Here is a 57,267-nt window from a genome sequence, read left to right as displayed (position 1 = left end):
CCTTGCCGTCCTGGCTCTCTTCTCGTTCTCCCTGATCGCGGCGGACGCCCAACCCGACCCGATCGTCACCCGCTATCAGGCCGTCGCCGACCGGCTGACCTCGGCCGCCCTCGCCGATAGCGCCGCCTGGCATAAGATCGCCGAGCTGGCCGACCGGTTCGGCCACCGGATCTCCGGCTCGGCGGCCCTGGAACAGGCCCACGACTGGATCCTCGAGCGGATGAAGGCGGATGGACTCGAAAATGTCCGGGGCGAACCGGTCATGGTGCCCCGCTGGGTCCGAGGCCGGGAAAGCGCGGCCATGCTGCAGCCCCGCTTCGGTCAGCTCCCGATGCTCGGGCTCGGCGGGAGCATTGGCACTCCGGCCGGCGGGATCACGGCGGAGGTCATGGTCGTCACCAGTTTCGACGACCTGAAAGCCCGAGCCGCCGAGGCCCGGGGAAAGATCGTGTTGTTCGATGTGCTGTTCACCAATTACGGCGCCACCGTGCAGTACCGCGGCGGCGGCGCGGTCGAGGCGGCCAAGGCCGGCGCGGTTGCCAGCATGATTCGCTCGGTGGGACCGTTCGGGATGCGGACGCCCCACACCGGCGGCATGCGGTACGACGCCGCGGTCACCAAGATCCCGCACTTCGCCATCACGGCGGAAGACGCGTCGATGATTCACCGGATCAGGAACCGGGGCGAGAAGGTCGTGGTCAAAGTGGAGATGGCCGCCGCCATCCTGCCGGATTCACCATCCAAGAACGTGATCGGCGAAATTCGCGGGTCTGAAAAGCCGGACGAGATCATTGTGATGGGCGGCCACACCGACTCCTGGGACGTCGGAACCGGGGCCATGGATGACATCGGCGGGGTGGTCATTGCGTGGGAAGCCATCCGGCTCATGAAACAGCTCGGACTTCGGCCCCGGCGGACGATCCGGGTGGTGGGCTGGACCAATGAAGAAAATGGCGGCCGCGGGGGCGCCGGGTACCGGGATGCCCACCAGAGCGAATTGGCCAATCACATTCTGGCCATCGAGTCGGACGGCGGAGTGTTCCGGCCCACCGGGTTCGGGTTTACCGGCTCGGAGGCGGCCCGGGCCATCCTCAAGCGGATGTCGCCCTTGCTGAAGCGGGTCGGCGCCGATTCAATCGGACCCGCCGGCGGCGGGGCCGACATCGGCCCGATCATGGCGTTAGGTGTTCCCGGCATGGGTCACAATGTGGATGAGACCAAGTACTTCTGGTATCACCACACCGAAGCCGACAACGTCGACAAACTCGACCCGCGCGAAGTGGCCATGAACGTCGCCGCCATGGCCGTCATGGCCTTCGTCGTGGCCGACCTCGAGGAACGCCTGCCCCGCTAGGCTACCTGACTTCGATCGCCTTGAGGCGGCGGGCGATCTCGGCCTGGTCGAGCCACCGGCCCCGGACCATGACCCCGCTCTGGCGGCCGACATTGGCAATGTCCTGGAGCGGATTCCCGTCGAGCAGGACCAGGTCCGCTCGTTTCCCGGCCGCGATCGTACCGGTCGCCGCCTCGGTTCCGAAGTAGACGGCCACATTCCGGGTGCCGGATTCGAGCGCTTGGAACGGCGTCAGACCGGCATCGACCAGATAGCGGAGCTCTCGGCGCAACGAGAAGCCAGGCACATTCCACACCTGCGGTGCGTCGGACCCGAGCAGGAAACCGACGCCGGCCCGGTGGAATTCCTTGATCAACTTGTTTCGGAACGCGAGGTAGCGGGCTTTGGATGCGGCCGACACCGTCGTATCACCTCGCATCGCCGCGGTGGTCCGAACCCAGCCCGCCACTTCAGCAGCCGTCATGTACTTGAGTTCCGGCCAGGCCCGCATTTCATCGACCGTGTAGTTGCCGACGATATGCCGCATCAGGGTTTCGGTCGGCACGACCCACACCCCGGCTGCCTTGGCTTTGACGGCCAAGACGGGAATTCGTCGTTCGTCGGCCCGGTCAATCAAGCCAAGCCCAAAGAAACCATCCTCCGCCGTGGTAAAAGGCCGGGTAGCCGGCACTAGCCCTTCCATCACGCCGTCGAAGTGATCCACCGACCAGTAGCCGGCCTCGATCGCCCGCTCGATCCCGACCTCGAGGGGCACATGGCCGGCAAACCGAATCCCGACCCGTGTAGCCGTGGCCGCGATCGTGTCGAAGACCTCCCGCGAGAGCCCCGGATGAATCTTGAGGAAGTCGTAGCCTGCCAGCCGGTACGTCGTCACGGAGTCGGCGGCGGCGGCCGGGGTCCGCATCGTGTTGCCGTTGACCGACGGACTCGATGAATAGATCGTCGGACTCAGCAACTCGCCCCGGGCCGCCCGATCGCGAAGCGGCAGATGGCGCGGGTCGCCTAGCATGCCGCGGACGGTGGTGACACCGTTCAGCGCAAACAACGCCAGCACCCGCTCGATCGTCGAGTCGGCCACCTGTCGCCCAGGGGGGATGTGCGCATGCATTTCCGCGAGACCCGGGATCAGAAACTTGCCGCGGCCCTCGATCCGGACCGCATCGGCGGGAACGGCCACCGAGCCGGTCGCGCCGACCGCCGTAATCCGGTCGCCCTCGACGACGACGGTCTGCCCCGACAGGACCCAGTCTCGGTCCATCGGCACCACCGAAACGTTGACGAACGCGAACCGGCGCGGGGGCTGCGGTGGTACGGCCATCGGACTCGGACCAGTGCATAGCGCAAGGACGGCGGTTAGCAACATGACAGCCTCAATGAGTGGGCGAGAACGGCAACCGGGTTACGCGGGCCGGGCAACCCGGAGCGTCAACGGAAAGCGAATCGGCCGGATCTGGGCGGGATCGCCCCAGGCCGCCAGCAAGTCGGCTTCAATCAAGCCGACCGGGTCGTGGCCCTTCGCTTGGCGATACCGGGTCACGGCGGACCACGTCCGAAGGTAGCCGACCACGTGCTCGAACGACCATTGCTCCGCCATTTGGAAACTCGGCGGTTCGAATTCCGCGAAGGGTATCATGAGGCTCCGATAGTCTTGGTCGATCAGGACACGGTCGCCGGGCCAAAAGGGGCCGACGACATCAGTATAGAGGTGGGCCACCACCCGGTCGACCGCCTCGCTCACCGCCATGACGTTGTACATCCAGCACGCCAGCAAGCCGCCTGGGCGAAGCACCCGTCCCACTTCCGCGAAGAATCGGGGGCGGTCGAACCAATGGAGCGCCTGGGCCACACTCACGAGATCGACGCTCCGGTCGTCGAGGCCTGACGACTCGGCCGGCGCCACTCGATACTCGACGTTTGGTGCCGCCTTGGCGTGCTCGAGTTGCGAGGCACTCGCGTCGGTGGCCACGATCCGGTCAAAGTAGGGAGCCAGGCCGAGGGCGGCCTGCCCGCTGCCCGTGCCACAGTCCCAGGCCACCGAGCGAGCGGGGCACGAGTCGGCCAACCACCGGAACAGCGCCGCGGGGTACGATGGCCGAAACAGGGCGTACCCCGCGGCGCGGGCCGAGAAATGGTCTTGAAAGGCGTTACCGGTCACCCCAGGTCCAACGAATAGTGGTAGAACGAGGTTTCGCGGACCCAACCCAGTTTTTCATACAGTCGCTGAGCTGCCGCGTTGGTGGTCTCGGTCGACAGCTCGAGATAGCGGGCGCCGGTATCCCGGCCATACTCGGCGGCCCGTTCCAAGAGATGGCGGCCCAGGCCCAACCCCCGGGCCACCGGACTGACGAAGAGGTCGTTCAGAACGAAGGCCCGGCCAATCGAAAGCGAGGCGAACAGCGGATAGAGTTGGGTAAATCCGACGAGGGCTCCGGCCGGTTCGGCCTGGATCACGAAGATGATCGAGTCGCCGTTCTGGAGCCGGCTCTCGATGAACGCGCGGGCCGCGGCCAGATCGGAGGTTCGGCGGTAGAACTGCCGGTACTGGTCGAACAGGTGCGCCACCGGCTCGAGATCATCGGGCGTGGCCTGGCGGACTACCGCTGATGCGCTCATCACTGACCCTGCTTCAAATGAGGATAGCCCAAATACCAAGCAGGGACGCGAGCGCGAGGCCAATCGCCAGCCCGATGCCCTGCCAACGGGCCCGCTGTCGAATGGCCTCCCGGAGCGCACTGAGCGACGCCATCAGCAGCACCAAGAGTCCCCCGACCAACACCAGGTATAGGACCATGACGATCACGTCGTCACCACCCCTACTCCCGGGTGCTCCATCGAGCCGCGCCCCGCTGCAGGTACTCGGCGAAGCGGGTGGCGTCGATATTCGCGCCACAGATCAGCAGGCCGGTTCGCTTCCCGCGAAGGCGCTCCCGGAGCGGACCCAGGGCGGCGGCCGTCGTGGCGGCGCCGGCCGGCTCCACCGCGAGTTTCATTCGTTCAAACAGCAGGTACATGGCTTCCGTCAGATCGTCGTCGCTCACCAACACGATGTCGTCGACAAACCGCTGTACCAGGCTCAGACTATACGGCAACGCGAACGGCGGGCTCAGGCTGTCGGCAATGCTATTCGGGTTCGGGCTAGTTTCTGGAACGCCTGAGGCCACGCTTCGTTTGATCACATCATTGCCGGACGGTTCGACCCCGTACACGAGGCAGTCAGGCCGGATTTGTTTGATTGCGGCGGCCATGCCCCCGATCAATCCGCCGCCGCCGATCGGAATCACGATCGCCTCGAGATCATCGGCCTGCCGGAGGAACTCGAGTCCGACCGTGGCGGTACCGGTGGCGGTGGTCGGTCCCTCGAAGGGGTGGACGAAGGTCCGACCCTCCGCTGATTCGACCTCCTTGACCAGCACAAACGCCTCATGAACGTCGGCGGCCAGCACGATTTCGGCACCGAGCCGGCGGCAGATCGCGATCCGGGCGGGGCTCGCGGTCTTCGGCATCACGACCTTCGCGGTGGTACCCAGCGTGTGGGCCGCATAGGCCACCGCGGCGGCATGATTCCCCGCGCTGACCGCCGTCACCCCGCGCCTCCGCTGGTCGTCCGTGAGGGACAACACGTTGTTGATCGCGCCCCGGGCCTTGAAGGTTCCCGAATGCTGGAACAGCTCGAGTTTGAGCGTCGCCGACACCAGGTCGTCCTGCCAATCCCACACCGGGGTTTCCCGGATGTACGGCGCCATCCGGGCCGCGGCCGCGGCGATCACTTGCAGAGTCGGGGGTGCTTCAGTCACCATTCACCTCGTGAAAAGAACGCCGATCAGGGGAGCGGGCCCGATCCGGTGTCGGTGGGGTGCGCACTACGGTTGGGCCGGAGACGCGAAGGACATGGGAGGCCGTATGAACATGACGTTATCGCTGGCGTTGGTCGCCATCACCACCCTCGGAACGACAGGGTGCAACCGCAACCGGGTTGAAACCGACGTTGACCCCAACGCGCCGACGCTCCTCATCGTGGACAACCAGTCGTTCCCCGACATGACGATCTACGTGCTCGAAGGTGGACGACGGGTGCGGCTCGGTTTGGCCGGCGGGAACAGCCAGGCCAAGTTCACGTTGCCGAAGTACTTGGTTCGGAGCCTGACGTCGATTCGGTTTCAAGCCGATCCGATCGGGAGCGCCCGGGCCCCGGTGTCCGATGAGATCATGGTGAGCCCCGGCGACCAAGTCACGCTCCGGATTCCCCCGGCGTGACCGCCCGGCACCACACCTCAGCACCAATGTTACCGCCGCAGAGGACCACGGCGACATCTCGACCGGCCACTCGGTCGGGATGTCGTCGCAAGGTAGCCACCGCCACGGCCGCCGCCCCCTCCACCACCAGACGCTCCTCCTCGAACAAGAGCCGGAGGGCTGCCACGATGTCCGATTCCTCGGGCAGATCGTACTGATCCACCAAGTCACGGCAGAGGTCAAACGTCAAGGCACCGGCCTCGACGCCTCCCGCGGTTCCGTCCGATAAGGTCGGGAGCGAGGGCAAGTCAAGAATCTCGCCTCGAGCCACCGACTCGGCCATGACGCATGAGTTCTTCGGCGATGAGCCGAGGACCAAGAATTCGGGACGATGGGCTTTGAGCCACGTCGCGATACCACCGATCAACCCACCACCCCCGACCGACACGACCACCGCGCTGAGCGAGGGGCACTGCCGGAGCAACTCGATGCCGATGGTGCCCTGCCCCGCCACGACGTCCCAGTCGTTGTAGGGTGACAGGTAGACCTGACCGGTTCGTTCACTGACCCGCCGGGCCTCGACCTCCGACAACCCGGAGTCATTGCCGAAGATCTCGATCCGGGCGCCCAACTTCAGAATCTTGGCCACCTTGGACGGCGCGGCGTTGTCCGCCAGGTATACCATCGGCACCACGCCCGCCAACTTCCCGGCATACGCGACCGCCACGCCGTGGTTGCCGCTCGACGCCGTGACCACACCCCGGGCCCGCTCGTCAGCCGAGAGCGACAACATCTTGTTGAGCGCACCACGCACTTTGAACGAACCGGTGAGCTGCTGATTCTCGAGTTTCAGGAATACCCGCCCACCGGTCTCCGCCGAGAGACTCGGACACAGCACCAGCGGCGTTTCCCGAACCTGAGCCCGGATCCGCGACTCGGCGGCCTCGATCCGATCGACGAGGTTCATTGGGCCTGTCGTTTGAGCATTCGTCCGGCCCGGCTCGCCACCGTCTTGCCGTCCTGCCAGACCGGAAGGCCGTTGATCCAGACTCGGGCGATGCCGGTCGACACCAGGTGCGGCTCGGCCGGCGTGGCCCGGTCGCCGACCGTGGCCGGGTCGAACAGAACCAAGTCGGCAAACTGGCCGGGCGCAATCGTTCCCCGGCGTGTGAGCCCAACATGCGCCGCCGCCAGACTGGTCATCTTCTTGACCGCCACTTCGAGCGGCATGACCTTTTGCTCCCGAACGTACTTGCCTAACACCCGCGGAAAGGCGCCGAATCCCCGCGGATGGGCGCCGTCGAGCGCGCCATCGGAACACACATTGGTATGGTCCCACGCCAAGAGCTTGCCGATGTCGCCTTCATCCATGCTGGTGGCCACGACGCTCTCGCCGCCTTGACCCGGGTGAGCCTTTTCCCAGACCATGGCTTCCCGAATCAGGCCCATCAACGTGTGCGCCGGATCTTCGTTCCGGAGTTTCGAGATCTCAGCCACCGTCTTGCCTTTGTAGGCCGGATTGGCTTCGAAGTCGCCGATCAAGAGCCCCTCGGGCGTCGAGATTTCCTTGAGAATCTTGTTGGCCTCGGCCCGGTTCGCGAAATCCCGCTTCGGAAAGAGAACCTGCAGGGTGGACTGCCAATAGGTGTACGGATACACGTCGGCCGTAATGTCGATGCCGCTGGCCCGGGCGGCGTCCAAGAGCCCGAACAAGCTGTCGGTTTTTCCCCAGAGTGGGACCATGGCCAGCTTCATATGGCTGATTTGCACCGGGAGTTTGGCATCCCGGCCGATCGTGATGATCTCATCGATGGCGTCCCAGAACCACCGATCCTCGCTCCGGATATGGCTGATGTATCGTCCGCCTGCTCTGGCGGCAACCTTGGCAAGCGTCAGCACCTCGGCCCGGTCCGAGTTGATGCCGGGGTCGTACTCAAGCCCGCTCGACAAGCCGAGGGCGCCGGCGTCGAGTTCCTGCCCGAGCAGCACCGCCATTGAATCGACTTCCGTGGAGCTGGCGTGACGCTTGAAGTTCTCGCCCATGACCGCGGAGCGAATGCTGCCATGTCCGGCGTAGAACGCCACGTTGATCGAGGAACCAGCCTTGACCAGGGTGTCGAAGGTTGCAGCGAGGGGCATTGGATGACCGCCGTCGTTACCGGCCACAATGGTCGTGATACCCTGGCTTACCGCCCCCAAGGCATCGGGCGTCTTCAGCAGACCCCAATCATGATGACTGTGGGTATCGATGAACCCGGGTGCGAGCACCATGCCTTGGCCATCGATAACCGAATCGCCCGGGGCCGGCGTGACCGCGCCAACCGCCACGATTGTGTCGCCCACGATCCGGACCGCACCGGACGCGGCGGGGGACCCCGTTCCGTCGACAATCCGCACGTTGATGATCATCGTGCCGCTCGGCCCTGAGGCCGTTTGACACGCAGACAACAGGACAACCGCCGCGAAGGCGGCACGGCATGAACCCATGGTTCGACCCGGATTGGGAGAGGAAGCGGCAATGTTGCCGTGAAAGCAGCCTGGGGGCAAGGGGGCCTCAGCCCGGTTGGCCATAGGACCGGAACCGGTCGATCACGGCCCGCATCTGCTCGGGATCGAGCCGGGCCGGCTCGCCGAGTGGCAGAAGCCGGAGGTATAGGTCGGCCAGGAACTCGACCTCTGCCGCCACCGCCATCGCGTGGTCGAGGGTCGTTCCCGCGGCCAACAATCCGTGATGGGCCAGCAGGCAGGCCCAACGATCCCGCATCGCCGCGGCGGCCAAGGCCGCCAAGGCCTCGGTGCCGAAGAGGGCGTAGCCGGTACCCGGCACCGAGTCACCGCCCGCGATCGCGATCATGTAGTGGAACGACGGCAGCCCGCGGCCAAGACAGGCAACGGCCGAGGCCGCTGGAGAGTGCCCGTGGACCACCGCCCCGGCGTCGGGCCGGGCCTGATAGAGTCGGGCATGGATCCGCCACTCGCTCGACGGACGACGACGCCCGCCGGGGGCGATCGTACCGTCGAGCGCCATGGCGACCACATCAGCGGACTCGAGGCCGTCGTAGGAGATGCCGGACGGAGTGATCAACATCCCATCGGGGGTGCGGCAACTCACATTCCCGGAGGTGCCGTGCGTCAGGCCAAGCGTGGCGGTCCGACGGGCCGCCGCGACCACCAGGTTCCGTTCAGCTTCATCGGTCATCGGCTGCCCTCCGGAAAAAGTCGGGCCAGGCCCTCGAGCGATGGTTCGGCAAGGCCGCGTTCGGTCAGCAGCCCGGTGACCAAACGCGCCGGCGTCACGTCGAAGGCTGGATTGGCTACCGAAACGCCGGGCCCATGGCCAAGCTCCGCTCCGGATCGTTCCTCGATCGGAATGTCGCTGCCCTTGGTCAACGTCCAGTCGATGCTCGAGGACGGGGCCGCGACGTAGAAAGGAGTCCCGGTGTCGGCGGCGGCCAGCGCTTTGAGGTAGGTCCCGATCTTGTTGGCAACATCGCCCTGACGGGTGGTCCGGTCGGTCCCGACCAGGCAGCAGTCGACTTGGCCGGTTCGCATCAGGTGGCCGCCCGCGTTGTCGGCAATGACCGTGCAGGGCACCCCGTGACCGGCCAGTTCCCAGGCCGTCAGGAGGCCCTGGTTTCGGGGCCGGGTCTCGTCGACCCAGACATGGAGCGGGACGCCTCGATCGTGGGCCAGGTAGATCGGCGCCAGCGCGGTGCCCCAATCCACCGTCGCGAGCCACCCGGCGTTGCAGTGGGTCAAGACATTGACCGGTCGAGTCCGGCCGTTCTGCTCAAAGAGGGCGCGAAGCAACGGCTCGCCGTGCTCACCAATCGCCCGGCAGGTGGCCGCGTCGTCATCGGCCAAGCGAGCGGCGTAGTCGGAGCCGGCCTGCGGCCGGTCAGCGGGCGACAACGCCTCCAAATGGCCGACCACTCGGTCGAGCGCCCACTGGAGGTTGATCGCGGTCGGCCGAGTCATGCCTAACGTTGCGACGGCCCGCGACAGCCCGGCGTCACTGGGGTCGGTTCGCAGGGCCAAGGCAACGCCGTAGGCGGCGGCCACCCCGATCAGCGGCGCGCCACGGACCCGCATCCGGCAAATCGCATCGGCCACGTCGTCGAGCGACTGCAGCCGCGCAATGACCAGTGTTCCGGGCAAGGCGGTCTGATCGATGACCGCCACGGTCCAGCCGTCGTCCTCAACCCAGATCGTTCGGTACCAGCGGTCGCCGACCCGCATCAGTGGCCCTCGAACTCCATCACGCAGTAGGTCTTGCAGCCAACCGCTTCGAGCCGGCGGCGCCCGCCCAGTTCCGGAAGATCGATCGCAAAGCAGGCCTCGACCACCGTCGCGCCGAGCTGTCCGAGCAGCGACAGGCCCGCGAGCGCGGTGCCGCCGGTCGCGATCAGATCGTCAATCAGCATGACCCGCTGCCCCGTCCCGACCGCATCGCGGTGGATTTCAACCCGGTCCGTCCCGTACTCGAGCTGGTAGTCGCGGCCAATCGTGGCCGAAGGCAGCTTCCCCTTCTTTCGGATCGGCACGAACCCGGCACCCAATCGCTCGGCCACCGCGCCACCCAGGATGAACCCGCGGGCCTCGATCCCCGCCACTCGGTCGATCCGCTCGTTGCGATACCGGGAGGTGAACCGGTCCACGAGCTCGCGGAATGCCGGTCCGTCAGCCATCAGGGTGGTGATATCCCGAAACAGAATCCCGGGTTTGGGATAGTCGGGAATCGAGCGGACCAAAGCCTTGAGATCTTTCACAGTACCCGCCCCGCGATGCCGCGGAGTTGTTGGACCAATCTGGGATCCCGCGCACCGGGTGCCGTCATCACCGCCGAGTCGAGGGCCCGATCGCAACCGCACGGACAGGGGGTTGGCCGGTCGGTCAGCCGGGGCGCCACCGTCCGAATCAGCTGCTGGGCGGCAGCGGCATTTCGAAGCACCACCCCGACAACCTGATCGACCGTGACATGGGCGTGGTCGGGATGCCAGCAATCGTAGTCGGTGACCATCGCGATCGTCGCATAACAAAGCTCGGCCTCACGGGCGAGCTTGGCCTCCGGCATGTTGGTCATCCCGATGACGCTCATGCCCCAGGACCGATAGAGGGCGGATTCCGCTTTGGTAGAAAACTGGGGACCTTCCATCGCGAGGTAGGTCCCGCCCCGGACCGTGGCCAGGTTCAGGTGCTGGGCGGCGCCGGCGATCAGATCGCCGAGTCGGCGACAGACGGGATCGGCCACCGACACGTGGGCCACCAGCCCGGGGCCAAAGAAACTCTTGGCGCGGGCAAAGGTTCGGTCGACGAACTGGTCGACCACCACGAACGTTCCGGGCGGCAGGTCCTCACGCAGCGACCCGACCGCCGAGAGGCTCAGCACATCGGAAACGCCCAGTTGTTTCAGCGCGGCGATGTTCGCGCGAAAATTAAGATCTGAAGGCGGAATTCGATGGCCCCGGCCGTGACGAGGCAGAAACGCCGCGGCTTGGCCGCCCAGGGTTCCCACCAGCAGCTCATCGGAGGGATCACCCCACGGGGTGGTGACCCGTTGCCAGGCGGCCCCCTCCCACCCGTCCATCTGATACAGCCCGCTGCCCCCGATGATTCCGATCACCCGGTTCTCCTGGTTCGGTTGTGCGTTTGGCCGTTTACGCTTCAATTGTAACCTCGGCACTCAGCGCACAACGGGGGGGATGGTATGCGGTGGATTGGGGTGGCGGGGTTGGTGGTGGTTGGGGTGGCGGGGGCGGGGGCGGGGTGGGCTCAGGGGGGGCGGCAGTTTACGCCGGAGATTGCGCTTGGTGTGGTGGGGTATGCGGTGCAGGATGTCTCGGAAGATGGTCGCTGGGTGGCGGCAACGGCTTCGAGCCGGCGGGATCAGTTGGGCGTCGATCACCACCGCGATGGCGACCCGTCGTACCTTCGGCCCGCGAGCGCGGAACTCTGGATCATCAATAGCGACAATGGGTCGAAAAGCCGGGTCTTTTCCGGACCCCGAAACGTGAGGGCGGTGGCGTGGTCGCCGGACGGCCGCCGACTCGCCATCCTCGTGGTCGAAGGCGATCAGGTCGTGCCGGTCGTCTGGGACCGGGACGGCGCCCGGTTGAATCCCGTGAGACTTCCCGCCGGCCGATTCGTGGCGGAAAACAGCGAACTCCGCTGGGACCGCGCTGGGACCAGGCTCCTGGTCGCGCTTCGAAGCCAGGATTGGCGAAAACGGACGGCGGACCGCTTTCGGGAGATGACCGCGGGGCCGGTGTTCGTGCAGTCGAGCGACGAGCCGTTCTTGGCCTGGGATGACCTCCGTCGCCAGGGGTCCGTGCGGATCGTGGCGGCCATCGACATCAGAACTGGGCACACCCAGGAACTCACCCCCGAAATCGGGATCATCTCGTGGCACCTGGCTGACGATGACTCGAGTCTGGTCTATCAAGAGGACATTACCCCGAAGACCGACTACGACGTCATCTTCGGCACCGAGGGTCGGCTGGTTTCACGGCGCGACGGCGCCCGGTCAACCGTCCTCGGCTCAACCAAGGGCCTCACCCTGGTCTGGTCCCGGGACGGGCGGCGGTTTGCCTATGCCAAGGACGGCCGGCTGCTACTCGGGTCGATCGGTGATACCGCGGCCCGCCAGATCGCGGGAGCCAAGGAGACGACGCCTGCGATCGATACCACCAAGGTGGCCCGCGACCGCCGAGAGAAGGAGCGCTTCAGCCCGATTCGATTGAGTCCCGACGGTCAGGAGTTGATTGCCGGCAACACCGAGGGGATGTGGTTCGTCGAAACAACCGGGGGCGCCCGGACCATGTTTCTGGCCACGCCGGATTCCGCCACCATGGCCCCGCGATATGCGGTGGTCGGCTGGAGCGATGACCGGCAATCCGTGCTGCTCTCCGTGGCGTCACGCAAAACCTGGGAGCGAGGGTTCGCGCGGTTTGACCGGCGGACCGGGCGGCTCGAGCCCACCATCACGGACGGCCGGAGCTACGGAACCCCTCGCTTCTCTCGCGACGGAAGCCGGGGCGTCTTCACGGTGGCCGATGGAAGCCGACCGCCGGATCTCTTCGTAGCCAGCGGGGATCTCCGAAACGCCACCCGGTTGGTCGAGACCAACCCGGATCTTCGAACGGTGAGCTTTGGGAAAAACGAGCTCATCGAGTACCTCGACGTTGATGGAAAACGCCAGTTCGGCGTGGTCTACTACCCTCCCGGGTTCGAGGCCGGGAAGCCGTATCCGACCATCTTCTATGTCTACGAGTCGTTCTTCGACGATCGGTATGAGTCCATCATCAACACGCTGACCGGGGCGGGCTACGTGGTGGTGCAGCCGTCGGTGAGCCTGGAGACCGGGTACCCGGGCGAGGGGTGGCTCAAGGGGGTCACCGCCGCGGCCAATCGGCTGATTGAACGAGGCATCGCCGACTCGGCGCGGCTCGGCGTCCAAGGCATCAGCTACGGCGGCTATGCCACGAACTTGCTGGTCACCCAGACCAAGCGATTCAAGGCCGCCATCAACATTTCCGGCAAGGTCGATCTCATCAGTTTCTACACTGACTCACCCCGGCTCGGTGTCCGGAACGTCCACGCGGCGGAAAAGAGCCAGGACCGCATCGGCGCCACACTCTGGCAGCAGCCGCAAAAGTACCTCGATCAATCGGCGATCATGTTCGCGGATCGGATTGCGACGCCCTTGCTCCTGATGACCGGTGCGCTCGACGCCAATGTGCCGGCGGACAACACCCGCGAGATGTACTATGCCTTGCGACGGCTGGGGAAACCGGTGGCGTGGGCCAACTACATGAACGGCGGACACGGGACCCCGGCCACGACGGCAGCGGATTTTGTCGACTTCCACCACCGAATCGTGGCGTGGTACGACAAGTATCTCGCGGCCAATCCCTAACGGCTGTGGAGAAACAGTTGGAGCAACAGGTAGAGGGCCAACAACGGAGTGATGGCTTGGGCAATGGGGCTGGAGCGACGACGGGAGTACCGCACGGCGAGAACGTATCGCGCGGGACGCCCACTGACAAGGAGCCGACGATCGTGTTCATTCACGGAGCCGGCATTTCGAGTTGGATGTGGCGGCAGCAGCTTGCGTCACTGGTCGGATTCAAGGGCCTGGCCGTCGAGCTTCCGGGCCACGGGGCCTCACGAGCGCCCTGGATTTCAGTGCCCGACGCGGCCGACGCCGTGGCCAGGGTCATCAAGAACGAGGTGCCCGGAGGCAAAGCGCACGTCGTCGGCCTGAGCCTCGGCGGCGTCGTGGCTCTCCAGTTATTGGCCCAGGACCCCGACGCCATTGACCAGATGCTGGTCAGCGGCACCTTGGCCACTGGAATCGCCGGAGCTCGGGCCCTTGCCGGGCTGACGGCTCTAACGCTCCCCATTGGCAAGCTCGGACCGCTGGTCCGTCTGACGGCGAAGATGATGGCCGTGCCGCCGGAGGACTACCCCAGCTTGCTAGCGGACGTCCGGCGCTTGGAGGCCGGACCACTTCACCAGATGATCCTCGATGTCACGACGTTCCGGCCCCCGCCCGCCCTGGCCGAGCGCCGCCACCCGGTGCTCGTGGTTGCGGGCAGCAAGGAGCACCGGAAGATCCGGGAGAGCGTGGGCCGATTGGTGGCCCTGATGCCGAATGCCCGCGGTAGCTTTATTTCGGGAGGGGTACACACGTGGAACTGGCAGTGGCCCGACCGGTTCAATACCCTGGTTGGGACTTGGTTTCGGGATGGGCTGGTGAGCGACGTTGTCGCCTAACGTTCGATCCGGCCGCCCATCCCGACCCAGGCGCTGAAGCCGCCGATCAGGTTCGTGACCCGCTCGTAGCCCCGAGACCGGAGCACACTCGCGGCAATTGTCGACCGGCTGCCGGTCTGACAGTGGAACAGGATATCGGCGTCCTTCGGGATCTCGTCCAATCGTTCCAGCAGTTCCGGCAAAGGGATCAGGGTCGCATGGCCCATGTGCCCTGCCGTCCATTCCGATCGATTCCGGACATCGATCACCAATCGGTCGACCGGCGAGCCGTCCGCCAGTTGCTCCACGGTCAGCTCGGTCGCGGTTCCGAGCGTGTTGCCGCGGCCCTTCCACGCGTCGACCACCGTCGCCTCGATGATACCGCCGATCCGGTCGAAGCCGATGGCTCGGAGATTCCGCGCCACCGCCTCGCCGACTGTAGCATCGACGAGCACCACGCAGATTTCCTGGTCATACGGAAGCACTGACCCGGCATAGGTCGTGAAGTTCCTCGACAGTGGAATATTGATGGTGCCCGGAACATGCCCGGCGGCAAATTCCTCACTCGGCCGAGTATCGACCACCATCGCACCTGCGGTCAGATGGCGCTTGAACGCCGCCGAGTTGAGCGACGGCACCGGCGGGAGCGGGCCGAGCACCGCGGCGCCGGCCCGATTGACCTGCTTCATCCGGCCGAAGTACCGGGGCGGTTCCGGTTGCCCCGCCAACACCTGACGAACGAACTCGTCTTCAGACTCGACCCCGAACGCCCAGTTGAACCGGCGTTCGTAACCGACCGTGGACTGGGGGATCGCGCCGAGTCCCTTGCCGCAGGCCGACCCGGCGCCATGTCCGGGCCAGATTTGGACGTAGTCCGGGAGGGTCTTGAACCAGGCCAGGCTTCGATAGAGATCCCGGGCCCCGGCCTCCGCGGTGTTGGCAATCTTCGTCGCCTTCTCCAGCAGGTCGGGCCGGCCAACATCGCCGACGAACACGAAGTCGCCGGTGATCACCCCGATCGGTTCCTCGGCCACCGCGCCATCCGTCACCAGGAACGACAGGTGCTCGGGTGTATGACCGGGCGTGGGCACCGCAGTGATCGTGATGTTGCCGATCTTGATGACGCTCCGATCGCCCAGGGCCGTCACATCCGACGCCTCCCGAAACTCGTACTGCCAGTCGGCGGGACCACAACCGCTGACATAGGTCCGGGCATTGGTGGCCACGGCCAGTTCCCGAATCCCCGAGACGAAATCGGCGTGGATATGGGTTTCCGTCACCGCGACGATCATGAATCTTTCCGCCGCCGCGACCTCGAGGTACGGCTGAATGCTCCGCGCGGGATCGATCACGATGGCGGTTCCGTTGGCCTGGCAGCCGATCAAATAGCTGGCCTGGGCGAGCTGCTCATCGTAGAAACGACGAAAGTACATGACTCTCCTGATCCATCACCTGGGTTTGAACAACACCAGCAATCCCATGAAAACCAACAACACCGCAAACCCCCGGCGGAGCGCCGTCTGGGGGACCATGCTCGTCAGCCGGCTCCCGATCGCCACCCCGACAATCGCCAGGACCGTAAACAACCCGGTGGCGCTCCAATCGAGACGGACCGTACCGAGGTAGCTGATAAACCCGGCCAAGCAGCTGGCGATGATCAGGATCAGGCTGGTCCCGACCGCGTCCTTCATCGCCAGCCCGCCAAGCAGGACCAAGGCCGGCACGTACAGGAATCCCCCACCGACCCCCACCAGGCCCGTCAACATCCCCACCCCTAAACCTAACGCCGCGATGATCGGAAAAGGACGCCTGATCTGGGTTTTGGCCGGGCCGACCGGGTTCTGCCAGATCCCGGGACCGAAGAACATCGAGACCGCGGCCGCCAGCATCAGGAAGGCAAAGACCACGAGCTGAACCCGGTTCGACGCCAAATGGGCCAACCGGGCCCCCACGAACGCCCCCAGGATCGCCGTCGGACTGAAGCTCAGGGCCGCCTCCCATCGGACGTTGCCCCGCCGATGATGGCTGACCGCGCCAACCATGCTCGTCACCCCAACCACGATCAAGCTCATCGGCACAGCCTGCTTCATCGGGACACCCAAGGCATACACCAAGACCGGAATGGTCATGATCGAACCGCCGCCGCCGAGCAGTCCGAGCACGACGCCGACGACGACGGCCAATCCGAACCCCACCAGGGCCATCACGATTCCGACCCGACCCGAAACCGCTCAACCAGCTGGACCAACACCCGGAGATCGAATGGCTTCTGCCAGTGAGAGGTCTTGAGCCGGGCCAGAAACTCCGCCATCGCCGCCAACGCAACGGACAGCGCCAACCAGGCCCATGACCAATGAATGAAGTAAGGCCGAGGCGTTGTTTCCCGGCGGAGCCCGAGGACCAGCGTGGTGAACAGCAAACACGCTCCCAATTCGACCAGAATGCCGATGAGCGAAATCGTCTGGGCCGCGGTGGGTTCAGGCATTGAGCCTGAAATGTGCCCTGGCCGACCCCTCTTCGGGAGCGCCGACGTCCGGTTAGTATCTACTTCCGCCCCACCCAAGGACCAGTATGGCGTCTCGGCAGGAACAACTGGCCAACCTCTGGACCCGTTGTATCGGTCTCCCAGCCGGCCGGTGGATCTTTTCCCGTCTGTTCGGTTGGTTCGTGCCGTACAGCGGCTCGATCGGAGCCACGGTCCAAGAACTCGAGCCCGGCCACTGCCGCGTCACGATCAACGACCGGCGTGCCCTCCGGAACCACCTCCGGTCGGTGCATGCGGTCGCGTTGGTCAACGCCGGCGAGATGACCAGCGGACTCGCCATGACCTTGGCCCTCCCTCCGGACATCCGGGGTATCGTCACGAGTATTGCCGCGGACTACCTCAAGAAAGCCCGCGGCCCACTGGTCGCCACCGCCCGCGTGACGGTGCCCCCGGTTGGGAACCTCCCGGTCGACCACCGCGTGGAGACCACCATTACCGACCAGAGCGGAGATGTCGTCTGCCGGGTCACCACCGTGTGGCGCCTGGCCCGCGCCTAGAAACCCGCAAACCGCCAACTGGGCTCGAAATCTCCCCGCGGCGGTTGCTTCATCAAACCGGCCCGGACCAACTCGACCGGCAGGTGCCCCGATTGCAGGATGGCGTCGTGAAACGCCTTGGTGGCGGCCAGGGTCTTCGCCGTCGCGGCGGGAGTCGAAGCCGATGGCTGTGATTTGTTTGAGCCACGCCCGATCGAAGCGCGCCATGGCGCGCCGCCGCACCGCCGAGGCTTCGAGGTCGTACTGGCGGCCGAGGGCCCGGCGGTCGGATGAGTAGCGGGCCACGACATCCCGGAGCTCACTCGCCGGCCGTCCAACCAGACTGGTCAACGGGGGCGACGGGGCCGGTCTGGGCGGCCACCGGCCCGGCGGCCACCATCAAACAACAAAGCAGTTTCATGGATTCGTCGTCTTGGCTGGAGGGGGTCCGCCAAATCTACTACTTTGGAGGCATGCCAAAACCTCCCAAAGACCCTGCGAATGATCCGAACGTAGCGGCGTTCCGGGCGATTCTCGAAAAGAAGAAAGCGGCCCGGGCCGCGGCACTGCCCGCCAACGCGGCGAACATCGCCGCCAAGGCCCAGAAGCCCCGAGCCAAGCAGCAGCTTCGCCGTCGGCCGTAACGGCAGCGGGTCGGGAGCGGCCGGGTTTTCGGGGCCAACCGCGCTAAATTGCCGGTTCCATGCGCCTCGAGACCCCGCTCACCGCTCACGCCCGCATTGCCCTCCCGATTATCGGCGGCGCCATGTACCCGTGTAGCAACCCCGAACTCGTCGCCGCGGTGTCCGAGGCCGGCGGCATCGGGATCGTCCAACCGATCGCGCTGACCTACGTCCATGGCCACGAGTTTCGTGCCGGCCTCCAACTCATCAACCGATTCACCTCGAAACCGATCGGGATGAACGCCCTGATCGAGACCAGTTCCAAGACCTATCACGACCGGATGATGCGATGGGTCGACATCGCCCTCGAGGAAGGCATTCGATTCTTCGTGACCTCACTCGGCAATCCCCGCTGGGTCGTCGATACCGTCACCCGCCAAGGCGGGGTCGTGTACCATGATGTGACAGAGCGAAAATGGGCCGAGAAGGCCCGCGATGGCGGGGTCCACGGCCTGATTGCCGTCAACGCCCGGGCCGGCGGACACTCCGGCAGCCGGAACCCCGAACAACTCCTCGCGGAACTCAGCGAACTCGGACTGCCGGTGGTCTCGGCCGGCGGGATTGGGAGCGAAGCGGAATTCGGGGCGGCGCTCACCCTTGGCTACGCTGGCGTCCAACTCGGCACCCGCTTCATCGCGACCCCGGAGTGCACCGCGAGCGAGGCCTACAAAGAGGCCATCGTCGCGGCAACCGAAGCCGACATCACCCACACCGAGCGGTTGAGCGGGGTACCGGTTGCGGTCATCAAGACGCCCTACATCGCCCGAATCGGCACCAAGGTCGGCCCGGTGGCCCGATGGCTCTTCACAGGCCGCCGCACCAAGAAATGGATCCGGGCCTGGTTCGGGCTCCGGGCCATTCGGGATCTCAAACGCACCTCGATCCGGGGCCAGGGGCGGGCCGACGATGCCGCGACGGCCATCTGGCAAGCCGGGATGAGCGTCGGCACGATTCACCGCATCGAACCGGTGGCCGTCATCATGGCCCGATTCGAGGCCGCGGCCCGGTCTGCCTAACGTTAGAAGTCTTTCTTCCCGAACCACCGGAACCCGGCCACCAACGGAACCGCGGCACAAGCCAGCAGCACGCCAAACGCGGCGGCGATCCCGGGACCGGTCCCCAACAACTCGGCAAACAGAGTGCCCGTGTACCCCATCAGGATCGCTACATCGAACGTGAGCAGAAGAACTACCCGGGCCAGATCGACCGGGTTCAAGAACGTGAGGATCAGCACCGGCGTCTCGAGCGGGTAGTCGCGGAACAGCGTGACAACGAGCAGGAGGATCCCATCGTAGATCACCTTACACCCGAGCCAAACCAGGAGCGCCAGCCCGAGTGCACCGCGAAGGCCGCCTGTCCGGCCCACGCGGCCTGGAGCGCCCTCGGCGACCGGGTGGTTCGGTTCCTCTCCGCCACACCACCCTGGCTGACCTGGCCAAAGGCCACACCCGGTGGCCCAACCAAGCAGCCCTCGAGGCCGCCACCGACTGATTGGCGGACCCGGCCGGCCGATGCGATATTGAACCATGCGAACAGCGTGGATCGTCCTCGTGGCTCTGGCGGTTGGGGGAAGCACCCCCAGTGGAAAAACCACCCTCGAATGGTCCGGCCCGCCGGGCAGCAGCAAACCGTTTTTGAGTCGCACCTCCAAGGGCGACTTGATGCTCAGCTGGTTCGAACCGAGAGCGGACCGTCGCTACGCCCTCCGAGCGGCCAACCGATCCGCCGGGGCCTGGTCTCCCCCCGTCACGATCGCGGAAAGCGACAAGTTCTTCGTCAACTGGGCCGACTTCCCCTCGATCACTGAAACCACGACCGGTACCTGGGTCGTCCATTGGTTGGAGAAGACCGCGACGAAGGCTTACGCATATCATGTGAAGCTCGCCGCTTCCAGAGACCGGGGCCGGACCTGGTCGGCACCGGTCACCGTCCATTCCGATACCTCCGCCACCGAGCACGGCTTCGTCGCCATGGTCCCGCTCAGCTCGGGTTCGGTGGCCGTGGCCTGGCTCGACGGCCGACAAATGACCGACTCCGCCGGCGCCATGTCGGTCCGGACCGCTCTCTGGAACCCCGATGGAACCGTCTCCGATGAGGCCGCGCTCGATACCCGAACCTGCGAGTGCTGCCAAGTCTCGATGACCGCCGGCCGGGGCGGGTTGGTGGTGGCCTACCGGGATCGGTCGGAACACGAGATCCGAGACATTGCTGTCGTCCGCCAGGACGGAGCCGGGTGGTCGGAACCAGTGAAGGTGGCAAACGACGGGTGGGTTTCGCGACAATGTCCCGTGAACGGTCCGTCCATCGCCGCCACGGGCAACGACGTAGGCGTGGCGTGGTTTACCGCGGCCAACGGCGTCCCGAAGGTCAATGCCGCCTTCTCGACCGACGGGGGTCGGACGTTCGGAAAGCCGATTCGGATTGACGAGGGTAACCCATTGGGGCGGATACACTTTCAGATGACCAGCCCAGGTCGAGGCGTCGTGACTTGGCTCGAGGCCGACGGCAATCAGGCCTTCTGGCGGGTCCGCTCGGTTGGCGGGGCGGGTCCCGATCGAGAGATCCTGACAGTCGCGACGACCAGCCGGTCCCGAGACGGTGGATTCCCCCGGACAGCCCTGGTGGGATCGGATCTCTACGTGGCCTACGCCGAGCCGGGCCCGGAAGCCGGCGAACCGGGACGCGTCCGGGTCACGAAAGTCAGTCTGATCAAATAGCCGGTTCGCCCTTGTCTACCCTCGGTTCGGGGTGCACCTTTTTCGGCCCAAACCGGAACCCCGTTCCGGCGCGGGTTAACGTTCACTCCCACGGTTAAGACGGAATCATGCGTTTGCTACGTACGGCAGGCATGCTGGCAGCGGCCCTCGCGGTCCTTGCGGCACCCACGGTCATGGCGCAGAGCACCGGCACAGTGGCCGGCAAAGTCACCCGAGTCGATGATGGCGCCCCGCTGGCCGGCGTCACGGTCGGGGTCCGCGGCCCCGGCACCACGGCGGTCACCAACACCCAAGGCCGCTATGTGATCGAGCGGGTTCCCGCCGGCACCTACACGTTGGTGTTTCGGTGGCTCGGCTACAAGCCAACCGAAGTGTCCGTCACGGTCACGGCCGGTGGCAGCACCACGGCCGACGCCAAAATGGAAGCCCATCCGATCGCCTTGAATGCCTTGATCGTCACCACCGCCTCGAAAGCTCCGGAGCGGGCCACCCAAGCACCGGCGGCCGTGTCGGTCATCGACGCCCGGACCCTCCAGACCACCTCGATTACCGGACAAGCGCCGCTCGCCTTGGCCGCGGTACCCGGGGTGGACTTGGCCCAAAACGGAGTCAACGATTTCAACGTCAATACCCGCGGTTTCAACTCGTCGTTGAACCGCCGCGTGTTGGTGCTCATCGATGGTCGCGACGTTGCCACCGGCTTCCTCGGCAACCAAGAGTGGAACGCCCTCTCGGTCCCGACCGAAGATATCGGTTCCATGGAACTGGTCCGGGGCCCCGGTTCGGCCCTGTACGGCGCCAATGCCTATGCCGGTGTGCTCAACATCAAGACCCCCTCCGCCCGGGAGGTCGTCGGCACCAAACTGAGCGTCGGCGGCGGCGGGCTCTCCACCGCCAAGGCGGATCTCCGGCACGCCGGATTGCTGTACGACGGCCGGTTCGGATACCGAGTCAACGTGGGCTACTACCGAAGCGATACCTGGTCTCGTTCCCGAACCTTGGCGGACGGCAGCGCCCTCAAGACCGAATACAGGCCCGCCACCGATTCCCTGACCTTCCGGAGCTTTTGCTCGTCGTGTTCCCGGCGGGAACTCCGGGCCCTGAACGGCCAGACCGCCGACCCGGCCACCGGCGCACTGACCGGCGACCGGGACCCCGTCAAGAGCACCTACGGATCGGCCCGGCTCGATTACTACACGGCCAACGGTGACATCGCTACCGGCGAGTTCGGGATGGCGCTGGCCGAAAACGAAACCGCGGTCACCGGCATCGGGCGGGTCCAAATCACCAAGTCGGTCCGGCCCTACACCCGGTTCAACTACGCCGCCAAGGCCTTCGATGTGATGGCCTACTGGAACGGCCGGAAAACGGAAGAGCCGCAGTATTCGCTCGCCTCCGGCGCGGGCCTCGAGGAACGGTCCGACATCTTCCACGTCGAGGGCCAGCAGAAGAACACCTTCGCGGGCGACAAGGGTCGGTTCGTGCTCGGCGGCTCCTTCCGCAAGTACAGCCTCAACACCCAGCAAACCCTGATCAATCGCCTCGATGACGATCGGACCGACAACTACTACGCGTTGTTCAGCCAGTTCGAGTACAAGCTCAGCGAGGTGACCAAAGTGGTAGCGGCCGGCCGGTATGATCTCGGTGGCCTGATTGACGCCCAATTCTCGCCCAAGGCGGCCATCGTCTACACGCCGACGGACCGGCATTCGTTCCGGTTCACGTTCAACAAGGCGTTCCAGACCCCGAACTATTCGGAGTTCTTCCTCAATGCCGCCGCCGGCGCACCGGCCAATTTCTCGGCCCTCGAAGCCGGTCTCCGGGCCAACCCGCAGTTAGGCCCCCTCCTCGCCGGCGTGCCGGCCGGACAGCTGTTCGACAACACCGCCGCCGTCCCGGTCCGGGCCCGGGGGAACAACAAGCTCCAAGTCGAAAAGAACACCGGTATCGAAATCGGCTATCGCGGCGATCTGACCGATCGGTTCTACTTCTCGGTCGACGCCTACTTGAACGTGCTGAGGGACTTCGTCACCGACTTGTTGCCTGGTGTCAATCCTACCTTTGGCGCCTGGACCGCTCCGGCCGCCGTACCCGCGGCGGCCCGGGCCGCCCTCGAGGGCGCGGTGCGAAACGCCTTGCTTGCCAATCCGGCCACCGCCACCGCCGGACGGGGCCTGACCCGGCAGGAGGACGGCAAGACCGCGGTCGTGGTGTCGTACGCTAATGCCGGCAAGGCCACCCAGTACGGCTTTGAGTTTGCCGCGGGTCTCCAGTTGGCCGACGAATTTCGGGTCGACGGAAACCTGACGATCTTCCGGTTCGACATCAACCAGCAGCTCGCCGGCGATCAGCTGGTTCCCAACACGCCAAGCTCGAAAGGCAACATCGCCGTCACCTATACCGGTCGGAGCGGCCTCGATTTGGGCGTGAATTTCCGGGCGGTCAAGGGGTATGACTGGGCGGCTGGCGTGTTCGCCGGGTGGATCGAGCCGCAAGGCACGATCGACGCCAATGCGGGGTTTGCCGTCAACAACAACCTGCGGGTCTACGTGACGGCCAACAACTTGTTCGACCAACAGCGGTACTCGATCTTCGGCGGCTCGGTCAACGGACGCCGCCTCCTTGGTGGATTGACCGCTCGTTTCTAAGCGGTTCCCACCTCGCCACAAACGATAAAGTGGGGCGGGCATCGTGCCCGCCCCACTTTATCGTCTTGGTTCTCTGGATAGCCGCGCTATTGGCCAAACAGCGCGAAGCGGACGCCAACCACAACCCGAATGTCGCGCTCGGCGGGACCCTCTATCAGGATCTCGACGACCAGAATCCAAACGCCATCAAACACGACTACTTCCCGACCTATGGATTCGAACGCGACCATCTCGCCCACGACGTGGCGTTGACCCGCGGCTCCCGACTCCGGCATTGGTACGAAAAGGACCGAATCCCGGTCAACAGCATGCACCACCAAGGCATCAAAACCTTAGCCCCGAGCCTGCTGGCGAGCGCCGTGGCACCAGACGGTTTGATCGAAGCCGCCGAGTCGACCAACGACCACTTCCTGGTCGGGGTCCAATGGCACCCCGAGGTCTTTGAATTGACGGATCCCAACACCCGGCACGTTTTCCGAGAGTTCATTACCGCCGCCGCGGCATTCCACGACACCTGACGGGCAGACTCCCGACCCCTGGCACCTCTCTTGCCACTCACGGGTCGGAAATGCCCACTTTCTTTTTGCTTCTGGTATTTATCGTCGCCCTCGGCCTAACGGCCCACGGCCGGATCACCGCGGTCGCCGCGCAGAGTTCTGCAGCCCTGGCCATGGCGACCGTGAGCCAACCGCTCGTCGAGTACCTCCCAAACGAGAGCGGCGCGGCGATCCAACGGGGTGATTTTCAAAGTGTCAGAATCCTTCGGAACGACCTGCCTGCCGTGCAGGTTCTTGCTCGGCTTCGTGCCGTAATTCGATGCACGGTCCGGCTTCAGTCCTGGGGAAGCGAACTCATCTTGTTGAGCGACGACAACGGCGCCGTCTCCGCCATCCATCAACTGCTGGCCGCCGAGCCACCCCAGCCGGTCAAACCCTAGAGGCGAAAGACCGTAGATAGGGCAATGCTCTGGTCCGTCACCGCCGGAACCGCCCTCGGCGGAGTTGCCCGGGGCGGTCCACCGAGACCGTCGATAACGAGCCACAGCCGCTGTGGCGGCCCCATGGTTCGCTTCCACCAATGTCGATCGGGAATCCACTGACGCGTCAGGGAACCAACACGATCTTCCCGTAGGCCCGACCGCCCATGATGGCTTCGTGCGCACGGAACGCCTCGGCCAACGGCAACTCCTGGCCGATCACCGGGACCAGCGCCCGCTGCTCAAGACCGGCGCTGATGTCGGCGTACACCGCAGCGAGTTCCTCGGCCCCAACTCCCCATAGGAACACCCCGGTCACGGTCAGATCCTTCGCCATGATCTTCCGGGGATCGATCTCGATCCGCCCCCGGTTTCCGATCACCACAATCCGTCCTCGGGGGGCCACCACATCGAAATCGTGATCCAAGTTTTCGTTGGCCAGCATTTCGAGAACCACATCGGGGCCGCGGCCGTTGTTGGCAGCCGCCTTGATCTGGTCGAGATACAGCGCTTCCCGATGGCCAACGGCGAAGTGCGCTCCATTGGCCCGCACCAACTCAAGACCGTCCGGACTTCCGGCCGTGCCAATCACCTTGAGACCCTTCCAACGGGCCAACTGCAAAGCAGCCGTGCCGACGCCGCCGCTGGCGCCGTGGACCAAAACGATCTCACCCGGCTGGGCGGCCGCCTTCAGGAACAGGCCGACGTAGGCAGTGGCGTACGGCACCCCTAACGCCGCCCCCTCGGAAAACCCGACATGAGCCGGCAACCGGTAGACCTGATTGGCCTCGCACACCGTCATCTCGGCATAGGATCCGCCCGTTTGGCCCGCGGCCGGGCCGTGGAAAAAGACCCGATCGCCGACCTTCCAGGCACTGGGTCCGTCGCCCACCCCGACAATCACTCCCGCACCGTCCGAGCCCGGCGTATAGGGCAGGGTCGGCAAGGCACCATACCGGCCGCTCCGGATATAGGTCTCCACCGGATTGACTCCCGCGGCGTGGACCTTGACCTGGACTTGGCCGGGCCCGGGGACGGGGACGGGAACCTCGTCCACCACCATCACCGAGGGATCGCCGAACCCGTGAACTCTGATTGCGCGCATGATGAGCCGGCTCCTATTGATTTCCCTGCCGTAAATATTGGTCACTCCCAGTGGCCCAGTCCTCTCGCCGAGGGCCAAAGAGGTCCGTGGCCTCGGTCTCCTCGATCGCTTCCGCCATGTGCGGGGCTTCCGAGGGGATCCGAATCACCGACCCGGCCGTAACTTCGAACGGTTGGCCGGCGACCGTCAGGCGGAGGTGGCCCCGACGAACCCAGGTCAGTTGTTCGCTCTTGTGCTGATGGGTCGGCACGATGGCGCCCTGGCGGAGCAGGAAGTTGCAGACTGTCGCCCGCTCACCGGACACGAACGACCGGTCGATCAAGGGTGTCAGGGGTTCCTTCAGTACCTCCGACCATTGCACCAGTCGAGCCGGGTTGTCCCCGGTGGCCGGATTCAGAAACCCGGCCGGCTGGGTCGGCTGGTTCGTGAAATACGAGTCCGATCGGTTGAGCCAGTCATGCCGGATCGGGCTGAATACATCCATCTCATAGGTGTCCTCCAGCGCCACCGCCTCGTGGGCAACCCACGACGGGATGACCAACATCTGGCCCGGACCCACGACCATCGACTGGCCGTTGATGATGAACTTGAGGGCGCCGGAGAACACCAGCGAATGCTGCTCCGCCTCATGTTTGTGGTACGGAACGACGCAGCTCTTCTTGAGCCTTATATGACCCGCCATCACCTGTTCGCCGGTAATGACTTGGCGGGAAATCATCTCGGTAACCGCTTCGGTCGGAATGTCGGTCCAGCGGAACAACCGGGTCGTGCCGAGATCCATGGTCGGGGCTCACGGGTGGAGGTGTCGGGGAGTAGGACGCTTGGGATAGTAGGCCCCGCACACTCTGGGGGCAAATCGGTCGGCACGACGCGTCTGGCTCGGCTCGGCGTCAGTCGCTATCATCTGATCCATGCTGACACTCACCCTCGACGACTTTCGGCAGGCCCGGGCCCGGATTGCCCACCATATCCACCGCACGCCGCTGTTACCTAGCCGTCAGCTGTCGGAGCTGACCGGATTCGACATCCGGCTCAAGGCCGAGATGTTCCAGCGAGTCGGCTCGTACAAGTTCCGCGGACCCTTGAACCGGTTCACGTTCCTGACCGACGAGGAGAAGCGCCGTGGTGTGGTGTGCTCGTCGGCGGGCAATCATGCCCAGGGCGTTGCCCTGGCAGCCAAAATTCACGGCATCCGCGCCGTGGTCTGCATGGCCGAGAACGCCACCCCCGCCAAGATAGCCGCCACCCGGGGATACGGCGCCGAAGTCGTGCTTCACGGCCGGATCTGGGACGAGGCCAACGAGCGCGCCAAAGAATTGGTGCGAACCGAGGGCTTGGTCTACATCAGCCCGTTCGACGACCCGAATTTGATCGCCGGCCAAGGGACCTTGGGCCTTGAAATCGTCGAGGACTGGCCCGAGGTGGACGCGGTCATCGTCCCCATCGGAGGCGGCGGGCTGATTTCCGGGGTGTCCATGGCGGTCAAGAGCCACAATCCCACCGCCCGGATCATCGGGGTCGAGTCGTCCGATGGGCCCGCCATGAAGGAAAGCATCGCGGCGGGCCGGGTCACCACGATAGATTGCCGAACCATTATCGACGGCCTCAGAGTCAAAACCGTCGGCGATCTCACGTTCTCGGTTTGCCAGCGCTTTGTCGATGAGATCGTCGCCTTACCGGATCACGAGATCTTCGAGGCCGTTATCTGGATCATGGAGCGCTGCAAACTCGTACCGGAGGCCGCGGCCGCCGCACCGGTGGCGGCCCTCCTCCACAACCTTGTTCATCTTGCTCCCGGCTCCCGAGTCGCCTGCGTCTTGAGCGGTGGGAACCTCAACCTCGATCAATTGCGGAGATTGTCATGGAACTGAAGTTTGCCACCGCGCTCGTCGCCCTCGTCTTGACCACCGCGCCGGCCCCGGCGCAAACCTACGATGTCGTCATTCACGGCGGACGGATCGTCGACGGTACCGGCACCCCCTGGTACCACAGCGATGTCGGCATCAAGGACGGCAAGATCATCGCGATCGGCCGGCTCAACCCGGCCGCCGCCCGCCAGGCCATCGACGCCACCGGCAAGGTGGTGACCCCGGGCTTCATCGATATGATGGGCCAGACCGCGGCGCCCTTCATCAAAGACCCCGCCACCGCGTTCAATCTCCTGAGCCAGGGCATTACCACCCTGAACGCCGGTGAAGGCGACAGCGACGCCCCGCTGGCCGGCAAGGAGGCCGCTGACCGGGGCTGGAGCACGACCCGCGAGTTCTTCACGAAGCTCGAACACGCGGGCATGCCGATGAACATGGTCCAGACCGTGGGCCATACCCAAATCCGGGAAATCGTCATCGGAGACAGAGACCGGCAAGCCACCCCCGCGGAACTCGAACGGATGCGGGGGTATGTTCGCGAGGCCATGGAAGCCGGAGCCATCGGGGTCTCGACGTCATTGATCTATCCACCCGCCATCTACGCCTCCGAAGAGGAGATCGCCGAGTTGACCAAGGTGGCCGGGGGCTATGGCGGCCGCTACTTCACCCACATGCGGAACGAGGGCGACCGGCTCCTCGAAGCCATCGACGAAGCGCTCCGGATCGGGAAGGCAGCGGGCACCCCGGTTCACATCTACCACCTGAAGACCGCCGGCCAGGGCAATTGGGGCAAAATGGACCAGGCCCTGGCCCGGATCAAAGCCGCCCGGGCCGCCGGACAGCAAGTGGCCGTCGATGTCTACCCCTACATCAACAACGGACTCGGTATTCGGGCGCTGATCCACCCCCGGCACGCCGCCGAGGGCCAGGAGGCGTTGCTCGCCAAGCTCGGCAATCCGGCCACCCGGATCGAGATGCGGCGCGAGATGGATTCGTTAGGTGGCTGGGAAAACTGGTTTGCCCACGCCGGCAAGGACTGGGACCGGATCGTGGTGGCCGGACTCGCCAAGACCGCCTACGCCCAGTACAACGGCCAGACCATCGGGGTCATTGCCAAGGCCACAGCCAAAGATCCCTGGGATCTCTTTTTCGAGATCGCCAAATTCGATGTCTTCGCGATGCCGCAGACCATGTCTGAAGCCAATAAGATCAAGGCCATGCGCGAGGAGTTCACCTCGTTCGACACCGACGCCGGCCCGGCCGCGGCGGGATATTCGGTGCACCCTCGCGGGTTCGGCGCCTTTCCCCGGGTCTTTGCCCGCTACGTCCGGGATCTCGGCGTCCTGTCTCTTGAAGCCGCGGTGCAGCGATCCACGTCCGGCCCGGCCAACGAAATCCTGGCCTACGACCGGGGACGGATTGCCGTTGGGCTGGCCGCGGATGTCGTGGTGTTCGACCCCGCCACGATCCGCGACCGGGCGACGTTCGCCGAGCCGATGGTGGCGTCGGAGGGAATCAGCCATGTGCTGGTGAATGGGCAGGTGGTACTGGAGAACGGGAAGTACACCGGCGCCAAGCCGGGCCGGGTTCTTCGGGGTCCGGGTTACCGGCCCTGAGCGACCCCCCGCGAATCGATTTCGCCAGGAGGCCTTTATCCTGACCTCCCGCCGGAGCCGCCGCCCTTGGCCTCCCCGCCTCGCTCCACGCCGAGGTGTTCGGCCTCCGGCGGTGGACCGCGCGACCGTATCTCGACTTGGCTCTCCGCAAGGCCGGGACGAGACCAAGGTCGTCGAGCAGCGCCGGGCGAAGGTCTTCCGCGACGTTCCGGACAGTTCGGCTTCCGACATCGACCAGTTCGAGAAGCCGATCGAACCGCGGCGCGAGCGGGTCGGGGGCCACTTCCCGCAGCGTACCGAGTTGGAGTTTGAGAGCCGAGAACACCTGCGCCGTTTCGTCGTGGAGCTCCCGGCCAATCCGGCGCCTTTGGTCTTCGTGTTGTTGAATCATCCGGACCGACAGCCGTTCGAGCTCGACGCGCCGCTGCTCCAACGTCCGGCTCAATTCAGCCTTGTGGAGTGCCGCCCCGATCTGGGCTCCCACGGCGGCCAAGATGCTTTGGTCGAGCACGGCAAACGCGGCCGCCACCTCGCCGGCCACCACGAGGGCCATCGGCGAGCCCCCGACCCGGCCCAACGGGATGCCGGCCAGGAACGCGGGTGCTGCCGGATCGGCCGAGCGGCCGCCTTCGAGTACCGACGTTCCGCCGCGAAAGACCGCCGCCGCCGCGGCCACCCGGGGAGGAAGCTGACCGGCCCACGACTCGGCTACCCCGGAACCACGAACCAATTCGGGCCCCGAAGGGCCGGAACGCAGGACACCCGCGCCCCGGACGCCCCGAAGACCAAGTGGGCGCTCGAGGAGCGTGCCGATACTCTCAGAACCCCCCGGGCCCAGATCGGCTGAGAGCGCCGTCAGGGTCCGGAGTCCCTCCTGAAATTCCTCGAGCATCAGCATCAGGATCCCGATGCCGGTGGCCAACACGAACAGGGCATCGACAAAATAGCCCCAGGGGTTCCAGGCGCCTCGGGCCCGGAGAAACGGGTAGTCGAGATGGTGGAGGGCCCAAAGGCCCAGGGTGACGGCAAGAAAACGGGCAGACGATGACCCGGTTTGGGTCCGATACCGCCAGAAGACCCAGCCAGTCCATACCGTCGTCACGCTCAGGAGCACGACCGTCGTGCCTGCCGCCAACGCAAAGTTGTCGAGCCCGAAAATCGCGACGTACGCCCAGGCCACTGGGAAAACGAGCAGCCAAATGTACCGGGGCCGCCAGGGGAGCTGGCGTTCGAAGACCAACGCCGCATAGAGCAGCGCCAGCGCCGTCCAGCCCAGGACCACCTGATGGACATAGAGAAAAGCCCAAGCGTCGGTGAGCAGGAACGAGACGATGGCTCCAAGCCCCAGGCCGTATAGGCCAAACGCGACGGCCCATCACAGAAGGTGAGCCTTATGGTACCGGCGGAACAGGAACCCGAACAACCCGGCCAAGCCGAACGTGATCGTGGCCTGGAACAGCGCCGCGGCGGCTTCGGCGGTTGAGAATACCTGCATGGTGGATTCTAAACCGTTGGCAACGAAAAACCCCAGGATGCCGGGGAGGCATCCTGGGGTATCGCAACAAAGAATGTCGTTCGAGAGGTGCTGCGGCTTATGGGAGGAGGACGGCGTCGATCACGTGGATCACGCCGTTGGAGGCCTTGATGTCGGTCGTGATCACGTGGGCATTGCCAACCATCACCTTGCCGTTCATGACCATGATCGAGACGTCCTTGCCGTTCACCGTCTTGGCCGACTTGAGCTTGACGACTTGATCCGATCCCACCGCACCGCTTACCACGTGGTAGGTCAAGATGGCGGCCAGCTTCGCCTTGTCTTTGAGCAGCGCCTCGACGGTGCCCGGGGGCAACTTGGCAAACGCTTCGTCCGTCGGGGCAAACACCGTGAACGGACCGGCACCCTTCAGGGTTTCGACCAAGCCAGCCGCCTGCACCGCGGCAACCAGCGTCTTGAAGTTTCCCGCTCCGACCGCCACGTCGACGATCGTGTTGGCCGGGGCACTGGAGGCCTGAGCCACCGCCCCTGATATCGGAAGCACCGCCGCACTCAACCCAACCATCAATCGACCGATCACACGAACCCCCTGGAGAATTGTCCTGTTATTGTCCTGTACCTTACCACTACAATACAACATCAAGTACTTTCTGTCAAGGTATTTCAAGATGATAGATTGACAGAAGCAATACAGAAGATATTCTTCAGTATGACGCTAAGCTTGGACAACCCCGTATACCCGGTTCGAATCGTCCTCCGGCGAACCGGCCTGACCGCCGAACTGCTCCGGGCCTGGGAGCGACGGTATGCGGTCGTACACCCCGGCCGAACCCAGGGTGGCCAACGGCTCTACTCGGAAGCGGACGTTGACCGCCTCCTGCTGCTCAAACGGGCCACCGTCTACGGTCATTCGATTGGGCGAGTCGCCCAGCTCACCAACGAGGAAGTTGCGGGGCTCTTGGAGACGGCACCCCAGTTCGCGGTAACCAAACCGACCGACGTGGCGTCCGACTACTCCGCGTCGATTCGCCAGCGCGGGTTGGAGGCGCTCGGTTGGATGGACGGGGGAACGCTGGACGCCTTGCTACGCCAAGCCGCCGTCCGGATGGGCCCGGTCGCGTTTGCGGAACAACTCGTGGTTCCCTTGGTTCGGGAAATCGGCGATCTCTGGCATCAGGGAAAACTCCGAATCGTTCAGGAGCACCTGGCCACTGCCACGATTCGACATGTCATGAGCAACCTGCTCGCCTTCACGGTGACCGCGCCCACCGCCCCGGTGTTCATCGCGGCCACCACCTCGGGGCAGCACCATGAAATCGGCGCCCTGCTTGCCGCCGCTATCGCGGCGGGCGAAGGTTGGCGGGCCGTCTATCTCGGAGCTGATCTTCCAGGCGAGGAAATCGCCATCGCGGCCGAACGGCTTCGGGCCCGCGCAGTCGGCGTCAGTATCGTCTACAGGGCCGAGGATTCCGCGATCGAACTGGACCTCCGGGCGTTAAGCCAGGCCTTGGGAACCCGGACCCCGGTGTTCGTCGGGGGCGAAGCCGCCCGGCGCCACCGCACCCTCCTCGACCAACTGCACCTCCGGCCGATCGACAGCTTCGACGCGCTGCGGGTCGAGCTCAGTCGGGTGTCCGGGGGCTGACCACCAAACGCTGGGTGACCCGCCGATTCCTCCCGGCCCACTCTAGGGAATGACGTTATCGCCCCCTTGCTTGGTGCCGGTCCAGGACACCTGGTACCCGCACACCGGACCGCTCCCAGGCGTTGCCTGTACCGTGATGGTGGCGGTGAATCCCCGAGTGTTGGCTGCGTTCGCCGGACCAAGGGGCTACAGCCCGATCGCCGATGTCGTCGCGATGAAGGGCGACGCGTACTGGGGGCTCGGGGGGCTCGATCGAAGTATTCCCGCGGTCCGATCCGCCCAACTGGCCGATAGCCTGATTCGGGCGCTGGGCCGGACCCGATGGCAATCACTCGCTCTTTGCCCCGGACGGCCGGCCGCTCGACGTGTTTCCTCCGATGCAGGTCTGGCTGGATCTGGTTTTTCGTTAGGCGGCGGCTACCGCCTGTTCGACCACCAGCCCGGCTCGGCCACGGCGTTGGCCAAGGCGGCCGCAAGATCGCGTCGCCCCGCTAGGGTACCATCGGCTTGACATACTTTTCCCACCAACCCAAGAACCGATTCATGATCTCGATCCGCTGGCTCGGGGCGCTCGGCCCGTGGAACATGCCGGGAAACACCACCAGTTTGGTGTCGATCCCGTTGGTCTTGAGGGCCTGATACATCTGCTCCGACCCGATGATCGGGACGTTGAAATCCTTCTCGCCCCCCATGAACATCGTCGGCGTTTTGATCCGGTCGGCTTTGAAGAAAGGGTAGGACACCTTCATCCACGCCTCCGGGTTCTTCCACGGCGCGCCGAGCTCTTGCTCGTACTGGTAGATGTACTGATCGCTGCCGTACATCGAGAGTTGGAGCGCGCTCCCGGCCCCGCTCACGCCGGCTTTGAAGCGGGTGTCCGAGGCAATCGTATAGTCGGTCAGGATGCCGCCGTAGCTCCAGCCACCCAGCACCAGCCGCTCGGGGTCCGCAATTCCCCGGGCAATGACATCGTCGACCGCGCCGAGGAGGTCCATCACTTCCTTGTTGCCCCAATCGGCAAAAATGGCGCGGCTGAAGGCTTCGCCGCGACCGGAGCTGCCCCGGTAATTGGGCGCGAGGACCGCGTAGCCTTTGGCGGCGAACACTCGGCGCATCAGATCGAAGTCATAGCCATCCTGGCCGAACGGACCGCCGTGGATGTGGAGCGCCAGCGGGAGTTTCTGGCCCGGCCGATAATCAGGCGGCAGATACAGCATACTGCCGACCACCGTCCCGTCCTTACTCTTCGATTCGATCCCCCGAGCCTCGCCGAGGTCGATCGTCGCCATCAGGGAATCGTTGTGGCGGGACAGACGACGGAAAGTCCCGTTCTCGAAAGCGGAGATTTCGTTTGGTTCCGTGGGCGAGCTGAAGGACACGGCGATTTTCGCCCCGGCCACTGACGGCGAACCCACGCCACTCGGACCCTTGCTCAGCCGTTCGATGGCCCCAGTCGCGAGGCTGATCCGGGCCAGGGGGCCGGTACGGTCGTCATCATAGGTGAAATAGATAAATCGCCCGTCGGCCGACCAGGCCGGATCTCCGGCATTCCGATCGAGCGTCTCGGTCAGAATCCGGGGTTCGCCGCCGCCGGCCGGAATGACCGCCACCCGGGGATTTCCGTAGGCCCAGTACTTCGGATCACCGCCCCGGAGATAGACGATCCATTTGCCATCCGGGCCGTAGCTCCCTCCGCCTCGACTGCCGTCGTTGCCGATGTAGGTGGTCAACTGCTTCGGTTCGGCCCCGATCCGCGCCTCGATGGCGTAGAGATCCGAGTTGTCGTTCCGGTCGCTTCCGGTCGCCCGCTTGCTCGAAAAGACGATCTCCCGGCCGTCCGGTGACCAGCCCGGCTGGGCGTCGTCAAAGTCGCCCCGGGTGAGCTGTTCGATCTTCCGGGTGGCAAGGTCGAACAAGTAGAGATGGTTGCGCCGAGGTCCGACATATCCGACATAGTCCCGCTTGAAATCCCACCGGTCGATCTCGATCGGCTTCGGAACCTTCTTGTCGGCCGATTTCGTGGTGTCCGGGTCGGGGTCTTGGATCACGAACACCAGCCGTTTCCCGTCCGGGGACCATTCATAGTCGTCGATTCCGCTCTTCTGATCGGTCACCTTGACCGCTTCACCACCGAGGCGGTCGAGGAGCCATAGCTGGGCGCCCTTGTCGCTATCGCCCCGGCCGCTCAAGAAACTGAGGTATCGGTTATCAGGGCTCCACTTCGGACCCGACTCGCCGTCGGGCGACGACGTCAGTTGCACCGTGCGGGTTCCATCCCAACTGACCATGTACACATCCGCATTGCGTTTGTCCTTGGCCGAGTCGGCGGTCGTGACCGTATAGGCCACCCACTGGCCGTCTGGTGATACCACCGGGCCGCCAACGTCCTTGATTCGGTAGAGATCGCCCTGAACCAGCCGTCGCTTGGCCGGGGTCTGGGCCGTCACGATGGCCGGCAGGATCAACCAGAGAAAAACGAGTCTCATATGCGATTGGCCTTGAGTTCGCGCAGGGAGTAAAACGTCCCCCGCCATTGAATGCCGCCGGTCGCCAGGTTGACGACCATGGTCCGCCACAAAATGTACACGAAGAGAAGCACCACGACCGGATAGATCAGAGCCACGGTGGCCCGGGTGTCGATCGAGCGAGCCAGCTTGATGAAGATGGCGAGGCTCAGGGCCACCTGGACCCCGAGCAGGAGTTGGGTCATTCCGCTCGTGAAGAAGAGCGCCACCACCGGAACAACCCCCGCTGCCAGCTGGACCACCCCGCCGATCAACGACAACATAATGTTGTATTCGATCCCGGCAAACATGTTCTTCTCGAACGCCGGAATCATCTCGCGAAGTGAGTGGTACCATTCGACGCTGATGAGACCTTGGCCGCTTAAGGCATCTTGCCGAAACCCGGCCCGCTTGAGAATCTTACCCAGCTTGAGGTCGTCATCAGGACGGAGCCGGATCGGTCGATGGCCGTCCACCGCCCGGTAGGCGGACCGTCGAACCAGGTTAAACGCGCCAACCCCGACATGGAACCAACTCTTCGGATCCCGCGCCTTCCACGGCTTCGCAAACAAGAGAAACGACCAGAGGAAAAAGACCCCGAACCCCTCGAGCAAGAGACCCGGAAGAATCAGGTTCGGCGCGATGGCGAGATGATCGATGCCTCGTTCGTCGGCAAACCGAATGGCCCGGCCCAACGCCGTCGGGTTGAGGTGAATGTCGGCGTCGGTAAAGAGAATCCACTCGCCCGACGACTGGTCCGCCCCAACCTGAAGCGCGTGATTCTTCCCGAGCCACCCAGGAAGAAGATCGGTCACATGGACCGCCCGGAACCGGCGGTCCTCCGCGGCCAGCCGGTCCAGGATCGGTCCGGTCTGGTCAGTGGATCGGTCGTCGACGGCAACGATCTCGTAGTCGGGATAGTCCTGCGTCAGCATCGATCGCATGGCGGTTTCGATGTGCCGCTCTTCGTCCCGGGCCGCCACCACGATCGAGACCTTGGGGCCCGGCCCGGCGGCCCGGCACTGCAGGTTGCGGAGCCGCTCGATCCGCGAGTTGCCGATCACCGCCTCGAGCGCAATCAACCCACTCAAGACCAAAATGATCACGGCAAACCAGAACATCAGTCCTCGAAGATCTTTCCGGGATTCATCAGCCCGTCGGGGTCCAGCGCCTGTTTGATTTGGCGCATCACGGCGACGCCCGCCCCCTGCTCCTTCACCAGCGAGGCCCGTTTGCCCATCCCGATTCCATGCTCGCCGGTGCACGTGCCACCCATGGCAATGGCCCTGGCAACCATCCGGTCGTTGAGCCGGTGGGCCTCGGCCGCCTCGGCCGGATTGGCCGGGTCGATCAAGTAGCCAACATGGAAATTCCCGTCCCCGACATGCCCGAGAATCGCACCCAGCATCGGTGATCCCTCGGCATCTTTCTTGGTCTCGAGGATACACTCGGCCAATCGAGAGATCGGAACGCACACGTCGGTGATCAATGGCCGGGCCCCGGGGCGCATGGCCAAGCCGGCAAAGTACGCTTCATGGCGGGCCTTCCAGAGCTTGGCACGAGACGCCTCGTCAGTGGCCCACTGGAAGTCCGAACCCCCGTTTTGTGTCACGATCTCCCGCACGGTCTCGGCATCTTCAGCCACGTTCCGGTCCGACCCGCCGTGAAACTCGAAGAAGAGGGTCGGCACCGCCTGATACGACAACCCGGAATACTTGGTGACCGCGGCCATGTACGCCTCGTCGAGCAGTTCGACCCGGGCCACTGGGATCCCGAGCTGAATGATCGAGATCACGCTGTTGACGGCCCCGGCCAGATCGGCAAACGGACAGACCGCCGCGGCCATGGCGGCCGGAATCCCGTGCAAACGGAGCGTCACTTCGGTGATGATCCCCAACGTGCCTTCGGCGCCCACGAAGAGCCGGGTCAGGTCGTATCCAGCCGATGACTTCCGGGCCCGCCCGCCGGTCCGGATGATTCGCCCGTCCGCCAGCACCACCGTCAAACCGAGGACATTCTCCCGCATCGTCCCGTACCGGACGGCCGTCGTACCCGAGGCCCGGGTCGACGCCATCCCTCCGAGCGTGGCGTCGGCGCCAGGGTCGATGAAGAAGGCGAGGCCGGTTCCTTTGAGTTCCTCATTGAGCTGCTTCCGGGTGACCCCGGCCTCCACCGTCACGTCGAGGTCCTCGACGGACAGGCGGACCAGTTTGTTCATCTGGGAAAGGTCGACGGTGATCCCGCCACGAACGGCCGAGACGTGCCCCTCGAGCGAGGTACCGGCGCCCCACGGGACCATGGGGACTCGATGACGGCTGCAAGCCGCCGCGATCCGGCTCACTTCGTCCGTGGTAACCGGAAACACGACTCCGTCCGGTGGATAGACGCCAGGGTAGGCTTCGCCCTGTCCGTGGTGCTCCCGAATCGCCGGCGCAACGGTGAATCGGTCCTGCAGTAACTCGGTCAGCTCGGTCAGTAATTCGGCCGGGAGATGCATTCAGGGCTCCACCACCGACACTTCGATGTGGGACGGGTACCGTGCCGACCGAAAGATCCGGTGGGTCGCCGATTGGTAGTCGCGATCCTTCGCTTCGAAGATGTTGGGTACGAAACGTTGGGGGTTCCGGTCGATCAGCGGAAACCAGGTGCTTTGCACTTGAACCATGATGCGGTGGCCCGCCAAGAACGTATAGTCGGCCGCGTGGAGATCGATCGGGTACTGATTGACCTGGTTCGGCACCAGCGGCGCCGGTTTCTCGAAACTCTTCAGGAACCGGCCCCGGACCACGTCGCCGACGACCATCAGCTGGTAGCCACCCATCTTGGGGTTGGCCGGGTACTCCTCCGGGTAGACGTCGATCAATTTGACGACCCAGTCCGCATCGGTTCCAGTGGTCGACGCAAAGAGTTTCGCGGCGATCTTTCCGGAAATCGTGACGTCTCGGTCAAGTGGTGCGGTTTCGAATGACAGCACGTCGGGCCGAAGGTGGCTGTGACGCTGGTCGTCCACCTGCCACAAGGGCCAGGTTGAAGGGGGGGCGTTGCCGTAGAGCGGGACAATGGGCCGGGCCCGATAGGGCACTGGCCGCGCTGGATCGGAGACATACCGGTCGACGCCGGCGGAGGTGGTGGGCCGACTCCAACTCAACGATCCGTTCGGTCCAAGGAACAACCGGCGCTGGGCCACGCCGGTCTTCGGAGGCCAGGATTCGTGGCGCTGCCAGCGGTTGGCCCCCGGTCGGAAGGTGAGGGCCTCGGGCAAATCGAGTTTGCCTTGGTCCTTGAGCCAATACGCGAACCATGGGGCCTCGACCGAGTCCCGGAAGAAGGAACTGGTCTTGGACCCGAATGCGATGGGTCCGAGGGATTCGCCGTCCGTCGAGCTGCCGGCCCACCCGCCGTGGTTCCACGGACCGACGACCAAGTAGTTCAGGCCCTTGGTGTCGAGCGACTCCATTTTGTCATAGATCGTGAGCGGACCAAAGAAGTCTTCCTGATCCCACCACCCGGCCACCGTGAGGGTCGGCACGGTCACCTTGGAAATGTGGCGGGTCACCTTCCGGGACTTCCAGTAGTCGTCGAAGGTGGCGTGGGCGGCAAAGTCGGACCAGGCCGGTTTGTTTCGGTGGAAGTACGTCCCGTCGACGTTCCCAAGGCCTCCCAGGCGTAGGAACCACTCGTAGGTATCGAGCCGATCGAATGCGAACGGCGTAAAGCGCTGCCCGTCTACCGCCGCGACATATTCAAATCCGTAGCTCAACCGAAACGCGCCGTTGTGACTGAAGTCGTCGCCCAAGAACATGTCGTCCGGCGAGGCCTGGGGCGACGCCGCCTTCAACGCCGGATGCGGATCGAGCAGGGCCATCATCGTGGTCCACCCGTCGTATGAGATCCCGTGCATCCCCACCCGCCCGTTGTTGTTCGGGACGTGTTTGACCAGCCAATCGATCGTGTCGTAGGCGTCGGTCGTCTCGTCGATACCAGCGGTGTCACCGGGCTTCCGGGTCGGACGAATCATCACAAAGGTGCCTTCGGATCCGAATTTGCCCCGAAGGTCCTGGCAGACAATCAGGTATTGGTCGCGAACCATCGTGGGATAGCCCGCTAATTCGCCGCGACAGGTCGACTCTGCATCGTAGGGCGTCCGGACGAGCAGAATCGGAAGCGGGGTCGGCGCCACCTTGGGCCGCCAGACTACCGTATTGAGCTTGACCCCGTCCCGCATCGGGATCGCCGAGACGCTCCGCTCATAGTCGGCCGGGCCGGCCTGCCCGGCCAGCAGGGCAAGAACAATTGGATACATCATGGCGTCACCACCGACACGTCGAGATGGGATGGGTACCGCCCGGATCGAAAAATCCGCTGCGTCGCCGACATGAAATCGGCGTCCTTGGCGCGATAGATATTGGGCACGAACTTCTGCGGGTTTCGGTCGATCAGCGGAAACCACGTACTTTGGACCTGAACCATGATTCGATGGCCCTTGAGGAAGGTGTAGTCGGCGCCGTGGAGGTCGATGGTGTAGGGGGTGACTTGGTTGGCCACGACGGCGGCCGGCCGCTCGTAGCTGGCCCGGAACCTGGCCCGGAATACGTCCCCCGCGATCATCAGTTGGTAGCCACCCATCTTCGGGTCGGCGGGGTAATCGTTCGGATAGACGTCGATCAACTTGACGATCCAGTCCGCGTCGGTCCCCGTTGTCGAAGCGAAGAGCTTGGCCATCACATCCCCGCTCAGGGTAACCGCGTCCGTTAACGGCTCAGTCTCAAAACTCAAGACATCGGGTCGAAGGTGGCTGTGGCGCTGATCGTCCACCTGCCAGATCGGCCACGTCGAGGCCACCGGACCTCCGTACAGCGGGGTAATGGGCCGCTGCCGATAGGGCACCGGACGAGCCGGGTCGGAAACGTAGCTGTCGAAGGCAGCCGGTGCCGTGGGCTTGCTCCACGACAAACCGCCGGCCGCTTGAAAGTAGAGCTGCTTCGACGTCACGCTCTGGCGCGGCGGCCAGGTCTCGTGCCGCTGCCATTGATTGGCGCCGGGCCGAAACGTCAACGCCTCAGGAAGATCCAGCTTGCCTTTGTCTTTGAGCCAATACGCAAACCAGGGCGCCTCGACTGTTTCCCGGAACCAGGCGGCGGTGTTGCTCCCGAACTGAATCGGCCCGAGGCGATTCCCATCACCGCGAGACCATCCCCCGTGGTTCCATGGGCCGATCACCAGATGATTGATGCCCTTGGTGTCATTGGGCTCCATGGCCCGGTAAATCGTCAGGGGGCCGTAGAAGTCTTCCTGGTCCCACCACCCGGCCACCGTCAGGGTTGGAACCGTGACGGGTTTGTTCGCGAACACCGGTCGAACTTTGCGCCGCTGCCAAAAGTCGTCGAAGTTCGGGTGGCTTTCAAAGTCGGTCCAGGTGGGGCGTTTGCCCTGGAAGTAGCGCTGGTCCACGTTGGCGAGCCCACCCAACCGGAGGAACCATTCGAAGGTGTCGAACCGGTCGAACTTGAAGGGCTCACTGATCCGCCCAGCTTCCAGGTTGGCCACGTATTCGAAGCCATAGCTCAACCGAAACGCCCCGTTGTGGTGAAAGTCGTCGCCCAGGTACATGTCGTCTGGCGAGGCTTGCGGTGAGGCCGCCTTGAGCGCCGGGTGGGGCTCGACCAGGGCCATCATGGTGAGCCAACCACCGTACGAAATGCCGACCATCCCGGCTCGGCCGTTGTGCCCGGGCACATTGGCCAGAACCCAATCAATGGTGTCGTTGGTATCGGTGCCCTCGTCGACCGTCTCGCCGCGTTTCGGGTCGCGGGGCGGCCGGATCATCATGAACGTTCCCTCGGACTGGTACTTCCCCCGAATGTCCTGGAACACGAAAATGTAGCCCTCGTCGGCCAGCAACTGATAACGGTTTGCCAGCCGGGGCCCGACCTGGCGGGCATTGTACGGAGTTCGCTCGATCAGGACTGGCAGCGGGCCCGATCGGGTAGCGGGGGTGAAAATTTCCGTGTAGAGCTTGGTCCCGTCCCGCATCCGAATCATTTCCGTCCGCTGGATGTAGTCTGAGCGAGTGGACTGGGCTGGGAGTGGGTCGGTAACGAAGAGCAAAACTACAGAGAGCAGCATGTCCCGGCGCATCGGTGTGAGGCCCTGGTGAGAAGTTGGCGGAAATCTACGCTCCCGCTCGGATCGGCGTGAGGCCACCACGGGGTACCGGCGAGGTCGTTATGTACGGGGAACGGCGAGGCAAATACTTCTGACCTTCAAACTAGGAACCCTCTGTCACGTCCCTGCAAGAATCGGCCACGGGGAGGTAACAACCCAGGGGCACTAGAACTCTTCCCGTTCGAACCGCCAAAGGGCCACCAGCAACATCACCCCAATGAGGACGGCGGTGGTGGTCGCGGGAATCCAGAGCGGTACCCCCACCGGATTCCACAACGCAATGGCGCTCGCCGCCCGGGCCAGGTTCCACGGCATCGCCATGGTGAGCCACTCCGGCGCGAAGTTCGAAAGGATATTGCCCGCCACCCAGAACCCCAGCGCCAGTCCGCCCACTGGCCCCCGGGATGGAAACAACGTGCCCAGCATCAACGTGAGGGCGATATAGAACGTCTGGTGCAGTGCCAGGATCCCGATCGCCTCGCCGAAGTGGTCGAGGCCGGGCAGCAAGCCCCAGAGAACCTGACAGACAATCAGGGTGGCCACCGCCGGGACGACTAACGACAGCAGCAGGAAGGTGCCGGTAATCCCGACGAATTTCGAGAGAACGAAGGCCTTCCGCGTCGTCGGCTTCGTCAGCACCCAGGCAGCGGTCCCGTACGACCGCTCTCCGACGATGGCCCCTTGGGTCACCAAGATCGCCCCGACCAGCGAAAAGAAGCCACCAGCCTGAAAAAAGATATTCATGGCCCCGTCGAGCCCGCGGGCCGGCATGGTGTTGCCGCCCGATGCGAGCGAAACCAGGAGGATGAGCCCGGTGATGACACCGAGCCACATCAGCAAATGGACCAACCACCGCCGAGTCCGCCACCAGAGGCCCAACTCCTTGTCGAGGAGATTGCCGAACCCGGTCGACCATCCAGAAGCCTTCGTGGCGATCAGGCTCATCGTTCGGCCCCTCCCTGGATCAGGTTCATGAATACGTCCTCGAGTTGATAGCGCCGCCGACCGAACGAGCGAACCGTCACCGAATCATCAGCCAGGATCGTGCGAAGCAACCCGGCGTCCGCCGCGGGATCATCCGAGACCGCCACGTGCCACGACACCCCGTCCTTCGCGGCCGTTTCGTCGACCGATACCACCCACGGAAGGCCGGCAACCCGCCGCCGCGCCGACTCCGGGGCCCCGGCCAATTCCACGAGATACGTGGTGTGACCGGTACCCGCCAGCAATTCACCGATCGGCGCGACGGCGATCAGCTTCCCCTCGTTCAGGATGGCCACCGTATCACTGACCCGCTGCACGTCTTCGAGAATGTGGGTTGAGTAGAAAATCGTGGTGTGGGACCGCAGCCGGGCCATGACCTCGAGCACGTCGCGGCGGCCCATCGGATCGAGGGAGGCGGCGGGCTCATCGAGAATCAAGAGTTCCGGCCGGCTGATCTGCGCCTGGGCAATCCCGAGCCGTTGGCGTTCACCGCCCGAGAAACCCTTGATGGCCCGGTCGGCCTTGTCGCCGAGGCCCACGAGCTCAAGGGTCTCGCGAATGTACTGCTCGAGTTCCGGGGCCGGACCGGTAAAGAAGAACTTGGCCGTAAACCGGAGGGTTTCGCGGGCGGTCATGTAGTCGTAGTACCGGGGATCTTGCGCCAAGTAGCCGATCCGGCGCCGGACTTCGAGGGTGTCGCGCTCGCTGTCGAAGCCAAACAGGGTGGCCGAGCCGGCCGTTGGCCGGGCCAAACCCAGCAGGAGCTTGATCGTCGTGGTTTTGCCCGCCCCGTTCGGCCCGAGAAACCCGAAGATCGAGTTCCGCTGGACCTCGAGGTCCAGACCAGCGAGCGCCGTTACGCCGCCGGCGTAGGACTTGGATAAACCGTGGGTCTTGATCACGACGTCGGACTGACCGGACGTGGCCATGGTAACTCCTCAGGAATGTGCGGTGACTGAATGTGCCCCGCCTACGGACCAATCGGATAGCCAGTTTCACCGTGAAACGATACTGGAATTGAGTTGAAACATGTCGTACGATATATCGTAAGCTCTAACGTTACCTCGGATTCGCCGCCACTACACTGCGAGGACCGGATGTCTAAACACAATGATGACTGGGGTTTAGGTGAAATTTTCGGGTTTGCGTTCGACCCGAGCAAGTTCGATTTCAAATTCGGAGGCGGCGCCCGGAACAAGAACTGGGGCCGAGGCCGACGTCACATGTTCGAGTCCGGAGAGGTCAAGTTCGTCATTCTCCGCCTGCTCCGGGAAAAGCCCCGCCACGGCTACGAGGTCATCAAGGCCCTCGAAGAACGGCTCGGCGGCTGCTACACGCCCTCCGCGGGAACCGTGTACCCGACGCTTCAGCTCCTCGAAGACCAAGGCTATGTCAAAGCGGCCGATCAGGACGGCAAGAAGGTCTATCACATTACCCCTGAGGGCGAGCAGTTCCTCGACCAGAACCAAACCGTCCTCGACGACATTTTCGACCGGGTCAAGGACACGGTCAGGGACTTCGCCGGCGGCCACATGGCCGACCTCAATCACGCCTTCACCCGCCTCGCGAAGGTGACGTACAAGCGAGCCTGGCGTTGGGGACCCGATCACCCATCCGTGCCCAAGATCGTGGCGATCCTCAAACAAGCGGCGGATGATATCGAACGCGAATGGGAAAAAGCCTAACTCCACTCCGCGAAAGGGAGCGCTGACATGGGTGTCGGGACGATTTTGTTGATCGTGTTCGTGGTGGTGCCGGCCGTTCAATGGAGTCTGTGGGGCAGCCGGTCGAAACGGCGCTGGTCCCGAAAGTGGGGCGGATGGGATGGGGGCCTCGGCGACTCAGGGCTCGCCGATGAAGTGGCCGCCCTTCGGAGCGATCTCGAAGGCCGGCTCGGAGAAGTCGAGCAACTGCAAGCCCGGGTCGGCGAGCTCGAGAATCGCCTTGATTTCACCGAGCGACTGTTGGCCCAAAAAGAGCCTGAGACCCTCGCCAAGCCCCGGGTCACCTAGTTACAGTTCTCGGCCCTTGATGAAGCCACTCGTGTCGGCGGACGCCACGCCAGCCCTCGCGATTCGAGGGCTGATCAAACGCTACGGCGACGTCACCGCCGTCGCCGGCCTCGACCTGACCGTCGGCCGCGGCGAATGTTTCGGCCTTCTCGGCCCAAACGGAGCCGGCAAGACCACGACCATCGAGATCTGCGAGGGGCTGAACGAGGCCGACGAAGGCGAGGTCCGAGTCCTCGGGATGACCCATCGGGAACATCCCGATGAAATCCGCGCCTCGATCGGGATTTCACTCCAGGAAACCCAGCTCACCGAAAAACTGACGGTCGAAGAAACCGTGCAGCTGTTCCAGAGTTTCTATCCCCGCCGCCGCCCGGTCGATGAAGTCATCGCGGCGGTTCAGCTCGGCGAGAAGCGGCATGCTCGCGTGGGTTCGCTCTCGGGGGGACAGAAACAGCGGCTGGCCCTGGCCTGCGCCCTCGTTGGCGACCCCGAGCTGTTCTTCCTCGATGAACCGACGACCGGTCTCGACCCTCAATCCCGCCGCCAGCTTTGGGAGCTGATCACCCGGTTCAAGGCCGAGGGCCGCACCGTGGTGATCACCACCCACTACATGGACGAGGCCGAGCAACTATGCGACCGGGTGGCCATCGTCGACCACGGCAAGATCATCGCGCTCGGGACCCCGCGCGAGCTGATCGGGCTCGTCGGCAGCGAACACGTGGTCGAATTTCGGCTCGAGAGTGGCGCCGCCGACCTTGCGACCCTCGGCGCGCTGCCGGGGGTCACCCGGGTGAAGGCGGTCGATGACCGCTATCAACTCGATGTGTCCCAAGTCCATCAGACCATTCCCGCGCTGCTGATGTACCTGACGAGCATCAACGCCACGTTGGCTGACTTGGTCACCCATACCGCGACGCTCGAAGATGTCTTCGTCCATCTCACCGGACGGCACCTCCGCGATGGCTGACGCCCGCCACTGGCGCGAACGCGCCATCGTCCAGCTGACCCTGGCCCGGTTCCGGGAGTTCTACCGGGAGCCGGAGGCCATGTTCTGGACTTTCATTTTCCCGATCATCATGGCCGCGGGACTCGGGCTCGCCTTTCGGAACAAACCGCCGGAGGTCCTCAAAGTGGCCGTGGTCCGGAACGACGCGGCGGCCGCGATCGTCACCGGATTGACGCGGGACCGCCAGCTCGACGTCAAGCTGCTCGACGACTCGGTCGCGATCCGATATCTGCGGACCGGCAAGGTGGCTCTCGTCGTGGCAGCCACCACGGGCACCACCGTCGAATACCGCTTTGACGACACCCGCCCCGAGTCGATCAGCGCCCGGCGGATCGTCGACGATGCCCTGCAGCGGGGCAACGGGCGCCAAGATCCCGTGGTCGCCGCCGACGCGCTCGTTCGCGACCGAGGATCGCGGTATATCGATTTCCTGATCCCGGGTCTCCTCGGCATGAATCTGATGGCCAGCAGTATGTGGGGTATCGGATTTACAGTCGTCGACCAGCGCCGAAAGAAGCTGCTCAAGCGCTTCGTCGCCACTCCGATGTCCAGAGCGGAATACTTGCTCTCGTTTCTGTTAGCCCGGCTTACGTTACTCGTGGTCGAAGTCGGCACTCTCGTCGCCTTTGGCGTGGTGGTGTTCGGCGTACCGCTCCGCGGATCGGTGGCGACGCTGTCCGTGGTTTGCCTCCTCGGCTCCCTCGCCTTTGGGGGTCTTGGGCTCCTGATTGCGGCCCGGCCCAAGACTGTCGAGGCGGCATCCGGGTTGATGAACTTCGCCATGCTCCCCATGTGGGTGCTGTCCGGCGTCTTCTTTTCATCAGCCAATTTTCCCGATGCAATGCAGCCGTTCGTCAAGGCCCTTCCGCTCACCGCGGTCAATGACGCGCTTCGCGCCATCATGCTCGAAGGCGCCGGGTTCGCCGATCTCGGTCTCCAGTTATCCATTTTGATGGCCTGGCTCGTTATCTGTTTCACCGTGGCCCTCCGAATTTTCCGCTGGAGATAGCACCACCTTCTCACCGGTCTCATCTAATCTTCATCTGGCCATAGCTATGGTCCTGAGAGAAAGAGGGTGGGTATCCATATGACGCGAACGATCGGGTGGAGCGAGGTGTTCTTGCTGGCGGCGGCCTGCGGTGCCCCCGAAACCCCGGTTCCGGGGCGGGTCGGCTCGATCGTCTTCACACTGGTTGCCGGACGCGATACCGCCGTCGGTGATGTCATGATGGTGCCGGCCAACATCGAGCCGGCCGGCACCACCCCTCGAAGCGATGATCCGATGCTGCGGACCCCCGCATCCTCAAGATCAGCTTCGTCCGCTGTGAGGGCACGGCGGTGACCGGCTGGCTCGATCCCTATCCGGATCCCGACACCGGCGAGAAGACCTCGACCACCTTCGACGGCGTCATCAAGGGCAACAAACTCGAAGGTACCGTCGTGTCCTACCTTGAGCTGTCGGGCAAACGGCGGGCCGTCTTGACACCGTTGGCCGGAGCCCGCTCTTTCCAGCATGCAAATCCGCGTTCTCAATGCCGCCGCCGTCCGAGCCCTGCTTCCGATTCGCCGCTGCACCGACCTGATGCGGCAGGCCATGACCCTCGTGGCAACCGAGCAGGCCGTGCAGCCCATCCGCCAAGCGCTGTACCATCCCGACCGGCGAGGGCTCCTCAGCATGATGCCCGGCTACACCGCCGACCCCGAATGGCTAGGTATCAAGATCATGACGGTGTTCCCAGGTAACTTCGGGACGGCGTTCGGGTCGCACCAAGGATTTGTGCACCTATTCGAGACTACAAACGGGGCCCCGCGGGCCATCTTAGACGGTCGCGAGATCACCGCGATTCGGACCGCAGCCGCGACAGCGGTCGCGACCGACGCGCTGGCAAAGCCCGGCACCAAGACCCTGGCCATCTTCGGCTACGGAGAGCAAGCCCACACCCATCTCGAGGCCATCACCCAGGTCCGAAAGTTCGAACGGGCGCTGGTGTGGGGACGAGACTTCGCCCGGGCGACGGCATTCGCCGCCGCCGAGGCGGTTCATCATGATCTCGAAATCACGGCGGTCAGGACCCCGGAAGAGGCGGCCCTCCCGGCCGACGTTCTCTGCACCACCACGGCAGCCAAGGAACCGTTCTTCGAGGCCCGGTGGCTTCGACCCGGCCAGCATCTCAACGTGGTCGGATCGAGTATTCCAACCACGTCGGAAATCGACATCGACACAGTGGCCCGGACCCGCCTGTTCGTCGACTTCAAGGACAGCGCCTTGGCACTCGCGGGCGACTTCCGCCGGGCCAAAGAAGCCGGCATCGTCGATGAGCGTCACATTCTCGGCTCCATCGGCGACGTGCTCACCGGCCGGGTCGCGGGCCGGACATCGGACCAGGACATCACACTTTTCAAGTCCCTTGGCATGGTGGCCGAGGACCTGGTGGCCGCTGATTTCATCCTCCGCGAAGCAGAGCAGCAAGGCGTTGGTCAACTGATCGAATGGTAAACCTCATGTCCAATCGCGTACTGTTCGCCGTCTGGTGCGGAGCCGTTGTCATCGCATCGAACCCCGCCGCCGCCCAATCGCCGACCAGCAGCATGGCGCCACCGGCACGGTTTGCCGATCCGGACCGGCTGGCCAAGCTTCGGACCGCGTTTCCCGCGATCGATCGCATCATGCTCGGGTTTGCCGAGCGGACCCACGTTCCGGGCATCGGCTATGGGATCGTCGTCGACGGGAAAGTGGTTCACATGAACGTCGCCGGATATCGGGAGTTGGCCTCCCGCTCACTGGTGGACACGTCGACGGTGTTTCGGATCGCTTCGATGAGCAAGAGTTTTGCCGCCGTGTCGATTCTTCAGCTTCGGGACGCCGGCAAACTGTCGCTGGAGGACCCCGCGGAACGGTATGTGCCTGAGTTGGCCAAGCTCCGGTATCCGACCACGGACTCCCCAAAGCTCACGATTCGCCAGTTGTTGTCGCACTCGGCCGGTTTTCCCGAGGATAACCCCTGGGGCGACCAGCAACTCTCGGCGACGAACGACGACATGGCCAGAATGATGAAGAGCGGGATTCCGTTCTCGACCGCACCCGGTACCTCGTACGAATACTCGAATTTCGGGTTTGCCATTCTGGGCCGGATCGTCGCCAACGTCTCCGGAATGCCCTACCCGCGGTACCTGCAGGAGAAGGTCCTCCGACCGCTCGGGATGCAAGTCACCACACTCGAAGCCGCCACGGTGCCCGCGGCGCGCCTGGCCCGCGGCTATCGTCGCCAGGACAACGGATGGCTCGAGGAACCTCAGTTGCCTGACGGAGCCTTTGGTCCGATGGGCGGGATGCTGACATCGATCAGCGACCTGGGCCGCTGGGTCGGCTTCATGCTCGATGCCTGGCCGGCTCGGGATGGGACGGAGACCGGGCCATTACGCCGGTCGTCCCTCAGGGAAATGCAACAGGTGACCCGATATGTCGACGCCGAGCCGCTTGAGACTGGCCTCGCAGCCTTGGACGCCGGCGGCTACGGGTACGGGCTTGGCGTTCGCCAGACCTGCCTATTTCGAATCTCGATTGCTCACGGCGGCGGTCTCCCGGGGTTTGGCTCGCTGATGCGCTGGCTGCCCGAGTATGGCGTAGGCATCGTGGCCCTCGGCAACCTGACGTACACGGGCTGGGGAGGTGTAGCGGAAGAGGCGCTGACGTTGCTGTCCCAGACCGGCGGGCTGGTGCCGCGAGGACCGGAGCCGGCCCCGGTCCTGATCGAGCGCCGAGCCCAGGTCTCCCGTTTGGTCACCAACTGGAGCCCGGTCCTGGCCGACAGCCTGGCCGCCATGAATCTCTATCTCGACGAGTCCAAAGACCGGCGACGGACCATGTTTGAGCGAGTCCGCGCCGAAGCCGGCGAAGGGTGTCGGCCCGAGGGAGAGTTCGTGGTGGAAAACGCACTGCGGGGTCGGTGGCGAATGCGGTGCACCAAGAGTGACCTCCGAATCTCGATCACCCTGGCCCCAACCGAGCCGGCCACCGTCCAGTTCCTCGAGGTGGCCGCGATGAAACCGGGCGACACGCTAGCTCCGTTGCCCGTCTGCCGATAAGGGATTCGCCGTTCAGACTCCCGGACACTTCACTTTCTTGAACCGGACCTCGATCGCCGGCTGCCCCTCCCCTTCGTTGCGCGGAATCAAGTTGCCGTCGGATGCGAGACGGTAACTGATCCGCTGCGGAAAGGTTTTCTTGGTGTTCTCGAACACCACGTACTCATCCACCACCTGAATCATCTGGTACTCGTCGAAGGGCTTGCCTTCGGTCGACGCGGAAAATGTCACCGAAGAATCGGTGGACATGATACGGCTGAACTCGAACGAAGTGGCCCGGTCCTTCCGGATATAGCGAGTCGTCGACGTCATCAGATTCTCAGTCGGGGTGGTCCAGATCTCCTCGACCATCGTTTCCCGATCGATCGGCCCCTGCCAACAGCCGGCCATGAATTTGAGTTTGTCGTCGAGCTTGAGCATGAGGTCTTTTTTCTTTTCCTTTTTTTCCGCCGGCGGATCGTCGGGGCGTCGTTCTTGGGCCGCAAGCCCGCCGGCCGGAGCCCAGATTCCCACGAGCACTGCCACTCCTAACCATCGACGGATCGTCATCTCGGTCGCTCTCCCGAAGTTCAATGAGATGGCCTCGGTCCACAGGCCCCGGGCCGGCTCCAATATGACATGGTTCGGCCCTGGAAACCCCTACGGACTGGTTAAGATTCGGTTCCCTCAAGCACCGGTCCCACCAATGGCAGACAACTCCCAGAGCCAGCCCACGATCCGCGAGTCGGTCCGCCTCATCGCCCGAGGCAAGTTGTCGCCGGTGGACCTCGTGAACGACTCGCTGGCCCGCATCGAAGCCGGCAATGCCCGGTTGGGGGCCTTTATCACCGTCACCGCCGATTCGGCCCGGGCTGCCGCCATCAAGGCCGGTCGGAGGGTCCGTACAGGCCGGGGCGGGGTCTTGGCCGGCATCCCCATCTCGGTGAAGGACCTGATCGTCACGATCGATGCCCCAACCAGCCTCGGTTCGCGGGTCATTCCGAGCGGGCTCCCCGCTGGACCGGATGCGCCCGCTATCGGCCGTCTCCGTCGGGCCGGAGCCATCGTCATCGGCAAGGCCAATCTCCACGAGGTGGCGCTCGGCGTCACGTCGGTCAACGAACACTTCGGTCCGGTCCGGAACCCCTGGGACCCGACCCGGGTTGCCGGCGGGTCGAGCGGCGGGTCGGCCGTCGCGGTCGCCACCGGCATGGGGCTCGGCTCGGTCGGGACCGACACCCGGGGGTCGATTCGGATCCCCTCGGCCTGCTGTGGCATCGTCGGGCTCAAACCCACGTACGGAACCATCCCGACCGATGGCGTCTTTCCGCTAGCGGCGACCCTCGATCACATCGGGCCCATGGCACGATCGGTCGAAGACGTTGCCCTCCTGTTCGGCGTCATGACGGGGAGCACCCGCCGAGCCAAGGCGGTGCTGGCCGCGGTCGACCGAAAACCGGGCCGGAAGAAGGTCGCGGTCTGCGAGTATTTGATTCGCGACGCCGATCACGACATCGGTACCGCGATTGAAACCGCCCTCAAGCTCTTGGCTCGACGGGGGGCCTCGCTGGTGAGCGTGGAGATCCCGGAACTCGAGCCGGCCCTTGAGGCATCCCGGGTCATCGTGCTCGCGGAGGCCATCGCCTATCACGATGAGTTACTCCGCCGGAATCCGGACGGCTATGGGCCGATCCTCAAGTCCCGCCTGGAGGGCGGATACCAGTTGTCGGCGCTCCAGTATGTCCAGGCCGAAGAACGTCGGCTCGAGCTGCTGACCGCCTACGCCAACCTGTTCCAGGAAGTCGACTGTTTGGTCGGGGCGGTGCTGCCGGTGGCACCGCCCAAGATCGGAACTCAATCGGTGCCGGTGGCCGGGGTCGAGACGCCGCTGTCCGAGGCGTTCTGCCGGTACAACGCGCCCCAGAACATGACCGGTGTTCCCGCCCTCGCGCTGCCGTGTGGCTTCAGCAGGACCGGGCTTCCGATCGCAATGCAATTGGTGGCGGGGTCCGGCCACGAGGAAACGATCCTGGGGATCGGCGCAGCCTATCAACGCGAAACGGATTGGCACACCCGGAGGCCAAAGGGTCCTTAAAGCCGACCTGTCGGCCTCGAGAAACTGTTGCAACTCTATATTTAACAATGACTTATATAGCGCTACCTGGAGAATAGCCGACCTGGCACTTGACATCCGGCTCCCGAGTATAAACATTTGATCCGGATATACGGATGATCACTGAAACCGCGGCCCTCTTCGACCGCTTGGTCGCCCTCTCCGACCCCATTCGGTGCCGGCTTTTGTTGGCGCTCGAGCAGCAGGAGCTTGCGGTCAACGACCTCAGGGCCGCTCTCCAACTTCCGCAATCAACCGTCAGCCGTCATCTCAAGGTCCTGGCCAACGAGGGATGGATCACCAGCCGGGCCAACGGCACCAGCAACTGGTACCGGATGGCCGGCCGCGATCTCGACCCTGGCGCCAGGCGGCTGTGGTTGGTGGTCAAGGAGCAATTTGGCGGGACCCCCGCCGCTGTCCGCGACGCCGAGCGCATCAAGGGCGTGCTCTCCGAGCGCCACGATCGGAGCCAGGCCTTCTTCGCAACCAGCGCCGGTCAATGGGACAAACTCCGGGCTGAACTCTTCGGCACCGGTATCGAATGGCTCGCCCTGGCCGGCCTGTTGGGCAGTGATTGGGTCGTGGGCGACCTCGGCGCGGGCACCGGCCAGCTCACCGCCAACCTGGCGCCGATGGTTGGACGGGTCATCGCCGTCGACGAGTCTTCCGCGATGCTGAAAAGCTTGACGGCCAGAGTCCGGGCCCTCCCCAACGTCGAGGTCCGCCAGGGCGCCCTCGAGTCGCTCCCGATCGAAAGCAACCACCTCGACCTCGCGATGATCGTGTTGGTGCTCCATCATCTGGGCGAGCCGGCCCGGGCCATTGCGGAGGTCGGCCGAGTGGTCAAACCGGGCGGCCGGATCATCATCGCCGACATGATGCCGCACGAGCGGGCCGAGTATCGGGAGTCCATGGGGCATCAATGGCTGGGCTTCGACCGCCACGCCGTCGCCGGCTGGTGTCAGAACGCCGGACTCACCGGGCTCACCTACCGGCCCCTGCCCCCACGATCAAACATCAAAGGGCCGCTGCTGTTCGTTGCTTCGGCCGAAAAACTTCACTAACCCACAGGATCCAGACGTGACCACCGCAACGCTCGTTCGTCATCCATTCGACGCCGCCAAGGACGCCGGCCGGCCCCCGTTCAAAGTCAAAGACCTTGGCGAAGCCGAGTTCGGGCGGAAGGAAATCCGCCTCGCCGAGCAGGAAATGCCGGGCCTGATGGCGCTTCGCACCGAGTACAAGGACAAGAAACCGCTCGCGGGCGCCAAGATCATGGGCTCACTGCACATGACGATTCAGACCGCGGTCCTGATCGAGACGCTGACCGACCTCGGTGCGGACGTGCGGTGGGTTTCGTGCAACATCTTCTCGACCCAGGATCATGCGGCTGCCGCCGTCGTCGTCGGCCGCGATGGTTCCATGGCCGCGCCAAGGGGCACTCCCGTCTTTGCCTGGAAAGGCGAAACATTGGAGGAGTACTGGTGGTGCACCGAGCAGGCGCTGATGTGGCCCGATGGATCCGGGCCGAACTTGCTCCTTGATGACGGTGGCGATGCAACGCTCTTGGTTCATAAGGGCACCGAGTTCGAAAAGGCCGGCAAGATCCCGGCGTTCGATGCCGCCGCCGACCCTGAGGAGTGGGGGGTGATCCTCGACCTGATCAACGCGGAAGCCAAGAGGAACCCGGGTCGGTGGACCAAGGTCGCCGCCGACCTTCGGGGCGTTTCCGAAGAAACCACCACCGGGGTCCACCGTCTCTATGAAATGATGAAAGCCGGTACCTTGTTGTTCCCGGCCATCAACGTCAATGACTCAGTCACCAAATCCAAGTTCGACAACATCTACGGCTGCCGCCACTCGGTCATCGACGGCCTGAACCGCGCCAGCGACGTCATGGTGTCCGGCAAAGTTGCCGTGGTGTTCGGCTACGGCGAGGTCGGGAAGGGCTGCGCCCAAGCGCTCAAGGGTCAGGGTGCCCGGGTCATCATCACCGAAATCGACCCGATCTGCGCCCTGCAGGCCGCGATGGAGGGCTACCAGATCCTCACGATCGAAGATGTGATCTCGACCGCCGACATCTTCATCACCGCGACCGGCAACTTCAACATCATCACCGCCGATCACATGTCCCGGATGAAGGACAAGGCCATCGTCGCCAACATTGGCCACTTCGACAACGAAATCGACATGGCCGGCCTGAAGAAAATCAAGGGAATTCAGCGAATCAACATCAAGCCGCAGTACGACGAGTGGGTCTTCCCGGACGGCCACAGTGTCATGATCCTGGCCGAAGGGCGGCTGATGAACCTTGGCTGCGCAACCGGCCACCCAAGCTTCGTGATGTCCGCGAGCTTCACCAACCAGGTCATGGCCCAGATCGAGCTGCACCTGAACGCCGCGAATTACGAGAAGAAGGTCTATGTCCTCCCGAAGCATTTGGATGAAAAAGTGGCCCGGCTCCACCTCGACAAACTCGGCGTCAAGCTGACCACGTTGACTCCCGAACAAGCCGCGTACATTGGTACCAAAGTGGAAGGCCCGTACAAGCCCGATCATTATCGGTACTAGGGGCTCGGCTCAGTCCCTCCACATCCAAGCCCCATCGCCAGTGATGCCACGGCCGCAAGGATGCGGGTGTTGATTTTCGCTCTCCATGGTTTGTCGGGCGCCACGCCAAGATAGGCCCCGCCCCGCTCGCCGAGCGCCTTGATCGAGCCGATGACATGGAGATACGAGGACTCGTTGGAGATCAGGTTGTCGGTATCGAAGTAGCCGCCCGACTCGGACAGCTGCCCGACCAGCCGCCCGAACGGGATGCTGTCGCGGGATCCGTTGGCCGGGCCCGCGGTCACCTGGACCAAGAGCGGGATTGAGAACATGCCTGGATGCTAACGGCGGGTCCGACTATTCCGCCCGCATGGCCACCGTGGCGTCGATTCGGGTCGCGGCGGCCGCCGGAATCAGCATCGCGCCGGTCGCGACCGTCACCAGGCCCGCCGCCACAACCAGGATAGTCAGGGGGTCGTTGGCCGAGACGCCCCGCAGTTGACCGGCCAACAATCGGGTGGCCGCCAGCGACGCGATGGTCCCGAGCGCGATACCAACCAAGACCGGCGCCAGACCCTGGCGAACTACCATGCCGCGAATCGACGACCGCGAGGCCCCGAGCGCGGCCCGAATCCCGATTTCCCGGGTCCGGCGGGCCACAACAAACGCGATGACGCCGTAGATCCCAACCACCGCAAGCCCGAGCCCGAGCACTCCGAGAACCGTCAGTAACTGGGTATTGAACCGCGACTCGGCCACCGACCGACCGATTCGTTGGTCCATGGTTGCGACCTGGAAGATCGGAACCGATGGATCGACTGCCCGAACGGCGTCCGCCACGAGACTCGTGGCGCCCGCGGGTTCGCCGGCGGTCCGGACCGCGATCGTCATCGTCCGTTGCAACCAACTCCAAGCATCCGGCGGCGCCTGGCCGATCGGCAAGTAGAATTCGGTATCGACATCGCTGGCCAACCCAGCTGAACGCACGTCGCCGGCCACGCCGATGATTTCCTTCCAGGCCGGTCCTCCAGTGGAGTCGGCCTCGCAGCACGCCAGCCGGCGCCCAATCGGATCGAGACCCGGGAAGGCCCGTTGGGCCAGCGTTTCGCTCACGATCACGACTAAGGGCCGGCCCCGCCGGTCCTCCGCGGTAAACGCCCGACCCCGCGTCAGCCGAATCCGCATCGTCTCGAAATAGCCTGGCGTCACCACCCGAAGCCGCGACGGGATGGCGTTTCGACCCTCGATCGCCTTTCCCTCGGGAATCAATCCGTTTGAACCGCCGCCGGGGCCCATGGGTACCTGGGAGGCCAACGCGGCAGAGACAACCCCGGGCCGGAGACGGAGTTCGTCATCGATTTGGGTGAAAGTCGCGGTGACCCGGGCCCAGTCCTCGTACCCGACACGGGGAAGCATCACTTGGGCGGAGAGGACCCCGACCGGATCGAACCCCGGGTCCAGCCGTCCCAAGTTGATGGCGGTGCGGATCAACAGACCGGCGCCGACCAGCAGCAACATCGCGAGCCCCACCTCGGTCGCCACCAGACCCTGTTTCAGCCAGTCGCCACTCCGGCCGCTCGCGCCGCGCGAGCCCTCCCGCAAGGCGGCGAACAGATCCGGCCGCGCGGTCCGAACCGCCGGCAGCAGGCCAAAGACCAACGCCGAAAGGACCGCGACCGCCAAGGCGAAGCCGACGCCGGCCACATCAAGCCGCAGCTGGTCCAACCGGGGCACGTTGTCGGGGGCGGCCGCGGCAATCAGCCGGACGCCGAGGAGGGCGACGGCAATCCCCGCCACCGAGGCCCCCAGAGCCAGGGCCAGGTTCTCGGCGAACAACTGCCGGACGATCCCCGACCCCTCCCGGCGCCAAGCGCCGCTCGGACAGCCAGTTCCCGGGTTCGGCCCGCTCCGCGAGCCAGCAGCAAGTTGGCTACGTTGACGCAACCGATCAGCAGCACCAGAGAGACCGCGCCGAACAACACCACGATCCGGCCCCGCGCATCACCCACAATCGATTCGAGCATCGGGACCACGAACGGGCGCAAGCTGTGATTGTCGTTGGGATACGCCTCCCGCAACCGGGCCGCGATCGGAGTGAGATCGGCGGCGGCCTGTTCTGGGGTAATCCCGTACTTGAGCCGGCCGGACACCCTGAGAAAGTGGCCGTCATGTTCCGCTTGCTGCGCGGGGGTGAACGCGGCCGGCGTCCAGAGATCTTCGCCGTTGTCCAGCTGGTCGAAGTCCTGCGGCATCACGCCGATGACGGTATGCGGAACAGCGTTGAGGGTCAGGGCTTGGCCGATCACTCGTGGTTCAGCGCCACACCGGCGGGTCCATAGCCGGTGGGAAAGAACGATTGTTCGGGCCTGGCCTGGCTGGTCTTCCTCGGCGCCAAAGACCCGGCCATGGAGGGGCGTCGCGCCCATGACGTGGAAGTACGAGGCGGTGACCCGAGCCCCGAGGATCCGTTCCGGGCGATCGGATCCCGTCAAGATGAAGCTCTCGCCGAAGCTGGCTCCGAGCGCGCTGAAGGTGTGTTGGTCGCGGGAGATATCGGTGTAATTCCCAATCGAAACATCGCCCCCGGCACGGCCCTGCCACCCCTCGGACAGCATGACCAACCGGTCGGGGTTGGGAAGCGGAAGCGGCTGGAGCACCACCGTATTCAGCACGCTGAAGATCGCAGTCGTCGCGCCGATGCCCAGTCCCAACGCCAGGACCGCCATGGCCGCGAAGCCAGGTTGCCGGAGCAGAGTCCGAACCCCAAACCGGAGATCGGTCCCCAACTCACCCCACCACTCAGTACGTCCCATGGTTCGATCGCGCTCCTTCCCCAACTTGGTCAGTTCTTGCCGCATCGCGGCGGCGACCCCAAGACGACGGGTTGCTTCGGCGCGGGCCGAGTCCGGGCCTAAGCCTCTGGCAACGAGCTCACAGGTCCGCATCTCCACATGGAAATCGAGTTCATCGGCGACCGCCCGAGCTCCGAAGTACCCCACTCTGCTTCGATCCACCCCCGCCGCTCCATGCGGTAGAGCGCCGGATACATCGAGCCCTCCTCGATTGCCAGGGTTTCGTCGGTCGTTTCCTCGAGCCAGCGAGCAATGGCCTACCCGTGTCGCGGGCCCCAGGACACCGTCTTCAGAATCAGGACATCCAGGGTGCCCTGGAGGAATTCGCCCGATTGCGATCGGGCCACGATATACCTCGTTGATCTAGGTAACAATAAGAAACGTTTCATTGCCTAGATTTTCAAGGTAATAAAAAAGGCGCCCCGGTTGGGGGGCGCCTCGTTCGGCATGGTTGGCCGCTCTAATCGACCGGCTTAGTCTTTGGCGCGGTCCAAGTACTCGCCGGTTTCGGGATTGACCCGGATCCGCTCACCGGTCTGGATGAACTCCGGGACGTTGACCGTGATGCCGTTATTGAGGACCGCGGGCTTCGACGAGGCGGTTTTGGTCGCGGTTTTCATAACCGGCGCCGTGTCCACTACCTCGAGGGTCAGAGCGGACGGCATCTGAATCCCGATGGGACGCCCTTCGAAAAACTCCGCCACGATCTTCATCCCCTCGGTCATCCATTTGGCGGTGTCGCCCAAATCTTCCTCTTCGACCTCGAGCTGGTCGAAGTTTTCCGAGTTCATGAAATGGTAGGTCGTGCCGGCCTTGTACATGAAATCCAGGTCGTGCGTCTCCATGCTCGCGATTTCAAGGCTATCCGTTGCCCGAAACCGGTGCTCGAACTGGATTCCGG

54 protein-coding genes and 2 pseudogenes (2 of these 56 only partly in view) are annotated in these 57,267 nt (G+C 64.4%); 24 read left to right on the top strand and 32 right to left on the bottom strand.

Features of this window, described 5'->3' with window-relative positions; translation table 11 throughout:
* Positions 1–1,354, top strand: partial view of a peptidase M28 family protein gene (locus tag EXR94_07980; protein MSR02662.1) — the 3' portion only. Its footprint begins 17 nt before the window's first position; 1,354 of the gene's 1,371 nt are visible here — the last part of the coding sequence; the start codon falls outside the window, past its left edge; it ends in the stop codon at positions 1,352–1,354.
* Position 1,355: 1 nt separating this feature from the next.
* Here EXR94_07980 and EXR94_07975 read toward each other — a convergent pair whose 3' ends face one another.
* The 4 genes from EXR94_07975 to EXR94_07960 all read right to left on the bottom strand — a co-directional run bounded on the left by EXR94_07975 (position 1,356) and on the right by EXR94_07960 (position 5,151).
* Positions 1,356–2,717, bottom strand: a complete 1,362-nt coding sequence (locus EXR94_07975) for an amidohydrolase (protein MSR02661.1) — start codon at positions 2,715–2,717, stop codon at positions 1,356–1,358.
* Positions 2,718–2,753: 36 nt separating this feature from the next.
* On the bottom strand, positions 2,754–3,509 hold the full coding sequence (locus tag EXR94_07970; protein MSR02660.1) for a class I SAM-dependent methyltransferase: 756 nt from the start codon (positions 3,507–3,509) through the stop codon (positions 2,754–2,756).
* Positions 3,506–3,967, bottom strand: a complete 462-nt coding sequence (locus EXR94_07965; GenBank protein MSR02659.1) for a GNAT family N-acetyltransferase — start codon at positions 3,965–3,967, stop codon at positions 3,506–3,508. Before EXR94_07965 ends, EXR94_07970 begins: the two co-directional genes overlap by 4 nt.
* A gap of 200 nt (positions 3,968–4,167) precedes the next feature.
* On the bottom strand, positions 4,168–5,151 hold the full coding sequence (locus tag EXR94_07960) for a pyridoxal-phosphate dependent enzyme (GenBank protein MSR02658.1): 984 nt from the start codon (positions 5,149–5,151) through the stop codon (positions 4,168–4,170).
* A gap of 109 nt (positions 5,152–5,260) precedes the next feature.
* On the opposite strand from EXR94_07960, the gene EXR94_07955 reads away from it, so the two are divergent.
* The gene (locus EXR94_07955; protein MSR02657.1) at positions 5,261–5,608 is read left to right on the top strand and encodes a hypothetical protein; all 348 of its coding nucleotides are present in this window, start codon (positions 5,261–5,263) and stop codon (positions 5,606–5,608) included.
* Here EXR94_07955 and EXR94_07950 read toward each other — a convergent pair.
* The 6 genes from EXR94_07950 to EXR94_07925 all read right to left on the bottom strand — a co-directional run bounded on the left by EXR94_07950 (position 5,583) and on the right by EXR94_07925 (position 11,174).
* Complete coding sequence (locus tag EXR94_07950; protein ID MSR02656.1) at positions 5,583–6,554, bottom strand: threonine/serine dehydratase; 972 nt, start codon at positions 6,552–6,554, stop codon at positions 5,583–5,585. The two genes, EXR94_07955 and EXR94_07950, sit on opposite strands and share 26 nt — an antisense overlap.
* Complete coding sequence (locus EXR94_07945; GenBank protein MSR02655.1) at positions 6,551–8,074, bottom strand: D-aminoacylase; 1,524 nt, start codon at positions 8,072–8,074, stop codon at positions 6,551–6,553. The genes EXR94_07950 and EXR94_07945 overlap by 4 nt, the downstream gene beginning before the upstream one ends.
* Before the next feature lie 67 nt (positions 8,075–8,141).
* Positions 8,142–8,786, bottom strand: coding sequence for a class II aldolase (locus EXR94_07940; protein ID MSR02654.1), 645 nt, complete (start codon positions 8,784–8,786; stop codon positions 8,142–8,144).
* The gene (gene mtnA, locus EXR94_07935) at positions 8,783–9,826 is read right to left on the bottom strand and encodes an S-methyl-5-thioribose-1-phosphate isomerase (protein MSR02653.1); all 1,044 of its coding nucleotides are present in this window, start codon (positions 9,824–9,826) and stop codon (positions 8,783–8,785) included. The genes EXR94_07940 and mtnA overlap by 4 nt, the downstream gene beginning before the upstream one ends.
* Positions 9,826–10,395 (bottom strand): adenine phosphoribosyltransferase, encoded by a 570-nt coding sequence (locus EXR94_07930; GenBank protein ID MSR02652.1) that lies wholly within the window; start codon positions 10,393–10,395, stop codon positions 9,826–9,828. The genes mtnA and EXR94_07930 overlap by 1 nt, the downstream gene beginning before the upstream one ends.
* Complete coding sequence (locus tag EXR94_07925; GenBank protein MSR02651.1) at positions 10,353–11,174, bottom strand: S-methyl-5'-thioadenosine phosphorylase; 822 nt, start codon at positions 11,172–11,174, stop codon at positions 10,353–10,355. Before EXR94_07925 ends, EXR94_07930 begins: the two co-directional genes overlap by 43 nt.
* 120 nt (positions 11,175–11,294) lie before the next feature.
* Between EXR94_07925 and EXR94_07920 the strand changes: the two genes are divergently transcribed.
* Both EXR94_07920 and EXR94_07915 read left to right on the top strand, forming a co-directional pair.
* A complete protein-coding gene (locus EXR94_07920; GenBank protein MSR02650.1) occupies positions 11,295–13,502 on the top strand; it encodes a S9 family peptidase in 2,208 nt (735 codons plus the stop codon).
* Between the two features lie 143 nt (positions 13,503–13,645).
* Positions 13,646–14,362 (top strand): alpha/beta hydrolase, encoded by a 717-nt coding sequence (locus EXR94_07915; GenBank protein ID MSR02649.1) that lies wholly within the window; start codon positions 13,646–13,648, stop codon positions 14,360–14,362.
* Here the strand turns inward: EXR94_07915 and EXR94_07910 are convergent.
* From EXR94_07910 to EXR94_07900, 3 genes are read right to left on the bottom strand one after another with little or no spacing between them, the layout of a single operon-like run.
* Entirely contained in the window at positions 14,359–15,774 is a 1,416-nt protein-coding gene (locus EXR94_07910; protein MSR02648.1) for an MBL fold metallo-hydrolase, read from the bottom strand. The two genes, EXR94_07915 and EXR94_07910, sit on opposite strands and share 4 nt — an antisense overlap.
* A gap of 15 nt (positions 15,775–15,789) precedes the next feature.
* Complete coding sequence (locus EXR94_07905) at positions 15,790–16,545, bottom strand: sulfite exporter TauE/SafE family protein (protein ID MSR02647.1); 756 nt, start codon at positions 16,543–16,545, stop codon at positions 15,790–15,792.
* A complete protein-coding gene (locus EXR94_07900) occupies positions 16,545–16,826 on the bottom strand; it encodes a hypothetical protein (protein ID MSR02646.1) in 282 nt (93 codons plus the stop codon). Before EXR94_07900 ends, EXR94_07905 begins: the two co-directional genes overlap by 1 nt.
* An 86-nt stretch (positions 16,827–16,912) precedes the next feature.
* Here EXR94_07900 and EXR94_07895 point away from each other — a divergent pair, with 86 nt between their 5' ends.
* Complete coding sequence (locus EXR94_07895) at positions 16,913–17,383, top strand: DUF4442 domain-containing protein (GenBank protein ID MSR02645.1); 471 nt, start codon at positions 16,913–16,915, stop codon at positions 17,381–17,383.
* Here the strand turns inward: EXR94_07895 and EXR94_07890 are convergent.
* Positions 17,380–17,673: a hypothetical protein gene (locus tag EXR94_07890; protein MSR02644.1), complete on the bottom strand. Its 294-nt coding sequence runs from the start codon at positions 17,671–17,673 to the stop codon at positions 17,380–17,382. The genes EXR94_07895 and EXR94_07890 overlap by 4 nt on opposite strands.
* 392 nt (positions 17,674–18,065) lie before the next feature.
* Here EXR94_07890 and EXR94_07885 point away from each other — a divergent pair, with 392 nt between their 5' ends.
* Entirely contained in the window at positions 18,066–19,061 is a 996-nt protein-coding gene (locus tag EXR94_07885) for a nitronate monooxygenase (protein MSR02643.1), read from the top strand.
* A gap of 2 nt (positions 19,062–19,063) precedes the next feature.
* Here EXR94_07885 and EXR94_07880 read toward each other — a convergent pair whose 3' ends face one another.
* Positions 19,064–19,411 carry a hypothetical protein gene (locus EXR94_07880; protein MSR02642.1) on the bottom strand — a complete coding sequence of 116 codons (348 nt, stop codon included), beginning with the start codon at positions 19,409–19,411 and terminating at the stop codon, positions 19,064–19,066.
* 160 nt (positions 19,412–19,571) lie between these two features.
* On the opposite strand from EXR94_07880, the gene EXR94_07875 reads away from it, so the two are divergent.
* From EXR94_07875 to EXR94_07860, 4 genes are all read left to right on the top strand, one after another.
* The gene (locus tag EXR94_07875; GenBank protein ID MSR02641.1) at positions 19,572–20,762 is read left to right on the top strand and encodes an exo-alpha-sialidase; all 1,191 of its coding nucleotides are present in this window, start codon (positions 19,572–19,574) and stop codon (positions 20,760–20,762) included.
* Between the two features lie 107 nt (positions 20,763–20,869).
* Positions 20,870–23,410, top strand: coding sequence for a TonB-dependent receptor (locus EXR94_07870; GenBank protein MSR02640.1), 2,541 nt, complete (start codon positions 20,870–20,872; stop codon positions 23,408–23,410).
* Positions 23,242–23,928: a hypothetical protein gene (locus tag EXR94_07865; protein ID MSR02639.1), complete on the top strand. Its 687-nt coding sequence runs from the start codon at positions 23,242–23,244 to the stop codon at positions 23,926–23,928. The genes EXR94_07870 and EXR94_07865 overlap by 169 nt, the downstream gene beginning before the upstream one ends.
* Before the next feature lie 50 nt (positions 23,929–23,978).
* Positions 23,979–24,347, top strand: a complete 369-nt coding sequence (locus EXR94_07860) for a hypothetical protein (GenBank protein ID MSR02638.1) — start codon at positions 23,979–23,981, stop codon at positions 24,345–24,347.
* Between the two features lie 166 nt (positions 24,348–24,513).
* Here EXR94_07860 and EXR94_07855 read toward each other — a convergent pair whose 3' ends face one another.
* Entirely contained in the window at positions 24,514–25,491 is a 978-nt protein-coding gene (locus EXR94_07855; protein MSR02637.1) for an NADPH:quinone reductase, read from the bottom strand.
* A 430-nt stretch (positions 25,492–25,921) separates the two neighbouring features.
* Positions 25,922–26,272: pseudogene (locus EXR94_07850) on the bottom strand (cupin domain-containing protein).
* A gap of 130 nt (positions 26,273–26,402) precedes the next feature.
* Here EXR94_07850 and EXR94_07845 point away from each other — a divergent pair.
* The gene (locus tag EXR94_07845) at positions 26,403–27,362 is read left to right on the top strand and encodes a pyridoxal-phosphate dependent enzyme (protein ID MSR02636.1); all 960 of its coding nucleotides are present in this window, start codon (positions 26,403–26,405) and stop codon (positions 27,360–27,362) included.
* Entirely contained in the window at positions 27,353–28,975 is a 1,623-nt protein-coding gene (locus tag EXR94_07840; protein ID MSR02635.1) for a D-aminoacylase, read from the top strand. The genes EXR94_07845 and EXR94_07840 overlap by 10 nt, the downstream gene beginning before the upstream one ends.
* Here EXR94_07840 and EXR94_07835 read toward each other — a convergent pair.
* Together EXR94_07835 and EXR94_07830 are read right to left on the bottom strand one after the other, a co-directional pair.
* Positions 28,875–30,257, bottom strand: coding sequence for a hypothetical protein (locus tag EXR94_07835; GenBank protein ID MSR02634.1), 1,383 nt, complete (start codon positions 30,255–30,257; stop codon positions 28,875–28,877). The genes EXR94_07840 and EXR94_07835 overlap by 101 nt on opposite strands.
* Positions 30,258–30,567: 310 nt before the next feature.
* A complete protein-coding gene (locus EXR94_07830) occupies positions 30,568–31,035 on the bottom strand; it encodes a fasciclin domain-containing protein (protein MSR02633.1) in 468 nt (155 codons plus the stop codon).
* Positions 31,036–31,179: 144 nt separating this feature from the next.
* On the opposite strand from EXR94_07830, the gene EXR94_07825 reads away from it, so the two are divergent.
* Complete coding sequence (locus EXR94_07825; GenBank protein MSR02632.1) at positions 31,180–32,115, top strand: MerR family transcriptional regulator; 936 nt, start codon at positions 31,180–31,182, stop codon at positions 32,113–32,115.
* A gap of 49 nt (positions 32,116–32,164) precedes the next feature.
* Complete coding sequence (locus tag EXR94_07820) at positions 32,165–32,626, top strand: hypothetical protein (GenBank protein MSR02631.1); 462 nt, start codon at positions 32,165–32,167, stop codon at positions 32,624–32,626.
* Here EXR94_07820 and EXR94_07815 read toward each other — a convergent pair.
* From EXR94_07815 to EXR94_07785, 7 genes are all read right to left on the bottom strand, one after another.
* Complete coding sequence (locus EXR94_07815; protein ID MSR02630.1) at positions 32,607–34,601, bottom strand: S9 family peptidase; 1,995 nt, start codon at positions 34,599–34,601, stop codon at positions 32,607–32,609. The genes EXR94_07820 and EXR94_07815 overlap by 20 nt on opposite strands.
* Positions 34,598–35,740: a glycosyltransferase gene (locus EXR94_07810; GenBank protein ID MSR02629.1), complete on the bottom strand. Its 1,143-nt coding sequence runs from the start codon at positions 35,738–35,740 to the stop codon at positions 34,598–34,600. Before EXR94_07810 ends, EXR94_07815 begins: the two co-directional genes overlap by 4 nt.
* The gene (locus EXR94_07805; GenBank protein MSR02628.1) at positions 35,740–37,116 is read right to left on the bottom strand and encodes an FAD-binding protein; all 1,377 of its coding nucleotides are present in this window, start codon (positions 37,114–37,116) and stop codon (positions 35,740–35,742) included. Before EXR94_07805 ends, EXR94_07810 begins: the two co-directional genes overlap by 1 nt.
* Positions 37,117–38,925: a CocE/NonD family hydrolase gene (locus tag EXR94_07800; protein MSR02627.1), complete on the bottom strand. Its 1,809-nt coding sequence runs from the start codon at positions 38,923–38,925 to the stop codon at positions 37,117–37,119.
* On the bottom strand, positions 38,922–40,757 hold the full coding sequence (locus tag EXR94_07795) for a CocE/NonD family hydrolase (GenBank protein ID MSR02626.1): 1,836 nt from the start codon (positions 40,755–40,757) through the stop codon (positions 38,922–38,924). The genes EXR94_07800 and EXR94_07795 overlap by 4 nt, the downstream gene beginning before the upstream one ends.
* 192 nt (positions 40,758–40,949) lie before the next feature.
* Complete coding sequence (locus tag EXR94_07790; protein ID MSR02625.1) at positions 40,950–41,729, bottom strand: hypothetical protein; 780 nt, start codon at positions 41,727–41,729, stop codon at positions 40,950–40,952.
* Positions 41,726–42,697 carry an ABC transporter ATP-binding protein gene (locus EXR94_07785; GenBank protein MSR02624.1) on the bottom strand — a complete coding sequence of 324 codons (972 nt, stop codon included), beginning with the start codon at positions 42,695–42,697 and terminating at the stop codon, positions 41,726–41,728. Before EXR94_07785 ends, EXR94_07790 begins: the two co-directional genes overlap by 4 nt.
* Positions 42,698–42,865: 168 nt before the next feature.
* Between EXR94_07785 and EXR94_07780 the strand changes: the two genes are divergently transcribed.
* From EXR94_07780 to EXR94_07750, 7 genes are all read left to right on the top strand, one after another.
* On the top strand, positions 42,866–43,453 hold the full coding sequence (locus EXR94_07780) for a PadR family transcriptional regulator (GenBank protein ID MSR02623.1): 588 nt from the start codon (positions 42,866–42,868) through the stop codon (positions 43,451–43,453).
* A 27-nt stretch (positions 43,454–43,480) separates the two neighbouring features.
* The gene (locus EXR94_07775) at positions 43,481–43,780 is read left to right on the top strand and encodes a hypothetical protein (GenBank protein MSR02622.1); all 300 of its coding nucleotides are present in this window, start codon (positions 43,481–43,483) and stop codon (positions 43,778–43,780) included.
* 19 nt (positions 43,781–43,799) lie between these two features.
* The gene (locus EXR94_07770; protein MSR02621.1) at positions 43,800–44,747 is read left to right on the top strand and encodes an ABC transporter ATP-binding protein; all 948 of its coding nucleotides are present in this window, start codon (positions 43,800–43,802) and stop codon (positions 44,745–44,747) included.
* Positions 44,740–45,795: an ABC transporter permease gene (locus EXR94_07765; protein ID MSR02620.1), complete on the top strand. Its 1,056-nt coding sequence runs from the start codon at positions 44,740–44,742 to the stop codon at positions 45,793–45,795. Before EXR94_07770 ends, EXR94_07765 begins: the two co-directional genes overlap by 8 nt.
* A gap of 78 nt (positions 45,796–45,873) precedes the next feature.
* Positions 45,874–46,128 carry a hypothetical protein gene (locus EXR94_07760; protein ID MSR02619.1) on the top strand — a complete coding sequence of 85 codons (255 nt, stop codon included), beginning with the start codon at positions 45,874–45,876 and terminating at the stop codon, positions 46,126–46,128.
* A gap of 171 nt (positions 46,129–46,299) precedes the next feature.
* A complete protein-coding gene (locus EXR94_07755) occupies positions 46,300–47,283 on the top strand; it encodes an ornithine cyclodeaminase family protein (protein ID MSR02618.1) in 984 nt (327 codons plus the stop codon).
* On the top strand, positions 47,277–48,872 hold the full coding sequence (locus EXR94_07750) for a class A beta-lactamase-related serine hydrolase (GenBank protein ID MSR02617.1): 1,596 nt from the start codon (positions 47,277–47,279) through the stop codon (positions 48,870–48,872). Before EXR94_07755 ends, EXR94_07750 begins: the two co-directional genes overlap by 7 nt.
* 12 nt (positions 48,873–48,884) lie before the next feature.
* Here EXR94_07750 and EXR94_07745 read toward each other — a convergent pair whose 3' ends face one another.
* Positions 48,885–49,292 (bottom strand): hypothetical protein, encoded by a 408-nt coding sequence (locus tag EXR94_07745; GenBank protein ID MSR02616.1) that lies wholly within the window; start codon positions 49,290–49,292, stop codon positions 48,885–48,887.
* Here EXR94_07745 and EXR94_07740 point away from each other — a divergent pair.
* The 3 genes from EXR94_07740 to EXR94_07730 all read left to right on the top strand — a co-directional run bounded on the left by EXR94_07740 (position 49,261) and on the right by EXR94_07730 (position 53,535).
* Complete coding sequence (locus EXR94_07740) at positions 49,261–50,946, top strand: amidase (protein MSR02615.1); 1,686 nt, start codon at positions 49,261–49,263, stop codon at positions 50,944–50,946. The two genes, EXR94_07745 and EXR94_07740, sit on opposite strands and share 32 nt — an antisense overlap.
* 134 nt (positions 50,947–51,080) lie before the next feature.
* Positions 51,081–52,028, top strand: coding sequence for a metalloregulator ArsR/SmtB family transcription factor (locus tag EXR94_07735; GenBank protein ID MSR02614.1), 948 nt, complete (start codon positions 51,081–51,083; stop codon positions 52,026–52,028).
* Positions 52,029–52,044: 16 nt separating this feature from the next.
* Positions 52,045–53,535 carry an adenosylhomocysteinase gene (locus tag EXR94_07730; GenBank protein MSR02613.1) on the top strand — a complete coding sequence of 497 codons (1,491 nt, stop codon included), beginning with the start codon at positions 52,045–52,047 and terminating at the stop codon, positions 53,533–53,535.
* Here the strand turns inward: EXR94_07730 and EXR94_07725 are convergent.
* The 5 genes and pseudogenes from EXR94_07725 to efp form a co-directional block, all read right to left on the bottom strand.
* Complete coding sequence (locus EXR94_07725; GenBank protein MSR02612.1) at positions 53,532–53,846, bottom strand: hypothetical protein; 315 nt, start codon at positions 53,844–53,846, stop codon at positions 53,532–53,534. The two genes, EXR94_07730 and EXR94_07725, sit on opposite strands and share 4 nt — an antisense overlap.
* Before the next feature lie 25 nt (positions 53,847–53,871).
* On the bottom strand, positions 53,872–55,350 hold the full coding sequence (locus tag EXR94_07720; protein ID MSR02611.1) for an FtsX-like permease family protein: 1,479 nt from the start codon (positions 55,348–55,350) through the stop codon (positions 53,872–53,874).
* The gene (locus EXR94_07715; GenBank protein MSR02610.1) at positions 55,272–56,459 is read right to left on the bottom strand and encodes a hypothetical protein; all 1,188 of its coding nucleotides are present in this window, start codon (positions 56,457–56,459) and stop codon (positions 55,272–55,274) included. Before EXR94_07715 ends, EXR94_07720 begins: the two co-directional genes overlap by 79 nt.
* Positions 56,426–56,755: pseudogene (locus EXR94_07710) on the bottom strand (hypothetical protein). Before EXR94_07710 ends, EXR94_07715 begins: the two are co-directional and overlap by 34 nt.
* Before the next feature lie 84 nt (positions 56,756–56,839).
* Positions 56,840–57,267 carry the 3' portion of an elongation factor P gene (gene efp, locus EXR94_07705; protein ID MSR02609.1) on the bottom strand. It continues 139 nt past the right edge of the window, so 428 of the gene's 567 nt are visible here — the last part of the coding sequence; its start codon lies beyond the right edge, outside the window — the gene reads right to left on this strand; its stop codon occupies positions 56,840–56,842.

The sequence above is a fragment of the Gemmatimonadota bacterium genome, from assembly GCA_009692115.1.
GTDB lineage: Bacteria > Gemmatimonadota > Gemmatimonadetes > Gemmatimonadales > GWC2-71-9 > SHZU01.
This window is presented reverse-complemented; position numbering and strand designations above follow the sequence as displayed.

Coding starts and splice junctions, on each gene's coding strand:
- EXR94_07975 (MSR02661.1), bottom strand. CDS start 2,717: ATGTTGCTAACCGCCGTCCTTGCGCTATGCACTGGTCCGAGTCCGATG.
- EXR94_07965 (MSR02659.1), bottom strand. CDS start 3,967: ATGAGCGCATCAGCGGTAGTCCGCCAGGCCACGCCCGATGATCTCGAG.
- EXR94_07960 (MSR02658.1), bottom strand. CDS start 5,151: ATGGTGACTGAAGCACCCCCGACTCTGCAAGTGATCGCCGCGGCCGCG.
- EXR94_07955 (MSR02657.1), top strand. CDS start 5,261: ATGACGTTATCGCTGGCGTTGGTCGCCATCACCACCCTCGGAACGACA.
- EXR94_07950 (MSR02656.1), bottom strand. CDS start 6,554: ATGAACCTCGTCGATCGGATCGAGGCCGCCGAGTCGCGGATCCGGGCT.
- EXR94_07945 (MSR02655.1), bottom strand. CDS start 8,074: ATGGGTTCATGCCGTGCCGCCTTCGCGGCGGTTGTCCTGTTGTCTGCG.
- EXR94_07940 (MSR02654.1), bottom strand. CDS start 8,786: ATGACCGATGAAGCTGAACGGAACCTGGTGGTCGCGGCGGCCCGTCGG.
- mtnA (MSR02653.1), bottom strand. CDS start 9,826: ATGCGGGTCGGCGACCGCTGGTACCGAACGATCTGGGTTGAGGACGAC.
- EXR94_07925 (MSR02651.1), bottom strand. CDS start 11,174: ATGGACGGGTGGGAGGGGGCCGCCTGGCAACGGGTCACCACCCCGTGG.
- EXR94_07920 (MSR02650.1), top strand. CDS start 11,295: ATGCGGTGGATTGGGGTGGCGGGGTTGGTGGTGGTTGGGGTGGCGGGG.
- EXR94_07910 (MSR02648.1), bottom strand. CDS start 15,774: ATGTACTTTCGTCGTTTCTACGATGAGCAGCTCGCCCAGGCCAGCTAT.
- EXR94_07905 (MSR02647.1), bottom strand. CDS start 16,545: ATGGCCCTGGTGGGGTTCGGATTGGCCGTCGTCGTCGGCGTCGTGCTC.
- EXR94_07900 (MSR02646.1), bottom strand. CDS start 16,826: ATGCCTGAACCCACCGCGGCCCAGACGATTTCGCTCATCGGCATTCTG.
- EXR94_07895 (MSR02645.1), top strand. CDS start 16,913: ATGGCGTCTCGGCAGGAACAACTGGCCAACCTCTGGACCCGTTGTATC.
- EXR94_07890 (MSR02644.1), bottom strand. CDS start 17,673: ATGTCGTGGCCCGCTACTCATCCGACCGCCGGGCCCTCGGCCGCCAGT.
- EXR94_07885 (MSR02643.1), top strand. CDS start 18,066: ATGCGCCTCGAGACCCCGCTCACCGCTCACGCCCGCATTGCCCTCCCG.
- EXR94_07875 (MSR02641.1), top strand. CDS start 19,572: ATGCGAACAGCGTGGATCGTCCTCGTGGCTCTGGCGGTTGGGGGAAGC.
- EXR94_07870 (MSR02640.1), top strand. CDS start 20,870: ATGCGTTTGCTACGTACGGCAGGCATGCTGGCAGCGGCCCTCGCGGTC.
- EXR94_07860 (MSR02638.1), top strand. CDS start 23,979: ATGCCCACTTTCTTTTTGCTTCTGGTATTTATCGTCGCCCTCGGCCTA.
- EXR94_07855 (MSR02637.1), bottom strand. CDS start 25,491: ATGCGCGCAATCAGAGTTCACGGGTTCGGCGATCCCTCGGTGATGGTG.
- EXR94_07845 (MSR02636.1), top strand. CDS start 26,403: ATGCTGACACTCACCCTCGACGACTTTCGGCAGGCCCGGGCCCGGATT.
- EXR94_07840 (MSR02635.1), top strand. CDS start 27,353: ATGGAACTGAAGTTTGCCACCGCGCTCGTCGCCCTCGTCTTGACCACC.
- EXR94_07830 (MSR02633.1), bottom strand. CDS start 31,035: ATGGTTGGGTTGAGTGCGGCGGTGCTTCCGATATCAGGGGCGGTGGCT.
- EXR94_07825 (MSR02632.1), top strand. CDS start 31,180: ATGACGCTAAGCTTGGACAACCCCGTATACCCGGTTCGAATCGTCCTC.
- EXR94_07820 (MSR02631.1), top strand. CDS start 32,165: ATGACGTTATCGCCCCCTTGCTTGGTGCCGGTCCAGGACACCTGGTAC.
- EXR94_07815 (MSR02630.1), bottom strand. CDS start 34,601: ATGAGACTCGTTTTTCTCTGGTTGATCCTGCCGGCCATCGTGACGGCC.
- EXR94_07810 (MSR02629.1), bottom strand. CDS start 35,740: ATGTTCTGGTTTGCCGTGATCATTTTGGTCTTGAGTGGGTTGATTGCG.
- EXR94_07805 (MSR02628.1), bottom strand. CDS start 37,116: ATGCATCTCCCGGCCGAATTACTGACCGAGCTGACCGAGTTACTGCAG.
- EXR94_07800 (MSR02627.1), bottom strand. CDS start 38,925: ATGATGTATCCAATTGTTCTTGCCCTGCTGGCCGGGCAGGCCGGCCCG.
- EXR94_07795 (MSR02626.1), bottom strand. CDS start 40,757: ATGCGCCGGGACATGCTGCTCTCTGTAGTTTTGCTCTTCGTTACCGAC.
- EXR94_07790 (MSR02625.1), bottom strand. CDS start 41,729: ATGAGCCTGATCGCCACGAAGGCTTCTGGATGGTCGACCGGGTTCGGC.
- EXR94_07785 (MSR02624.1), bottom strand. CDS start 42,697: ATGGCCACGTCCGGTCAGTCCGACGTCGTGATCAAGACCCACGGTTTA.
- EXR94_07780 (MSR02623.1), top strand. CDS start 42,866: ATGTCTAAACACAATGATGACTGGGGTTTAGGTGAAATTTTCGGGTTT.
- EXR94_07775 (MSR02622.1), top strand. CDS start 43,481: ATGGGTGTCGGGACGATTTTGTTGATCGTGTTCGTGGTGGTGCCGGCC.
- EXR94_07770 (MSR02621.1), top strand. CDS start 43,800: ATGAAGCCACTCGTGTCGGCGGACGCCACGCCAGCCCTCGCGATTCGA.
- EXR94_07765 (MSR02620.1), top strand. CDS start 44,740: ATGGCTGACGCCCGCCACTGGCGCGAACGCGCCATCGTCCAGCTGACC.
- EXR94_07760 (MSR02619.1), top strand. CDS start 45,874: ATGACGCGAACGATCGGGTGGAGCGAGGTGTTCTTGCTGGCGGCGGCC.
- EXR94_07755 (MSR02618.1), top strand. CDS start 46,300: ATGCAAATCCGCGTTCTCAATGCCGCCGCCGTCCGAGCCCTGCTTCCG.
- EXR94_07750 (MSR02617.1), top strand. CDS start 47,277: ATGGTAAACCTCATGTCCAATCGCGTACTGTTCGCCGTCTGGTGCGGA.
- EXR94_07740 (MSR02615.1), top strand. CDS start 49,261: ATGAATTTGAGTTTGTCGTCGAGCTTGAGCATGAGGTCTTTTTTCTTT.
- EXR94_07745 (MSR02616.1), bottom strand. CDS start 49,292: ATGCTCAAGCTCGACGACAAACTCAAATTCATGGCCGGCTGTTGGCAG.
- EXR94_07735 (MSR02614.1), top strand. CDS start 51,081: ATGATCACTGAAACCGCGGCCCTCTTCGACCGCTTGGTCGCCCTCTCC.
- EXR94_07725 (MSR02612.1), bottom strand. CDS start 53,846: ATGTTCTCAATCCCGCTCTTGGTCCAGGTGACCGCGGGCCCGGCCAAC.
- EXR94_07715 (MSR02610.1), bottom strand. CDS start 56,459: ATGCGGACCTGTGAGCTCGTTGCCAGAGGCTTAGGCCCGGACTCGGCC.